General features: G+C 38.1%; 59 protein-coding genes and 2 tRNA genes (1 of these 61 running past the window's edge). 28 read left to right on the forward strand and 33 right to left on the reverse strand.

Annotated features, from left to right (window positions below):
• Positions 1–21 precede the first annotated feature (21 nt).
• The 9 genes from ACM46_RS03255 (at position 22) to ACM46_RS03295 (ending at position 7,790) form a co-directional block, all read left to right on the forward strand.
• Entirely contained in the window at positions 22–642 is a 621-nt protein-coding gene (locus ACM46_RS03255; protein WP_048505165.1) for a toxin-antitoxin system YwqK family antitoxin, read from the forward strand.
• A gap of 5 nt (positions 643–647) precedes the next feature.
• Entirely contained in the window at positions 648–1,178 is a 531-nt protein-coding gene (locus ACM46_RS03260) for an RNA methyltransferase (protein ID WP_048505166.1), read from the forward strand.
• A gap of 187 nt (positions 1,179–1,365) precedes the next feature.
• On the forward strand, positions 1,366–2,016 hold the full coding sequence (locus ACM46_RS03265) for a CBS domain-containing protein (protein ID WP_048505167.1): 651 nt from the start codon (positions 1,366–1,368) through the stop codon (positions 2,014–2,016).
• A gap of 1 nt (position 2,017) precedes the next feature.
• Positions 2,018–2,884, forward strand: a complete 867-nt coding sequence (locus ACM46_RS03270; protein WP_048505168.1) for an NAD kinase — start codon at positions 2,018–2,020, stop codon at positions 2,882–2,884.
• 71 nt (positions 2,885–2,955) lie between these two features.
• The gene (gene fbaA, locus ACM46_RS03275; RefSeq protein ID WP_048505169.1) at positions 2,956–4,026 is read left to right on the forward strand and encodes a class II fructose-bisphosphate aldolase; all 1,071 of its coding nucleotides are present in this window, start codon (positions 2,956–2,958) and stop codon (positions 4,024–4,026) included.
• A gap of 90 nt (positions 4,027–4,116) precedes the next feature.
• Positions 4,117–4,971 (forward strand): acetyl-CoA carboxylase, carboxyltransferase subunit beta, encoded by an 855-nt coding sequence (gene accD, locus ACM46_RS03280; protein ID WP_048505170.1) that lies wholly within the window; start codon positions 4,117–4,119, stop codon positions 4,969–4,971.
• Positions 4,972–5,025: 54 nt separating this feature from the next.
• Positions 5,026–5,535, forward strand: coding sequence for a DUF6973 domain-containing protein (locus ACM46_RS03285; protein WP_048505171.1), 510 nt, complete (start codon positions 5,026–5,028; stop codon positions 5,533–5,535).
• A gap of 277 nt (positions 5,536–5,812) precedes the next feature.
• Positions 5,813–7,216 (forward strand): nucleoside recognition domain-containing protein, encoded by a 1,404-nt coding sequence (locus ACM46_RS03290; RefSeq protein ID WP_048505172.1) that lies wholly within the window; start codon positions 5,813–5,815, stop codon positions 7,214–7,216.
• A 181-nt stretch (positions 7,217–7,397) separates the two neighbouring features.
• Positions 7,398–7,790 carry a hypothetical protein gene (locus ACM46_RS03295; RefSeq protein WP_048505173.1) on the forward strand — a complete coding sequence of 131 codons (393 nt, stop codon included), beginning with the start codon at positions 7,398–7,400 and terminating at the stop codon, positions 7,788–7,790.
• A gap of 14 nt (positions 7,791–7,804) precedes the next feature.
• Here the strand turns inward: ACM46_RS03295 and ACM46_RS03300 are convergent, their stop codons facing one another.
• The 4 genes from ACM46_RS03300 to ACM46_RS03315 form a co-directional block, all read right to left on the reverse strand.
• Positions 7,805–8,692 (reverse strand): ferric siderophore ABC transporter substrate-binding protein, encoded by an 888-nt coding sequence (locus ACM46_RS03300; protein WP_048505174.1) that lies wholly within the window; start codon positions 8,690–8,692, stop codon positions 7,805–7,807.
• A gap of 32 nt (positions 8,693–8,724) precedes the next feature.
• Positions 8,725–9,123: an ExbD/TolR family protein gene (locus ACM46_RS03305; protein WP_048505175.1), complete on the reverse strand. Its 399-nt coding sequence runs from the start codon at positions 9,121–9,123 to the stop codon at positions 8,725–8,727.
• 91 nt (positions 9,124–9,214) lie between these two features.
• The gene (locus ACM46_RS03310) at positions 9,215–9,919 is read right to left on the reverse strand and encodes a MotA/TolQ/ExbB proton channel family protein (protein ID WP_048505176.1); all 705 of its coding nucleotides are present in this window, start codon (positions 9,917–9,919) and stop codon (positions 9,215–9,217) included.
• A 169-nt stretch (positions 9,920–10,088) separates the two neighbouring features.
• Complete coding sequence (locus ACM46_RS03315; RefSeq protein ID WP_048505177.1) at positions 10,089–10,550, reverse strand: hypothetical protein; 462 nt, start codon at positions 10,548–10,550, stop codon at positions 10,089–10,091.
• 168 nt (positions 10,551–10,718) lie between these two features.
• Between ACM46_RS03315 and ACM46_RS03320 the strand changes: the two genes are divergently transcribed.
• The 3 genes from ACM46_RS03320 to ACM46_RS03330 all read left to right on the forward strand — a co-directional run bounded on the left by ACM46_RS03320 (position 10,719) and on the right by ACM46_RS03330 (position 13,655).
• Positions 10,719–12,515, forward strand: coding sequence for a DUF885 domain-containing protein (locus ACM46_RS03320; protein ID WP_048505178.1), 1,797 nt, complete (start codon positions 10,719–10,721; stop codon positions 12,513–12,515).
• Between the two features lie 123 nt (positions 12,516–12,638).
• Entirely contained in the window at positions 12,639–13,202 is a 564-nt protein-coding gene (locus tag ACM46_RS03325; RefSeq protein WP_048505179.1) for a hypothetical protein, read from the forward strand.
• Between the two features lie 6 nt (positions 13,203–13,208).
• On the forward strand, positions 13,209–13,655 hold the full coding sequence (locus ACM46_RS03330; protein WP_173426463.1) for a DinB family protein: 447 nt from the start codon (positions 13,209–13,211) through the stop codon (positions 13,653–13,655).
• Positions 13,656–13,701: 46 nt separating this feature from the next.
• Here ACM46_RS03330 and ACM46_RS03335 read toward each other — a convergent pair whose 3' ends face one another.
• Positions 13,702–14,322, reverse strand: a complete 621-nt coding sequence (locus ACM46_RS03335) for an endonuclease III domain-containing protein (protein WP_048505180.1) — start codon at positions 14,320–14,322, stop codon at positions 13,702–13,704.
• A 33-nt stretch (positions 14,323–14,355) separates the two neighbouring features.
• Between ACM46_RS03335 and bcp the strand changes: the two genes are divergently transcribed.
• Positions 14,356–14,805: a thioredoxin-dependent thiol peroxidase gene (bcp, locus tag ACM46_RS03340; RefSeq protein ID WP_048505181.1), complete on the forward strand. Its 450-nt coding sequence runs from the start codon at positions 14,356–14,358 to the stop codon at positions 14,803–14,805.
• Positions 14,806–14,999: 194 nt separating this feature from the next.
• Positions 15,000–16,913, forward strand: a complete 1,914-nt coding sequence (locus tag ACM46_RS03345) for a T9SS type A sorting domain-containing protein (RefSeq protein WP_048505182.1) — start codon at positions 15,000–15,002, stop codon at positions 16,911–16,913.
• A gap of 76 nt (positions 16,914–16,989) precedes the next feature.
• Here the strand turns inward: ACM46_RS03345 and ACM46_RS03350 are convergent, their stop codons facing one another.
• From ACM46_RS03350 to ACM46_RS03370, 5 genes are read right to left on the reverse strand one after another with little or no spacing between them, the layout of a single operon-like run.
• Positions 16,990–17,526, reverse strand: a complete 537-nt coding sequence (locus ACM46_RS03350) for a GNAT family N-acetyltransferase (protein WP_048505183.1) — start codon at positions 17,524–17,526, stop codon at positions 16,990–16,992.
• Positions 17,492–18,157: a hypothetical protein gene (locus ACM46_RS03355; RefSeq protein WP_048505184.1), complete on the reverse strand. Its 666-nt coding sequence runs from the start codon at positions 18,155–18,157 to the stop codon at positions 17,492–17,494. The genes ACM46_RS03350 and ACM46_RS03355 overlap by 35 nt, the downstream gene beginning before the upstream one ends.
• A 31-nt stretch (positions 18,158–18,188) precedes the next feature.
• A complete protein-coding gene (locus ACM46_RS03360; protein WP_241485957.1) occupies positions 18,189–19,271 on the reverse strand; it encodes a mannose-1-phosphate guanylyltransferase in 1,083 nt (360 codons plus the stop codon).
• Positions 19,265–19,864 carry a SprT-like domain-containing protein gene (locus ACM46_RS03365; RefSeq protein ID WP_048505185.1) on the reverse strand — a complete coding sequence of 200 codons (600 nt, stop codon included), beginning with the start codon at positions 19,862–19,864 and terminating at the stop codon, positions 19,265–19,267. Before ACM46_RS03365 ends, ACM46_RS03360 begins: the two co-directional genes overlap by 7 nt.
• 1 nt (position 19,865) lies before the next feature.
• On the reverse strand, positions 19,866–21,191 hold the full coding sequence (locus ACM46_RS03370) for a TolC family protein (protein WP_048505186.1): 1,326 nt from the start codon (positions 21,189–21,191) through the stop codon (positions 19,866–19,868).
• Positions 21,192–21,288: 97 nt separating this feature from the next.
• Here ACM46_RS03370 and ACM46_RS03375 point away from each other — a divergent pair, with 97 nt between their 5' ends.
• The 4 genes from ACM46_RS03375 (at position 21,289) to ACM46_RS03390 (ending at position 23,973) form a co-directional block, all read left to right on the forward strand.
• Positions 21,289–22,533, forward strand: coding sequence for a bifunctional folylpolyglutamate synthase/dihydrofolate synthase (locus ACM46_RS03375; RefSeq protein WP_048505187.1), 1,245 nt, complete (start codon positions 21,289–21,291; stop codon positions 22,531–22,533).
• Between the two features lie 41 nt (positions 22,534–22,574).
• Positions 22,575–22,649 (forward strand) — tRNA-Val (locus ACM46_RS03380).
• A gap of 34 nt (positions 22,650–22,683) precedes the next feature.
• Positions 22,684–22,758, forward strand: a tRNA-Val gene (locus ACM46_RS03385).
• A 93-nt stretch (positions 22,759–22,851) separates the two neighbouring features.
• Positions 22,852–23,973, forward strand: coding sequence for a glycosyltransferase (locus ACM46_RS03390; RefSeq protein ID WP_048505188.1), 1,122 nt, complete (start codon positions 22,852–22,854; stop codon positions 23,971–23,973).
• Here ACM46_RS03390 and ACM46_RS03395 read toward each other — a convergent pair.
• Genes ACM46_RS03395 through ACM46_RS22920 form a run of 4 tightly spaced genes read right to left on the reverse strand, consistent with a single transcriptional unit; the run spans position 23,963 to position 26,722 of the window.
• A complete protein-coding gene (locus tag ACM46_RS03395) occupies positions 23,963–24,934 on the reverse strand; it encodes a glycosyltransferase family 9 protein (RefSeq protein ID WP_241485958.1) in 972 nt (323 codons plus the stop codon). The genes ACM46_RS03390 and ACM46_RS03395 overlap by 11 nt on opposite strands.
• 2 nt (positions 24,935–24,936) lie before the next feature.
• Positions 24,937–25,356: a SufE family protein gene (locus ACM46_RS03400; protein ID WP_048505190.1), complete on the reverse strand. Its 420-nt coding sequence runs from the start codon at positions 25,354–25,356 to the stop codon at positions 24,937–24,939.
• A 44-nt stretch (positions 25,357–25,400) separates the two neighbouring features.
• Positions 25,401–26,498, reverse strand: coding sequence for a glycosyltransferase family 4 protein (locus tag ACM46_RS03405; RefSeq protein WP_048505588.1), 1,098 nt, complete (start codon positions 26,496–26,498; stop codon positions 25,401–25,403).
• Entirely contained in the window at positions 26,498–26,722 is a 225-nt protein-coding gene (locus ACM46_RS22920; RefSeq protein WP_083997324.1) for a uroporphyrinogen decarboxylase, read from the reverse strand. Before ACM46_RS22920 ends, ACM46_RS03405 begins: the two co-directional genes overlap by 1 nt.
• 152 nt (positions 26,723–26,874) lie before the next feature.
• On the opposite strand from ACM46_RS22920, the gene ACM46_RS03410 reads away from it, so the two are divergent.
• Entirely contained in the window at positions 26,875–29,409 is a 2,535-nt protein-coding gene (locus ACM46_RS03410) for an ATP-dependent Clp protease ATP-binding subunit (RefSeq protein WP_048505589.1), read from the forward strand.
• Positions 29,410–29,683: 274 nt separating this feature from the next.
• Here the strand turns inward: ACM46_RS03410 and ACM46_RS03415 are convergent, their stop codons facing one another.
• A complete protein-coding gene (locus tag ACM46_RS03415; protein WP_048505191.1) occupies positions 29,684–30,211 on the reverse strand; it encodes a hypothetical protein in 528 nt (175 codons plus the stop codon).
• 117 nt (positions 30,212–30,328) lie between these two features.
• Between ACM46_RS03415 and mnmA the strand changes: the two genes are divergently transcribed.
• Both mnmA and ACM46_RS03425 read left to right on the forward strand, forming a co-directional pair.
• On the forward strand, positions 30,329–31,516 hold the full coding sequence (mnmA, locus tag ACM46_RS03420; RefSeq protein WP_048505192.1) for a tRNA 2-thiouridine(34) synthase MnmA: 1,188 nt from the start codon (positions 30,329–30,331) through the stop codon (positions 31,514–31,516).
• A gap of 80 nt (positions 31,517–31,596) precedes the next feature.
• The gene (locus ACM46_RS03425; RefSeq protein WP_048505590.1) at positions 31,597–31,806 is read left to right on the forward strand and encodes a hypothetical protein; all 210 of its coding nucleotides are present in this window, start codon (positions 31,597–31,599) and stop codon (positions 31,804–31,806) included.
• 73 nt (positions 31,807–31,879) lie between these two features.
• Here ACM46_RS03425 and ACM46_RS03430 read toward each other — a convergent pair whose 3' ends face one another.
• The 3 genes from ACM46_RS03430 to ACM46_RS23600 all read right to left on the reverse strand — a co-directional run bounded on the left by ACM46_RS03430 (position 31,880) and on the right by ACM46_RS23600 (position 33,004).
• The gene (locus ACM46_RS03430) at positions 31,880–32,233 is read right to left on the reverse strand and encodes a hypothetical protein (RefSeq protein WP_048505193.1); all 354 of its coding nucleotides are present in this window, start codon (positions 32,231–32,233) and stop codon (positions 31,880–31,882) included.
• Between the two features lie 12 nt (positions 32,234–32,245).
• Positions 32,246–32,641: a hypothetical protein gene (locus tag ACM46_RS23595; protein WP_083997325.1), complete on the reverse strand. Its 396-nt coding sequence runs from the start codon at positions 32,639–32,641 to the stop codon at positions 32,246–32,248.
• Positions 32,642–32,743: 102 nt separating this feature from the next.
• Positions 32,744–33,004, reverse strand: coding sequence for a glycine-rich domain-containing protein (locus ACM46_RS23600; RefSeq protein ID WP_241485959.1), 261 nt, complete (start codon positions 33,002–33,004; stop codon positions 32,744–32,746).
• Between the two features lie 114 nt (positions 33,005–33,118).
• Between ACM46_RS23600 and ACM46_RS03440 the strand changes: the two genes are divergently transcribed.
• Positions 33,119–34,015, forward strand: a complete 897-nt coding sequence (locus tag ACM46_RS03440; RefSeq protein WP_048505194.1) for a hypothetical protein — start codon at positions 33,119–33,121, stop codon at positions 34,013–34,015.
• A gap of 106 nt (positions 34,016–34,121) precedes the next feature.
• Here the strand turns inward: ACM46_RS03440 and ACM46_RS03445 are convergent, their stop codons facing one another.
• The 9 genes from ACM46_RS03445 to ACM46_RS03485 all read right to left on the reverse strand — a co-directional run bounded on the left by ACM46_RS03445 (position 34,122) and on the right by ACM46_RS03485 (position 42,220).
• Positions 34,122–34,865 carry a LytR/AlgR family response regulator transcription factor gene (locus tag ACM46_RS03445; RefSeq protein ID WP_083997327.1) on the reverse strand — a complete coding sequence of 248 codons (744 nt, stop codon included), beginning with the start codon at positions 34,863–34,865 and terminating at the stop codon, positions 34,122–34,124.
• Positions 34,866–34,919: 54 nt separating this feature from the next.
• On the reverse strand, positions 34,920–35,195 hold the full coding sequence (locus ACM46_RS03450; RefSeq protein ID WP_048505195.1) for a 2TM domain-containing protein: 276 nt from the start codon (positions 35,193–35,195) through the stop codon (positions 34,920–34,922).
• A gap of 24 nt (positions 35,196–35,219) precedes the next feature.
• Complete coding sequence (locus ACM46_RS03455) at positions 35,220–35,516, reverse strand: 2TM domain-containing protein (RefSeq protein WP_048505196.1); 297 nt, start codon at positions 35,514–35,516, stop codon at positions 35,220–35,222.
• Positions 35,517–35,751: 235 nt separating this feature from the next.
• Positions 35,752–36,321 carry a methyltransferase family protein gene (locus tag ACM46_RS03460; protein WP_048505197.1) on the reverse strand — a complete coding sequence of 190 codons (570 nt, stop codon included), beginning with the start codon at positions 36,319–36,321 and terminating at the stop codon, positions 35,752–35,754.
• Between the two features lie 160 nt (positions 36,322–36,481).
• The gene (locus tag ACM46_RS03465) at positions 36,482–36,790 is read right to left on the reverse strand and encodes a 2TM domain-containing protein (protein ID WP_048505198.1); all 309 of its coding nucleotides are present in this window, start codon (positions 36,788–36,790) and stop codon (positions 36,482–36,484) included.
• Complete coding sequence (locus ACM46_RS03470; RefSeq protein WP_048505199.1) at positions 36,774–38,108, reverse strand: 2TM domain-containing protein; 1,335 nt, start codon at positions 38,106–38,108, stop codon at positions 36,774–36,776. The genes ACM46_RS03465 and ACM46_RS03470 overlap by 17 nt, the downstream gene beginning before the upstream one ends.
• A gap of 139 nt (positions 38,109–38,247) precedes the next feature.
• Entirely contained in the window at positions 38,248–38,898 is a 651-nt protein-coding gene (locus ACM46_RS03475; RefSeq protein ID WP_048505200.1) for a hypothetical protein, read from the reverse strand.
• A gap of 83 nt (positions 38,899–38,981) precedes the next feature.
• A complete protein-coding gene (locus ACM46_RS03480; protein ID WP_048505201.1) occupies positions 38,982–41,225 on the reverse strand; it encodes a TonB-dependent receptor in 2,244 nt (747 codons plus the stop codon).
• A gap of 92 nt (positions 41,226–41,317) precedes the next feature.
• Positions 41,318–42,220: an AraC family transcriptional regulator gene (locus ACM46_RS03485; RefSeq protein WP_048505202.1), complete on the reverse strand. Its 903-nt coding sequence runs from the start codon at positions 42,218–42,220 to the stop codon at positions 41,318–41,320.
• A 148-nt stretch (positions 42,221–42,368) separates the two neighbouring features.
• On the opposite strand from ACM46_RS03485, the gene ACM46_RS03490 reads away from it, so the two are divergent.
• Positions 42,369–42,872, forward strand: a complete 504-nt coding sequence (locus tag ACM46_RS03490; protein ID WP_048505203.1) for a superoxide dismutase family protein — start codon at positions 42,369–42,371, stop codon at positions 42,870–42,872.
• Positions 42,873–43,150: 278 nt separating this feature from the next.
• Here the strand turns inward: ACM46_RS03490 and ACM46_RS03495 are convergent, their stop codons facing one another.
• Positions 43,151–45,280: a carboxy terminal-processing peptidase gene (locus ACM46_RS03495; protein ID WP_048505204.1), complete on the reverse strand. Its 2,130-nt coding sequence runs from the start codon at positions 45,278–45,280 to the stop codon at positions 43,151–43,153.
• Positions 45,281–45,572: 292 nt separating this feature from the next.
• Positions 45,573–46,703: an MBL fold metallo-hydrolase gene (locus ACM46_RS03500; RefSeq protein ID WP_206540999.1), complete on the reverse strand. Its 1,131-nt coding sequence runs from the start codon at positions 46,701–46,703 to the stop codon at positions 45,573–45,575.
• Positions 46,704–47,006: 303 nt separating this feature from the next.
• Here ACM46_RS03500 and surE point away from each other — a divergent pair, with 303 nt between their 5' ends.
• The 3 genes from surE to ACM46_RS03520 all read left to right on the forward strand — a co-directional run bounded on the left by surE (position 47,007) and on the right by ACM46_RS03520 (position 49,914).
• Entirely contained in the window at positions 47,007–47,777 is a 771-nt protein-coding gene (surE, locus tag ACM46_RS03510; RefSeq protein ID WP_048505207.1) for a 5'/3'-nucleotidase SurE, read from the forward strand.
• Entirely contained in the window at positions 47,777–48,442 is a 666-nt protein-coding gene (locus tag ACM46_RS03515) for a GNAT family N-acetyltransferase (RefSeq protein WP_048505208.1), read from the forward strand. Before surE ends, ACM46_RS03515 begins: the two co-directional genes overlap by 1 nt.
• Positions 48,443–48,873: 431 nt before the next feature.
• On the forward strand, positions 48,874–49,914 hold the full coding sequence (locus ACM46_RS03520; protein WP_048505209.1) for a GMP reductase: 1,041 nt from the start codon (positions 48,874–48,876) through the stop codon (positions 49,912–49,914).
• A gap of 67 nt (positions 49,915–49,981) precedes the next feature.
• Here the strand turns inward: ACM46_RS03520 and fabG are convergent, their stop codons facing one another.
• From fabG to ACM46_RS03540, 4 genes are all read right to left on the reverse strand, one after another.
• Complete coding sequence (gene fabG, locus ACM46_RS03525; protein WP_048505592.1) at positions 49,982–50,725, reverse strand: 3-oxoacyl-[acyl-carrier-protein] reductase; 744 nt, start codon at positions 50,723–50,725, stop codon at positions 49,982–49,984.
• 174 nt (positions 50,726–50,899) lie between these two features.
• The gene (locus ACM46_RS03530) at positions 50,900–52,369 is read right to left on the reverse strand and encodes a WG repeat-containing protein (RefSeq protein ID WP_048505210.1); all 1,470 of its coding nucleotides are present in this window, start codon (positions 52,367–52,369) and stop codon (positions 50,900–50,902) included.
• 44 nt (positions 52,370–52,413) lie between these two features.
• The gene (gene rsmI / locus ACM46_RS03535) at positions 52,414–53,088 is read right to left on the reverse strand and encodes a 16S rRNA (cytidine(1402)-2'-O)-methyltransferase (RefSeq protein ID WP_048505211.1); all 675 of its coding nucleotides are present in this window, start codon (positions 53,086–53,088) and stop codon (positions 52,414–52,416) included.
• A 2-nt stretch (positions 53,089–53,090) separates the two neighbouring features.
• On the reverse strand, positions 53,091–54,590 hold the full coding sequence (locus ACM46_RS03540; RefSeq protein WP_048505212.1) for a hypothetical protein: 1,500 nt from the start codon (positions 54,588–54,590) through the stop codon (positions 53,091–53,093).
• A 61-nt stretch (positions 54,591–54,651) separates the two neighbouring features.
• Here ACM46_RS03540 and ACM46_RS03545 point away from each other — a divergent pair, with 61 nt between their 5' ends.
• Positions 54,652–55,239: a thymidine kinase gene (locus ACM46_RS03545; protein WP_048505213.1), complete on the forward strand. Its 588-nt coding sequence runs from the start codon at positions 54,652–54,654 to the stop codon at positions 55,237–55,239.
• Positions 55,240–55,314: 75 nt separating this feature from the next.
• On the forward strand, positions 55,315–57,102 hold the 5' portion of the coding sequence (locus ACM46_RS03550) for a bifunctional UDP-N-acetylmuramoyl-tripeptide:D-alanyl-D-alanine ligase/alanine racemase (protein ID WP_048505214.1). Its footprint extends 660 nt past the window's final position; the window shows 1,788 of its 2,448 coding nt (coding positions 1–1,788); the start codon lies at positions 55,315–55,317; its stop codon lies beyond the right edge, outside the window.

Genomic DNA, 57,102 nt, shown 5'->3' on the forward strand with positions numbered 1-57,102 from the left:
ATTTTTGAAATAAAAAAATCTATGAAATACTTCTTTTTGCTATTCATCTCAGCATCTTCCTGGATGATAGCACAGAAACCATGTGGATTTAAGGACGGTCTTCAGGAGGGATCCTGCAAAGCTTTCTTTGACAATGGACAGGTAAAACAGATACTTGAATGGAAAAAAGGCAAAGTGGATGGCGAAGCCATTTATTATCACGAAAACGGAAAGGTCCAGGCCAAAGGCGAGTATAAAAAAGACTTCAAGGTAAAAGAATGGGCCTACTATGACAAAAACGGTATCCTTACCTCCAAAGAAGTTTTCAGAAACGGAGACAAAAACATTTATGACAACAGCTTTACCGCTACTTTTTATAACCCATCCGGAACCATCGCAGAAGTTTCCAATTATAAATTCGCTAAATTACACGGCGAAAGCAAACTTTACTATGAAAACGGGAAGTCTGTAAAACAGATCGGGCAATATGAAAACGGACTGGCTGTAGGAAAATGGAAAACACTTTATCCGTCCGGAAAATTACAGCGTGAAACAGAATTCGCGAACGATAAATGGAACGGAAACCGCATCCATTACCGCGAAGACGGAAGCGTTGAAAAAACAGAAGTCTACAGAGACGGAAAATTAATCTCAACAAAATAAAACAATTGGTACAAAAATTAAAACTGGAGGAACTTAACAGAATAGATGTAGAAACATTTAAGAAGGTTGAGAAAATTCCATTGGTCATTATTTTAGACAATCTCAGAAGCATGCATAATGTAGGGGCATCTTTCAGAACGGCAGATGCTTTTCTGATCGAAAAAATTATTTTATGCGGTATTACTCCGCAACCTCCGCACCGTGAAATTCATAAGGCAGCACTCGGGGCTACCGAAAGCGTGGACTGGGGCCATGAAAGCGACATCAATTCTGCCATTCAGGATTATAAAACTAAAGGGTACGAGATTATAGGTATTGAGCAGACTACAGACAGCGTTATGATCAACGATTTCAACATAGATAAATCAAAAAAATACGCTTTAATTCTAGGGAATGAAGTAGAAGGAATCAGTGATGAAGCTCTCCCTCATATTGATACTTTTCTTGAAATTCCTCAGCTGGGAACCAAGCACTCTCTGAATGTAAGTGTATGCGGCGGAATTGTCATGTGGGAATTTGCAAAAGCCCTAAAATAAAAAAACTGCATATGTCCTTAAAAGACAGTGCAGTTTGAAATAAATCTAATAAAAAGTAAAAATGAAAGGCGACAAAGGTACCTTTTTTTTCTTTACAAACAAATTTTAGCATCACTTTTTTTATTTTTCCCGAAAAAAAGTGGTGCTTTGAGAAAAAGTTTCATTTAATTTTTTATAAATTAGCACAATGTTTATCAAGGATTATATCTCAAAAGACTTTCCATGTTTTAGCCTTACTGACTCTATAGAATCAGCAAGGAATACGTTAGAAGATTTTGGATATTCCCATATTTTCATCAAAAAATCCCATCACTTCTACGGAGCTATCGCAGAAGATTTTCTGTATGAAGGAGATGGAACCCTGAAAGATCTTGAGCATCAGATTGAGCGTTTTGCTATTCTGGAGGACAATAATATTATGGACAGCATCCGTCTGTTCTACACCTTCAGTTCCAATGTGATCCCGGTGATCAACAAAAATGAAAAGTATCTGGGGTACATCACCTGCGAGGATATTTTTCAGAATTTTTCCCGATATCCCCTATTTTCAGAGACAGGCGCCATTCTTACCATAGAAACACCGGCCAGAAAATATTCGATGACGGAGATTGCCAATATTGTGGAAAGCAACAACTCGAAATTTTATGGTGGATTCATCACTTTTATGTCTGATGAAGTAGTTCATGTAACCATTAAGATCAGCAATGAAAACTTGTCCTCGATAGACGCTACTTTTGACCGGTATGATTACAGAATTGTTGAGAAATACTATTCTGATGAGAAATCAGACCTCTTTAAGGACCGGTTCGGATTTTTCCAAAAATTCATAGAAATATAACATGAAGGCAGCCATATATTCTCAGAAAAAAGACCTCGACACTTTTTTATATTTAAGCAAGTTTATTTCAGAACTTGAAACCAGAGGCGTAAAATCTGTTCTGTACGACGAAATGGCTGAAGCGCTTCAGTTCTCAAAAATATTTGAAACATTCAACAGCAAACAGGATCTTCTGGATAAGAAAGTAGATCTTTTTTTTACTTTTGGAGGTGACGGAACTATCGTCAACTCTCTTACCTTTATAGAAGATCTTGAAATCCCGATTGTAGGGGTAAATACCGGAAGACTAGGATTTCTGGCCAGTTTTACCAAAGAAGAGGCATTCAAAGAACTGGATGCTATTTTAAAAGGGGATGTAAAAACCAGCCGCCGTGCTGTAATTGAGGTGGTATCTCCCAGGTCAGATGACTTTTTCCCATATGCCCTGAACGATGTTACCGTTTCCCGAAAGGAAACTACGTCCATGATTACGGTAGATTCATATATCAATGATGAGTTTCTGAATGTTTTCTGGGGCGATGGTGTTATTGTTTCCACTCCTACAGGATCTACCGCTTATTCTTTAAGCTGTGGTGGCCCCATTATCTCTCCGAACAACGAAAATTTCGTCATCACACCTATCGCACCTCATAATCTGAATGTGAGACCATTGGTTGTGAACGACAGGGTAGAAATAAAGTTCAAAGTAGAAAGCAGAGTTCCGCAGTATTCTCTTTCGCTGGATTCAAGATTGGTTCATATAGAAACCGACAAAGAAATTATCATCAAAAAGGCAGATTTTCAGATCCTTCTGGTGCAGCCCAATCATTTAAGTTTCTACGAAACGATCCGTCAGAAGCTGCTTTGGGGAAGGGATAAAAGAAATTAGTAATTCCTCAAAAATGATTACCTTTACAGGAATTTTAAAAACGCCTAATAATTTAAAATAAAAAGTAAAACATGAGCAGAATTTTTCCGGCAGGAGTTGCCACAGGTCAATTAGTTACCGATATTTTTCAGTACGCTAAAGAAAACAAATTCGCACTGCCAGCAGTAAACGTAATTGGTTCAAGCAATGTAAATGCTGTTATGGAAACTGCAGCAAAATTAAACTCTCCTGTTATTATCCAGTTTTCAAACGGTGGAGCTGCTTTCAACGCAGGAAAAGGATTAAGCAATGACGGTCAGAAAGCCGCTATTTTAGGATCTATTGCCGGAGCAAAACATATTCATACTCTTGCAGAAGCTTACGGAGCAACTGTGATTTTACATACTGACCACTGTGCAAAGAAATTATTACCGTGGATCGACGGATTATTAGATGCCAGTGAAGAGCACTATAAGCAAACCGGAAAGTCTCTTTATTCTTCTCACATGCTTGACCTTTCTGAAGAATCTTTGGAAGAAAACCTTGAGATTTCAGCAAAATACTTCGAAAGAATGGCTAAAATGCAGATGACTCTTGAAGTGGAGATTGGTGTAACAGGAGGAGAAGAAGATGGTGTAGACAACTCAGACGTAGACAACTCTAAATTATATACTCAACCGGAAGATATCGCTTATACTTACGAAAAATTGAAAGCAATTTCTGACAACTTTACCATTGCTGCCGCTTTCGGTAACGTACACGGAGTTTACAAGCCAGGAAACGTGGTTCTTACCCCGAAAATTCTTGACAACTCTCAAAAATATGTTCAGGAGAAATTCGGAACAGGTGAAAAGCCGGTAAACTTTGTATTCCACGGTGGTTCAGGATCTACTTTAGAAGAGATCAGAGAAGCGATCGACTACGGAGTAATTAAAATGAATATTGACACTGACCTTCAGTTTGCTTACACAGAAGGAGTGAGAGACTACATGATTAACAATATCGATTATTTAAGAGCGCAAATCGGAAACCCTGAAGGAGAAGAAAAGCCTAACAAGAAATTCTACGATCCAAGAGTTTGGGTAAGAAAAGGTGAGGAAACTTTCTCTACAAGACTGGTTAAAGCGTTTGAAGACTTAAATAACGTAAATACTTTAAAATAAGAACTGTACATTTGTATTAATGTAAAAAGTATTCATAACGGATACAGTTTACATTAATACATTTTACATTTATCCCCTAATACAATCAAAATGGCATTCGACTGGTTTAAAAGAAAAACAAAAAACATTACCACCTCTACTGATGAAAAAAAGGATGTTCCCAAAGGTCTTTGGCATCAGACTCCATCAGGAAAAGTAGTGGAGCATGATGAGCTTAGAAGAAACAATTACGTTTCCCCTGAAGACGGATTTCATGTAAGAATTGGAAGTGCAGAATTTTTTGATATCCTTTTTGACGAAGGAAATTTCACTGAACTGGATGCCAATGTTGAAAGTATTGATATCTTGAATTTCAAGGATACAAAACCTTACAAAGACCGTCTGAAAGAAGTAAAAGCCAAAACAAAACTTACAGATTCTATCAGAAACGCAGTAGGAACCGTAAAAGGAACCCAAATGGTTGTTTCATGTATGGATTTCGCCTTTATTGGAGGATCTCTAGGTTCTGTAATGGGTGAAAAAATCAGAAGAGCGATAGATTACTGTATCGCCAACAAACTTCCGTACATGATTATCTGTCAGTCCGGAGGAGCAAGAATGCAGGAAGCCACCTATTCTCTGATGCAGCTGGCTAAAGTACAGGCTAAGCTTGCACAGCTTTCTGAAGCTGGTCTTTTATACATCGCTTATCTTTGTGACCCTACTTTTGGAGGAATTACCGCTTCTTTCGCTATGACTGCTGATATCATCATGGCTGAACCGGGAGCACTGATCGGTTTTGCCGGTCCTAGAGTAATCCGTGAAACCATCGGAAGAGATCTTCCGGAAGGCTTCCAGACCTCTGAATTCTTACAGGAAAAAGGATTTGTAGATTTCATTGTAAAAAGAACTGAAATTAAAGATACAGTAGCCAAAACAGTCAATTTATTAGCTGTAAAAGCATAAAATCTGTAACAAACACTATACAATCTCTCTCTAATTAGGGAGAGATTTTTATTTATGAGGACTTTCAAGATATTTTTTAATACCATCCGAAGCATGAGCCTGAAAAAGATCATGCGTCTTTTATCACTCCTTATCCCCCATCCTCTTTTTGCCCTGTTAAGCTTTCATGCAACGGTTCAGGTCTTTGCAATTGCCCAGAAAAAATTCCCCGAAACCGCATCAAACAACGGTATTGGAAATGCTTTCAGACATGCTTTATGGTGCTGTTTTATCATGATGTACTGCTGTAAGGTCTCATCGCCCCAAAAGGCATTTGATTTCTGCAAAAGAATTACAGATCTGCATGAGGAGCTGTTTCCCAACCAGCCTTTGGAAACCAAAATGGATCTTCACAACAACAAAATCGGCATGGATTATTTTATGGAGCTTCTTCCGGGAATTCACCGCCAGTTTTTTGAGAAGGGATTTTTCATTGATAATCTCATCAAAAAAATGGATGATGCTAAGGTTTTAACAAGTTTGGATGATGATTTTGAAGGGTATCTGGTGTATTTAAACGAATAATATTAAGACGGGGAGTCTGAAGTTTGAAGAAGGAAGTTATTGAAACCCTTAAACAAAATTACAGGGTTATTTATTAGCCTCTAAGATGATCGTTAACTACACTATATTAACAGCCCGGCAGCACTTCCAGCTTCCCTCTTCCGGCTTCTAACCATTTTAATCTAACTTCTTTAACCCCGAAAGCTGATAATATTCTAAAATCAATAACGTTTACAAATAATCTTTTCCTCAATTTCCTTTTTATTTATTATCTTTTCTAAAATTTTAATTTAATCGAATGGTCCTCAGCAGAATTTGGTCGGCTTTCATTATCATTGCCATTGGCATCGCCAGTATTAAATATATTTCGTCAGGCCACTACAAAACCATTTTCAATGATATGGTGGTAGGAAAAGGCGGAGATACGGTTCAGATAGCTTCACAGCCGATGAATACGCTCACTCCCATTGTACGGGACAGCCTGATGAAAAAAAATGATTTTGCAGACAGCAGAATTCATTATAAAACAGATTCTCTGAAACAGAACGTCAAGGTTTACAGGGTTCAGGAAGCAGATGGTGTCATCGGAACCTCAGAAACCGCAGTAAAAATCTGTATCGGACTCATTGGAATTATGACGCTGTTCATGGGATTCATGAGTATTGCTGAAAAAGCAGGAGGAATCAATCTTCTGAGCCGTTTTATTCAACCTTTTTTCTCCAAATTATTTCCGGATATCCCTAAAAACCATCCGGCTTTCGGACATATGCTGATGAATTTCAGCGCCAATCTTCTGGGACTGGACAATGCCGCGACTCCATTCGGTTTAAAAGCTATGGAAAGTCTTCAGACGTTAAATCCCAATAAAGATACGGCCAGCAACTCACAGATTATGTTTCTGTGTCTCCATGCAGGCGGAATGACGCTTATTCCGGTCTCCATCATTGCCATCAGAGCATCAATGGGATCTAAGACCCCTACAGATATTTTCCTCCCGTGTATGATTGCCACTTTTGCAGCAACAATGGCAGCCATGATTATTGTTTCTCTGTATCAGAAGATCAACCTGCTTCGTCCGATAGTGATTGCTTATGTAGGAGGAATTTCAGCGGTTATTGCCCTTCTGGTGGTCTATTTGGTTCAATTGAGCAAAGACGAACTGGATACTTTCAGCAAAGTATTGAGCAACGGACTCATACTCTTTATTTTCCTGGCGATAGTTTTGGGAGCCGTTTATAAAAAAATCAATGTTTTTGATGCTTTTATTGAAGGCGCAAAAGAAGGATTCACCACCTGCGTCAAGATTATCCCTTATTTAGTTGGAATGCTGATTGCCATTTCTCTTTTAAGAACTTCAGGCGTTTTTGATGTTATTATCGACGGAATGAAATGGGTGGCAGCAGCGGCCAATTTTGATCCGCGTTTTGTTGACGGACTTCCAACAGCATTAATAAAACCCTTATCCGGCTCAGGAGCCCGCGGAATGATGGTAGACACCATGGCTACGTTTGGAGCAGACAGCTTTCAGGGTAAACTGGCAGCGGTTCTTCAGGGAAGCTCAGATACGACGTTTTACGTTATCGCAGTCTATTTTGGAGCTGTAGCTGTTAAGAATACAAGATACACGGTAATTGCCATGCTTTTGGCGGATTTAGTGGGGGTTATTACTTCAATTGCACTGGCGTATTTGTTTTTTGCTTAAAAGAAGGTGGCTTCGAATGGTGACTTCGAGAACCTCAGTCACCATTCGAGGGGTCTCAACCACCAAAAGGATTATACCGGAAGAATAAGTATAAAATCACTCCTGCATCTTCTGGGTGGCTGAGGCTCCCGAAGCCACCGCTCCCTCAAAAACACAACTATTAACGATAAGTTTTAACATTATGATTACAGATAAAGAATTCACATTACGATTAATACGTCAGCTCACCCAGGCATTGGAAAAGCTGATCCTGGATAAACCTGAAGAAAGTTTAATGCAGAAAGAATTAGATTTTGAATCTTTGATGAAAGATATTTTCAAATTTGATTTTACGACCCTTTCCTCAAAAACAAAAGAAGAAATTATAGAAATCGTCAACGAAAGACAGGAAAGAGACCATAAAGATTATTATGAAATGTTAGGAAACCTGTTCTATTTTAAAGGCAGAGGAGAAAAAAACAGTCAGTTTTTAGATAAAGCAAAAACCTTCTACGAATTGTATCTTCAAACCAGCGGTATTTTTGCATTACCCGTAATTAATAGGATCAATGAAATAAAAAAAGCACTTGAATAAAGTGCTTTTGTATTTTAGAAAGTAATTTTATACGTTCCGGTGGAGGATGTGCTTGCTTTTTCAGCTTTCACATACTTTTTAACCCATGCTATTCCCGTGGAAGAAATACAAGGATCTGATGTTCCTCCTGATCTTCTCGCGGATACTACATTTCCGGCTTTATCTACGGTATAAGCAATGGTAATCGTTCCGCTTGCAGAGCAACTGTTACTGGGTTGGGCTCCTCCTCTTCCCATTGTTCCTGGGATATATCCTACCAGTTTACGGTCAATTCCCACTTTGCTGTCTCCGTTTCCGTCTCCGCCCAAAGGATCTCCCGCATTTCCGATTCCTTCACCAGTTCCCTGGCTTCCGGCTTTTGTTCCTCTTCCTCTGATCAGATTTCCGATGGCAGCAGTTCCTTTTCCGTCACCGTTTCCGGTTTTAGAGTTGGCTGTTGTGGCTCCGGATTTCTTTGTATTTTTTGAAGCACTCGCACTTGTTGCGGTCTTCTTATCTGTTTTTTTAGACTCTTCTTTTTTAGGAACACTTGTTTTGGAATTGTTCCCGGTAATTACCTTTTCTTTAACTTCTGTTTTCTTGGGTTCCGGTGCAGGCTCAGGTTTTATAACCGTTTTCGTTTCCGGTACGGCTGTTTCAACAGGTTCGGGAGTTACTTCTTCAGTTGCGGCGGCAAGACTTCCCGGCTGATCTGCCGGTTCTTCAATCCCTTTTCCATTTCTGTTATCCCCGAAGTTAACAAGCATGGTTGTAACCACTTCATCAGGTTGTTTATCCAGCTCAGGTTTTAATTTATAAAGAAAAACAAAAAGCAGGATCCCAGACCAGATCAGGATAGAAAGTAAGGCACTTTTTATCCGGTCTTTGTTCTGCTCGCTTTTGTTTATTGGGTAACTTCTCATTTTAATAATTCTTTCCGTTTGTTTCGGAGGTCTTATTTATCTTTAACGGTTGCAATGGCAATATTAAATTTATTCTTTTCGGCAATTTCCATCACAAAAACCACATCTTTATGCATCGTATTTTCATCGGCACGAATGGTGAAAGATTTGTTGGTTTGATTTGTCAGTTTATTGACAATCACAGGCTCAAGCTGTTCTCTTGTCACAGGATTATCATCTACAAAATACGTTCCGTCCGGCTTAATGCTTACCGTCAAAGGATTGGGAATATTATCTTCTACCGCTCCCGCTTTTGGCAACTTCACATCAATAGCACTCTGATTGGCGGCTGATGAAGTAATCATAAAGAATATCAGCATCAGCAAGATAACATCGGTCATCGCAGCCAAACTGAATTCGGGATTTGCTTTATTTCTTCTCTGAATTTTCATCTGTTTACTTTTAACTTTTTAATGGTCAGATGGAATTGCTTAGTTTGCTACTATTTAAAAATAAGGTGTTAAGCAATTTCATAAGAAAGATTTATAAAGGTTTATTGATAAGGTCTAAAAATTCTCCGGACATATTCTGTGCTTTCAGGACAAACTTATCTATTCTTGTCAAAAGGATGTTATAGAAAAAGTTAGCCGGAATAGCTACAGCCAGACCTACTGCTGTTTGTCCCAATGCGGTATAAATACCTTCAGAAAGTGTTTTCGGAGAAAACGAGCCTGTTGCATGGGAAAGGTTGAAAAACGCGATAATCATCCCGATAACCGTTCCTAAAAGCCCCAACATCGGTGCAATACTTGGTACCACGGCCAAAAGGTTAAGATTTTTTTCCATATTGGCAACTTCTACCTGCGCCTGAGATTCCATAGCACTTACAATATCAGAAACAGGGCGTCCCAGTCTTGAAATTCCTTTTTCAAGGATTCTTCCTTCCGGGGAATTCTGTCTTTTACAGTAATCTGCTGCCGAGTCTATCTTCCCTTCTTTGATGAAATCTTCAATATTCTCCATGAAATTGGCGTCTGTTTTTGAAGTAAGCCTTTTAATAAAGAAGAAGCGTTCAAAGAACAGATAGAGTGAAAATACACCTAACGCCAGAACGACAAGCATTACTATTTTAGCGAAAGCCCCGCCGTGGAACATGATTTTCCAAAATGAAAATTCTAAATCGTCTGTTGCAACTGCCGGAGCAGTAATCTGTGCAAATAAAATCTGAGTAAGTTCCGTTAACAGCATTAATGTAAATTTTTATAAAATTTTAACGACAAATGTAGTGGAATATTATGAATCACACTCTTAAAAATTGCTTAAAAACAACTTAAAATTTGTTATGATTTAAAGACAGCAAATTTCTTTCCAAAAGAAATTTTGAAAAGAAATTGGATATAAAAAGGATGAAAAGAGGCTAGTCCTCGTCTATATCGATATCATCCTGCTTAAATTCGCATTTTAAACGGAATGGGATCGGCGTATCAGATCCCGTATAGAAATCGTCTATGGTACCTTTCCAGATCACCTGAAGTTCACCTTCTTCATTTTTCTCAAACAGGAGCTCGTTATCATAAATAAAAGCTTCCTCATCATCGAACAAATCCACTTCGGTATAGGTGTCTTCCTCAGAATCGTTAATCATGATGGCTTTTCCTTCGATATCTTTTGATTCTATAGGAAAATCAAAAATTTCAAGCGAAAGCTGTGGAAAGTTGTACTGTAATGAATCATCATCTACATGATCCAAACTGTCATCCGTTATAATTTCAACCTCTAAAAAATGTTGCTGGTTGCTGTAGACTGCTTTACAATAAGTATTTCTAATATTGTATTTTAAGGTCTCCTCCGGATGGTAAATTTTTAAAATCCCTTTCATTATTTCTTAAAAAAGAGCTGTAATAATATGATTGTTAAACGTTTTAGACAAAGATAAAAAATTGATTCAAAGTTGAAAATATTTTGAAACTTATTTTTTTAAATCGTTGTCATTGATTATTCCGTATAAGCCAATAATACTTATTTTTGCTGCATAAAGATTCCGAAAATGAAAAACATTGTATCAAAAGGTATTTTAGGACTGGGACTGATCATCAGCCTGGCATCCTGTAAAAAATCTGATTCTCCGCTCACCAAGGTAACTCCTACCAATATGGATTCTATTGCTGCCAATTATTACGAGCAGTATTTGAAATTATATCCTTTAGAAGCTACTTCTCAGGGAGATCCGAGGTACAATGACCAGCTTCCTATCAATATTGACAAGGATTTTATTTCCGGAGAAATCGCTTTTTACAATTCCGTACAGAAGCAGTTGGAAAGTGTTGATTATAAAGACCTTTCCGATGAAGAAAAAGTGGTGTACGATGTGCTGGATTATACTTTGAAGGATAAAATTGAAGCCTATGCGTATCATCCTGAGTACATTCCTTTTACCCAGTTTGGAGGTCTTCCTCTTAATTTCCCACTTTATGGAAGCGGAGAAGGAAGCCAGCCTTTCAAAACAGAAAAAGACTACAGTGACTGGTTGAAAAGAATGGAAAAATTTCCGGAATGGATGAATGCTGCTACAGAAAATTTCCGTGAAGGAATCAACAATAAGTTTGTTCTTCCTAAAGAGCTGGTAGTTAAAATGATCCCTCAAATGAAAGCGGAGGAAATTACAACTACCGACATGGAGAAGAATATTTTCTACGGACCTATTAAAAAATTCCCAAAAAGCTTTACACAAGCCCAAAAAGATAAATATTCTGCTTTATATGCGAAGGCTATCACCAAAAAAATCATTCCTGCCTATACCAAGATGGGAGCTTTCCTTGAGAAGGAATATCTTCCGAAAGCAAGAGATACGGATGGCTATAACAGCCTTCCAAACGGAAATGAGATTTACAGATATTACGCCAAAAGCTGGACAACCACCAAAAAAACACCTGAAGAAATCAATAAAATCGGACTGCAGCAAGTGGCTATGCTCCGCGCTGAAATGGAAAAGGTAAAACAGCAGCTCGGTTTTTCCGGAACGTTGGAAGAATTCATCAATTTTGTAAAAACAGATCCTAAAGCAATGCCATACAAGACTTCTAAGGAGGTTCTGAATGGATTTAACGGTATTTTAGCGAAGATCACACCTAAGCTGAAAACCATGTTCAGCGTTACGCCAAAAACGAAATTTGAGATCAGACAGACGGAGAAATTCAGAGAGGCAAGTGCCAGTGCAGAATATATCCAGGGAACTCCGGACGGAAAAAGACCGGGAATATTTTACATGCCACTTCCGGATCCTTCTCAATTCAATGTAACTTCCGGAATGGAGTCTCTTTTCCTTCATGAAGCAATTCCGGGGCATCACTATCAGGTTTCTCTGCAACAGGAGAACGCGAAGCTTCCCAAATTCATGAGATTCGGATGGTTCGGAGCTTATGGGGAAGGCTGGGCGCATTATTGTGAAACGCTGGGACCGGAATTCGGTCTTTATACGGATCCTTACCAAAAGATGGGTTATTTAAGCGATCAGATGCTGAGAGCAGTAAGACTCGTGGTAGATACCGGAATTCATACCGGTTCGATGAGCAGAGAAGAAGCCATAAAATATTTCCTGAGCAATATCTCTTATGACGAAGCCAGTGCGACTGCAGAAGTGGAAAGGTATATGGCGATGCCGGGACAGGCTTTAGGCTATAAAATAGGATCTCTGAGAATCCGTGAGCTTAGAGAAAAGTATCAGAAAGAACTTGGAAATAAGTTTAATCTGGCCAGCTTCCACGATGAGATTTTAAGCCAGGGATGCCTTCCTCTTGATGTCCTGAACAGAAAGATGGAGCTTTGGGCGAAGAAGCAGAAATAAACTGTTGAAAACAGATCAATATAACAGATGGGATAATTAACTTTAATGTCCCATCTTTTTTTTAATTTTGAGTATGATCCTGCGAAAAGCTTTACAATTATTTGAATCATAAACTGAAATCTTATGAAAAGAATAATCGTTTTATTGTCAATTTTATCCATTATCAGCTGTCAAAAAAATCAAAAACAAGCTGAAAATTTGGGTAAAATCACAGTGGATAAAAACATTGTTCAGGATAGTATGATAAAGGATCTTTCAAAATATCCCGAACTAAAGTTATTCAACAGTGAAAATATAGAAGGTAAAAAAAGAACTGCAAATATTATTCAGACCGTTACCTTTTATGATCCTGAAAAAAGGTTAATTCATTTTAATGATTATAAAGCCAAAGCCATCTTTAATGCAGATACACTGGAATTATGGCTAAACAATAATAATGGATATTTTGGAAATGGGGTGAAGATTCAGATATTTGACAATCGCTTTAAAATCAATGATATTAATCCAAAAACGTTGAAAAACGAGGTGAAATTCATTAAAACCAAGCCTTTTCTTCAAAAACTTGTACTTAACAAAAGTCGTTTTAAAAGAAGCGACAGCATTTATGGATTTATAAATTATACCTCCCAAATAGATTCTTTGGTTGAAAAAAACTTTAAAGGGTATTTTAAAACTGTAATACACTAATAAACAATGATCATAGAAAGCCTTAAATCTCTCTACAGCAGAGATCTGAACCAATTAAAAACAGAAATAGAGTCTTACCAAAACGAAAATGCGCTCTGGAAAACAGATCAGAATATTTCAAATTCTGCGGGTAATCTTGTTCTTCATCTGGTTGGAAACCTCAACCATTTCATCGGTGCAGAGCTTGGAAAAACCGGATATATCAGAAACCGAGAACTGGAATTTTCACGGAAAGATGTTCCGAGGACAGAGCTTATTGAAAAGGTAGCTGCCACAATTGCTATGGTAGACCATGTTCTTGATCAGCTCAATCCGGAAGATCTTGAAAAGGAATATCCTCTTGTCGTTTTTGAAAATAAGATGACCACCGGATATTTCCTGATTCATCTGATCACGCATCTGGATTACCATCTGGGACAGATTAATTATCACAGAAGACTGCTGGATAGCTGATCTTTTTTAACTATCCCTTCTTTTTGTGATGCTAACGGTTCAAAGACTATTGTTCAAACATCATTTTCGTAATGAAGTCCTTCTCCCCTTTTCCTCTTGCAGGAGAATATTCCCTTCCGTAGAAAATAATCTGCAGATGCAGCTTGTTCCAGACTTCTTCGGGAAATAATTTCTTGGCATCTTTTTCCGTTTCCACCACATTTTTTCCGGAAGTCAGCTTCCATTGGGTCATCAGTCTATGAATATGTGTATCAACAGGAAAAGCAGCAAATCCGAAGCCCTGGCTCATCACTACAGAGGCTGTTTTGTGTCCTACTCCCGGAAGAGCTTCCAATTCCTCATACGTTTGCGGAACAATCCCGTTGTGCCTTTCCAGTAAAAGTTCAGCCATTCTCTTCAAATTTTTAGCTTTTGTATTGGAAAGTCCTATTTCTTTGATGAGTTCTTTGATTTCAAATTCTTCCAGCTTCGCCATTCTTTGGGGAGTTCCTGCTACTGCAAAAAGATCGGGAGTTACCTGATTTACTTTTTTATCTGTGGTCTGCGCAGAAAGGGCAACTGCTACCATTAGTGTATAAGGATCGGTATGATCCAGAGGAACGGGAGTTTGGGGATACAGTTTTTCTAATTCAAGCTGAACGAGCTCAGCTCTTTGCTTTTTTGTCATTTAACCATTAAATTTGAACAAAATTAATTCATTATGCTGAAAGTTGGAGATAAATTACCTGAATTTGAAGGAACAAATCAGGACCGAGAAATAATCACCTCATCAAAACTGATCGGAAAGAAACTGGTTGTTTTCTTTTATCCTCAGGCCAGTACGCCTACCTGTACCGTGGAGGCCTGCAATCTGAGCGACAATTATTCAAAGCTTAAAAAATCAGGGTTTCAGCTGCTTGGGGTAAGCGGAGACAGCGTAAAAAAACAGAAAAATTTCCATAGCAAATTTGCTTTTCCTTACGACCTTATTGCTGATGAAAGCCATGATGTCATTGAAAAGTTCGGGGTTTGGAAGGAGAAAAAGACATTCGGAAAGACCTATATGGGCATTGTAAGAACCACTTTTATTTTCGATGAAAGCGGAATATGCACAAGAGTTATAGAGAAAGTGACTTCCAAAACAGCTGCTGAACAAATTTTAGCAGAATAAGCTTTCCATTTTTAATAAATTATCGAGAAATAGGCCTGCAGTAGACAAAACTACCCTGTTTTCACTAAAATGTAATTCCTTTGCTTTTATCCAATTCACTGGCAATCACATTATTAAATTGTATTTTTTTTAAATAAATATCAAAACATTGAATCATTTGATTTATATTTGATAAAAACATTTATCTAACCCTTATGAAAAAAATACTATTTTCTAGCCTGATTCTTTTTGGGCTTTATGCGCATGCACAAATTAATGTGACAGCAAGCGCAGGAACAGCTACTGCTACCTATACTACCCTGAAAAATGCGTTTGACGCCATTAATACAGGAGTACATCAGGGAGATATTAACCTAAGTGTTACAGCAAACACCACAGAAACAGCAGTCGCTGTTTTGAATGCCAGTACAACCTATACTTCTATTATCATCAAGCCAACTGCTGCTGTTACGATTGGCGGAGCTGTTGCTTCAAACCCCGTTGTACGTATTTTAGGATCTAACGTTACGATTGACGGATCATCCACTGCAGGTGGAACAACCAGGGATCTTACCTTTAGCAACACCTCCACCACAAGTCCATCGGTCTTTTTTATGGGGTCTGCAACCAGCACCGCTCCTCTTACGAATGTAGTTGTTAAAAATGCCGTTTTTATAAATGGAGGTAATGGCACCACCAATTTTGTAATTGCCAACGGTACAACAACTGCCGGTTTTTTTAATAATATAACCGTACAGAATAATGACGTAAGGACTGGGTTCAATGGTATATTTATTTTAGCAGATACCACCGCAGCAGCCAATGGTAATAATTTATTAATTACCGGGAATACTGTGAACACCAATATTGTTCAAAATGGTATTCTTGTTAGTGGTGTAGGTGGAACCTCTACTGTTAGCAATAACATAATTGGCATAACCCGCACAAGCTCAGGAACCTCTGCTTCTCCGGCAGGGTCTCTTGGTATTAATATCGGAGCCGGTACGAATAATGTATCCATATATGGCAATACAATCAGTGCAAAAAACACAAGTGCAACAGCTACCGGAGTCAGCTATGCTACAGGAATTGCTATTTCTTCCGGGGCCGCAAATGTTTCAACAAAAGTGTATAACAATACCATCTCTGAAATCAGCGGAATATTGGGCTATGTCAATAGTAGTGGAATATATTTAGGTGGTGCTACTCCTAATGTGAGCATCTATTCCAACAAAATATCCGGTCTTAAAAATAACAATACCGTAGGAAATCCAATGCAGGGAATTCTTTTAGGTTCTTCATCAACCGCTGCTAATACAGTTGTTTATAATAATGTTATTTCCGATGTTCTGGGTACCGGAGCATCACAGGTGAGTGGAATTTATGCCTTTGCCGGGGCCGGATATAAGGTTTATAATAATACGGTAAACCTTAATACTTCCAATGCCGAAACCGGAACAACGGCCGCTATGTATGTTCATGCGAATATTACCGCAGCAAGCGCTTTGGACATCAGAAATAATATTTTTGCCAATACAAGAACAGCAGGTAACAGATATTCTATTTATTCTGCAGCAGCCAATACAGTCTTTGGAAATATTAATTATAACGATTACTCTACTACCGGAACTGCTTTAGGCTTTATTGGATCAGACAGAACAACATTGACCGACATCCAGACCGGATTTGGAGGCAATGCCAACTCTCTCAATCTCGCTCCTGTTTTTGTAAGTGCAACTGATCTTCATTTGAGTACTTCTTCCAATTCAGGATTAGACAATAAGGGAACACCTCTGCCTGAAGTAACTGTAGATTTTGGAGGCGCCACAAGAGGGGCTGCCCCTGATATGGGTGCATATGAATTTACTTATTCCGCTCTGGCTGTTTCAGATGTAAACAAAGCAAACCCGGACATCACTGTTTATCCTAATCCTTTCATGGATGTGCTGAAAATTTCAGATGTGAAAGGCATTAAGTCTATCCATATTATTGATCCGTCAGGAAGGAATCTAAAAATGCTAACTCCTGCCAAGGAGCTTGATTTGGGAGACCTGAAAGCAGGATTGTACATGATCTCACTAGAATTTGAGAATGGTACAACAAAGGCTCTTAAAGTCATAAAAAAATAACTTTTTCTAAACCATAAAAGAAGCGGCAGCCAAAGGCTGCCGCTTCTTATTTTTATAAGATCATAAAGAAAAAATCCTATTCCGTTTCATAATACATCAGCTCTTCAGTCTCACCTGGGAGCGTTACGTATTTCTGAAACTTCAATCCTAGTTTTTCAATCAGCTTTTGAGAGGAAAAGTTATCTTTTGAGGTGATGGCAGAGATCTTTTTCAGGCCGAAATCATCCATACCAATAGATTTTACCTTTTGTGCCGCCTCATAAGCATATCCTTTCCCTTCGAATTCTTCCAGTAAGGAAAAACCTATGTCTACAATTTCAAGACCTTCTCTTTCAAAGATTCCTACTCCGCCTATCTTTTCGTTTCCATCTTTGGTCACCATCAGATAGTTCCCGTACCCCAGCTTTTCAAACTGCGGCATGAATCTGTTTTGAATATAATTCTCCGCATCAGAAACCGTTTTAAGATGGCGGTCGCCAATGTATTGGATGAATTTGGGTCTGTTGTACAATTCAAAGATAAAATCACCGTCTTCCAATGACATGGGACGGAGGATCAGTCTTTCTGTCTCAAATGTATTATTTTCGTTTGGCTGGTTGTTTTTTGGGATCATTTTTAGGCTCTTCTTTTTTCTGAATTTTTAAAAGTCTTGGATTATTAGCACACTTCTTATTGTAAAGCTCAATATAAGTTCCGTTGTCTTTTATATTAGAAACGGCTCCTGATGATTTGTTTACCGTTAAAGTATAGTGGGTTTTCTGATAAGGACATTCTTTTGAGGTCAGTTTCCCCATATCCATATAATAATGGGCGGAATCCTCATAATAATTGCCGGCAACATCTTTAAATTCCTCGTCCACCATATAGCCGTCAGCAGTCAGAACAATAGCTGCTTCTTCTGCGTTGTCTATTTTTCCTGTGAATTTCTTCAGTCCTTCAAGATCAGTCACATAATCTGCTTTTCCACCCGTAAAATAAACGATATAATAAAAACTGTCTTCGCTGGGAAACAGATTAAAGCCTGAAGACTGAGGAGTATATTCTTTCTTTCCGCCGGAAGTTTTGATTTCCTGGTTCTTCCCGTAGTTATTATAAACCAGTATCCAGGAATCTATTCTGTCATTCGGAACAATCTGCTGTAAAATATTCGGGATATTAGCAAAGTTTTTCTTGTTCTGAGAATACCCCAGAAATCCTAAAAGCATGAACAGAAGAATGCCAGATCGTGTTGCTGTTTTTATCATAATTCAAAAATAAGTAGAAAATCCCCATATTTTACATGAATTTATCTCCTTTTTTGAAACTTTTCAGATCCAGAACATAATCTTTGATTAGCTGATCATTATCTCTGGGACAGATCAGAAGTGCTTTATCCGTATCTACAACGATGAAATCTTCCAGACCGTCTATAATGACTGCTTTATTGTTGTTTTTAAGACGGATGATATTTCCTTTGGAATTATAGTTCAGGAAATGTTTCAGTTTTACAGCATTTCCGTTCTTATCCTTTTCTGTGTTTTCATATACGGAAGTCCATGTACCCAGGTCGCTCCACCCTAAATTTGATGGAATCACATATACATTTTTTGCTTTTTCAAGAATTCCGTTATCGATGGAAATCTTCTGAACTTTAGGATAGATGGTTTCAATGCAGCTGTTCTCTTTTGCTGAGTTATATTCACAAGCCATAAAATGCTGCATCATTTCCGGAAGATACATTTCAAATGCGTGGTGAATACTTTTTACATTCCAGATAAATATTCCTGCATTCCACAGGAAGTCCCCGCTTTCTAAAAAGCTCTGCGCAATTTCAAGAATAGGCTTCTCCGTAAAGGTTTTTACTTTAAAATAATCGGTATTTTTCTTTTCTACAAACTGAATGTATCCATACCCGGTATCAGGCCTGGTAGGCGTAATTCCTAAGGTTACGAGATAATCATTCTTGGCAGCAAGGTCAAAAGCAAGTTCTACTTTTTCCAGGAAAACATCCTCTTTTAAGATCAGGTGATCCGCCGGAAGTACAATCATGGTTGCCTCCGGATTAATTTCAGCAATTTTATTCGCCATGTACAGATTACAGGCGGCAGTATTTTTCATCAAAGGTTCGCCCACAATATTTTCCTCCGGAATTTCCGGAAGCTGCTGGTGTGAAAGCGCAACATATTCTTTATTCGTGATAACGAATATCTGTTCTTTAGGAATGATACGGCTGATTCTGTCATAAGTCTGCTGAATCATAGTACGCCCGATTCCTAAAATATCCTGAAACTGCTTTGGAAATTTTTGTGTACTCATAGGCCAGAACCGACTTCCGATTCCTCCCGCCATGATAACACAGTATCTATCTGATTTTAACATTCTTGCCTACATTTTTCAACCCTAGCCAGAGGCTTGAAAGAATACTTCCTTCCTGTAGCCAGATTCTTACAAAGATAGTTTTTTTTAATCAGACCTTCTAATAAATACTTTTCGTTCCGGTATATAAAAAATTCTCCTTTTTGAAGCTCTTCAATAAAATGCAGCCTATCATCCTGTTTTTCAGTATGAAAATATCTTACCAGATCGGGGCTTGCCATAAAATTGGCTTTTGGAGATTTTGAAAATCTAATGATGATGGGCTTCAGATCTTCATCGTAGACATCAATACTTTCAAGAAGCATATTTCTGAAGGTCTCCTTCCACTCGTTACCGTGCGGAGATATCCTGCGCCCGTATTTTTCAAAGGCAATCAAATGAGCCAGCTCATGGGTAAGCACAAAGAAAAACAGCGGCGGCGTCAATGTAGAATTGACTGTTATTTCATGAGAATTATCCGGAAGTTTTCTGTAATCTCCGAGTTTCGAGTTTCGGCTGCGTGTCACTTTAATATGAATAAAATAATCTGCAAACCAAACCCTTAGGTATTTCAGTGTATTTTGAGGTAAATATTTTTCTAGTGACTGGATAGACATTTTACAAAGTTAATGGAATTCCCGAATAGAAATTCAGCAATTTAAGACTGAAAAGATAATTATATCTTGCCTGAGCCACAGATCCCTGTGCATTCGCATAATTATTTCTGGCCACATTCACGTCGTAAATTGTAGATCTTCCCGCTGCATAGCTTTTATCGGCAAAATCCAAAGCCAGTTTTGTACTTTTTTCGGTTTCCACTGCCGAAAGGAAAGTTTCATAGTTGGCATCTGCATCAAACTGAGCTTTCTGCACATTCTGTCTTACCGTATTTTTTTGCTGTTCCAGTGTATTTTTCGCGACACTCTGGTTGATTTTAGACTGCTCTACCTGAAGTTTCGTAATTCCTTTGTTGAAAATGGGAACATTCAGTGAAAGTCCTACATTCTGCCCGAAGTTATCTTTATACTGCTGGAAAAAACTTGGCTGACTGGAATTTAAACCATTGTTATTCAAAAGGTTATTATAGAACGAAGAAATTCCCGCATTAGCTGTCAGGGTTGGCCAAAAAGCTGTTCTGGCTACCTCCGTCTGAACTTCCGAAGCCCTGATTCTGCTTTCTGCAGCTTTTATCTGAGGCTGTGTTTCGTAAGCGGTGGCAAGAACATCATCTATCGATTTAAGTTGGGAAGGCAATGCATCCGGAACATTCACATCTTCCACATCAAATCCTTTATAATCAGGAAGCTGCAAAAGCTGAACAATGGCAAACAAAGCTCTTCCAACATTGATTTCAGCTGTCTTCAGGTTTTGTTTTTCTCTTGCAAGCGCAGCTTCGGCCTCGGCCAGAATAGTCTGTGCAGTTGTTCCAACCTGAGTGGTTATTTTTGCCCTGTCATATTGTTTCTGAGCGTTTTCCACAGCACTCTGAGAGATTTTTACGATTTCTTTATTCAGAAGAACGGTAAGATATTGCTGAGCGATTTGCAGAGAAATATCATTTTTAATGGTTTCGATATCATACTGGCTGGCTTCTACATCAAACTGTATTTTTCTGATGTTTTTCTCCAGTCTGCCATTGTTGTACACCAGGATATCTGCACCAAGACCGGCATTATTGCTGTATCTGTCATTTCGGATACTCCCTGTTCCCAGCGATGCCTGCCCGAAACTCACATTATTTCCCATGTTTGCAGATACGGAAGGCAGATATTCTTTTCTCGCCATTTTAAGATTAGAATCCTGGATCTGTTTAGAATATTGATTTTGGATAATCTGAAGATTATGCTCTACCGCATAGTCTACACATTCTTTTAAGGACCATTTTTTCTGAGCACTCATGCCAAGACAGCTTAATCCAAAAACGATAATCCAAAGTTTTTTCATATTAATAATTTTCAATATTAGACGAGCCAAATATAAAAAAGTTACAGTTTTGAAAATTAATATTTTATTTTAAAAAAACTTTTGAGAATTTTGTATCATGACAAACGGACAATATCAGGAAGCTGTGGACTGGCTTTTCGTACAGGCTCCTAACTATCAGATCGACGGTGTGAAGGCCTACAAGCCTGGATTGGATAATATTACAAAGTTGTGCAACTTCTTTGGAAACCCGCAGGAAAAGATACAGTGCATCCATATCGGAGGCACCAACGGAAAGGGATCTTCGAGCAATATGCTGGCTTCAGTTCTGCAGGAAGCAGGTTATAAAGTAGGTTTATACAACTCTCCTCACCTGATAGATTTTACGGAACGTATTAAAGTAAATGGGAAAAACTGCGATAAAGAATTTGTTTTCAATTTTATTCAAAAGCTGAAAACTCTTCCTGAGGATATTCTTCCTTCTTTTTTTGAGTTTACTACCATTATGGCTTTTGAATATTTTTATCAGCAAGGAGTAGATTTTGCCATTATTGAAGTGGGTCTCGGCGGAAGACTGGATTCTACCAATATCATCACACCTCTGGTTTCAGCCATTACCAATGTAAAACTGGATCACCAGAATATTTTAGGAGATACCATTGAACAGATTGCTACAGAAAAAGCAGGCATCATCAAGCATGGTATTCCGATTGTTTCAGGAGACGAAAACGATTCGGTAAAAGATATTATCAGAAAGAAGGCAACCCATGAAAATGCTCCTTTTACAGATGCTACCACAATCCATTCGGATCTGGATTCTGATCTTAAAGGTAATTATCAAAAGAAAAACATCCGTGTTGTTCTCGCTATGATTGAAGAATTAAAGAAACTCAACATTCAGGTTTCGGACGAACATATTGAGCAGGGATTACTTCATGTCCACCAGAACACAGGATTTATAGGCCGCTGGTTCGAATTCTCGAAAAATCCGCTGACCATCTGTGATACCGGACACAACCAGGCCGGACTGGAGTATGTATTTTCTCAGCTAAATACCATTGACCGCCGCAAACATATTATTCTGGGCTTTGTGAATGACAAAAAAATAGATGAAGTAATGAATATTCTTCCGGAAAATTCAGAATTTTATTTTGCAAAACCATCCATCAGCAGAGGAAGACACCCGGAAGATTATGAAAATCTGCTGGTGCAGGCAAAAATTTCTTACAAAATTTTAGATTCTGTACAGGCCGCGTATCTTTCTGCTAAAGAGCGGTGTACAACCGAAGAAATGATTTTTATAGGCGGAAGTAACTTTGTAGTGGGAGAATTTTTAGAAAAAAATTTGGAGATTTCCGAATAAGTCGTATATTTGCACCACTCTAAACGAGGAAACAAGTATAGGGGCTCTTAGCTCAGTTGGTTCAGAGCATCTGGTTTACACCCAGAGGGTCGGGGGTTCGAATCCCTCAGGGCCCACACAAAGGATACTGAAGCCTTTCAAAAAATTTCAGGGCTCTTAGCTCAGTTGGTTCAGAGCATCTGGTTTACACCCAGAGGGTCGGGGGTTCGAATCCCTCAGGGCCCACAAAATCTCTCAGGAAACTGGGAGATTTTTTTTGTTTAAACATCCGGAGAATTCTTTACCTTTGGGAGTTCAAAGCCTTAAATACCCCGTTTTTTGAAGGAAATTCACCTTATATCATTCAATTATCCCTACCCTCCCAGCTATGGTGGAATTATAGATGTTTACTATAAAATCAAAGCTTTGTCGGATCTGGGCATAAAGATTCATCTTCATTGTTTTGTAGACACGGTTCCCGAGACCGTTGATCAGGAGATCAAAGACAGTACAGAAAATGTTTTTTTCTATAAAAAAAAGAAAAACCCGCTTCACTATTTCTCCAAAATTCCTTTTGCGGCAGCTATAAGAACATCTGATGTACTTTTGGACAATCTGGCGGCCATTCATGCTCCTATTTTGTTTGAAGGACTACAGACCACTTCTATCATCTGCAAACTGAAAAACAAAGGCTACAGTCTGTATCTTCGCTACCATAATAATGAAGCCGAGTACTACAAAGGGCTTTCCTCTTCAGAAAAAAACCTGTTTAAAAAGATTATTTACAGGATAGAAGCATTCAAATATGCGGACTATCAAAAGAAACTCTTAAGAGAATTTGAAAAGGTTTTCTGCCTTTCCGGAAAGGAATTTAATGAAGTAGATTCTTATTCAAAAAATGCAGGCTTTATCCCTATTTTTCACGGCAACAGGTCTGTAAAGCATCTTGGTAAGAAAGGTGACTATTTTCTTTTTCATGGGGACCTCACCATTTCGGACAACAAAAAGGCTTTGGATGAAACTATCAGCATGTTTAAAAATCTTCCTGAGCATCAACTTGTAATCGCTTCTGACCGGGCCAGTGATGATGCAAGGAAAAAAATCAGCAGTATAGAAAACATCAGTCTTGTTCCTATTGAAACGACTGAAAATCTTCACTCTCTTTTTGAAAAAGCACACGCCAATATCCTACTCTCCTATCAGAATTCAGGAACAAAGGTGAAACTATTTAACGCACTGTATAACAGCCGGTTTGTGATTGTAAATCAGAATATAACCGATGATGATTCTTTGATCAGTTTATGTCATCAAGGGACTAATCCGGATGAAATTCGCAGGCAGATCATAGAAATAGCCGGCAAGGATTATCTTGAAAATGAATTCAGAAGTGAAGTTCTGGGAAAAAAATATTCTGATGATGCCAAAGCTGAAGAAATGGCAAAAGTGATTTTTAAAGATTGACCGCTTCCACGATTTTCTGTACATTAAGCTCTTCAAGACACGCCCAGTCTCCACGATAACATTCTTTATCACCGAAAACAGAACACGGCCTGCAGGTAAGATCTTTCACCTGAACCACATCTTTTTCGCTCTGCCCAAAACCTAAAAATCCGGCGTACGGATGGGTTGCTCCCCAAATGGAAATACATCGGGTTCCCATAAGGCTTGCAAGATGCATATTAGCTGAATCCATGGAAATCATCAGTTCCAGTTCCGAGATTTTATGAAGTTCCTCTGAAAGGTTTAATTTTCCGGAAAGACTTTTTGTATTGGGAATTTCACGTTCCCATTTTTCAAGGGTTTCCGTTTCTTTTTTCCCGCCTCCGAAGAAGTAAATGGTATGTTTTTGAGCCAAAATCCTGGCCAGTTCGTAAGATTTTTCCAAAGGAAGCATTTTTCCTTTATGCTGGGCAAAAGGAGCCAGACCGATTCCTGATTTTACCCCTGATATTGGCCTTAACTTATGAGACAGCTCCACTTTAAAGCCCATCGCACGGAAAACATCTGCATAGCGCTCTACAGTCTTTTTAAGCTGAACTTTATTCAGGTTCCAGACGTCTGTGAGCTCTTCTTTTTCTTCTTTTCCTTTATTGATTTTGAATACTTTAAGCCCTTTTCTGGAGTAGATTTTATCCAGAATCTTAGTTCTGATCACATCATGAAGATTGGCTATAAAATCAGGATTAAATTCCCAGTTTAATTCATTGGCTAATCTCCTCAGACCAAAGAATCCCTTATAATCATCAAGGTTAACACCTTTGAATATAACATTCGGAATATCAGCAAATAAGCTCTCAAAATTCTTTCTGGAAACCATGACAATTTCAACATCCGGATTCTGCTCCAGAAATTCCCTGAAGACAGGTGCTGTCATGGCGACATCACCGAAAGCTGAAAAACGATATGCTAGAATTCGTGTCACGACTAGGATTTTAGCTGATAGGCAACTGCGTAAAACTTGATTTGTTTGGTCATGGCCATTAAACCGTTGGCTCTGGAAGGAGAAAGAAACTCCTGAAGCCCGATTTCTGCGATAAATTCAAAATCTGAATCTAAGATCTCCTGTGTAGAATGACCGCTGTAAATGCTTACCAAAAGAGATACGATCCCTTTGGGAAGAATCCCGTCTGAGTCAGCATTGAAAAACAGTTTACCGTCTTTGAATTCAGCATCGATCCACACCTTGCTCTGACAGCCTTTAATAAGATTATCCTCTGTCTTTCTGTCCTCAGGCAGACCTTTCAGTTCTTTTCCAAGATCAATAATGTACTCGTATTTCTGCTCCCAGTCATCAAGAAACGCAAATTCTTCAATTATTTCCTGCTGTTTTTCTTTAATGGTCATTTTTTAACAATTATCTTTTGCAAAGATAGCCATTTTTATAAAGATTATTTGTGAGATGCTTTTTCAAAGAGCTGCAAAATTTTCATTTCCTCATTTTCCCAGCAGAATACATCGGCAGCTTTATCCAGTTCATTTCCATAGTCTTTCCTTCCTCTTTTCAAGACTCTGTTAATGGCTTTTTGGATGGTATCCGGTTGATGATCCGTAATAATTTCACCTATATCAAACTGGTTCTTAATCCGTTGCATTTCAGGGAAATTAATCATCACCAGCGGCACTCTGGACTGGATATAGTCACAGACTTTATTGGGAAGAGAATACAAATAGCTTACCCCGTTATTTTCTTCGAGGCTAAAGCCCACATCTGCGGTTTTGGTTACTTCCCTGAGGTTTTCCGGCTTCAGTTTTCCCAGAAAAAACACTTTATCCTGAAGTTTTTCCTGAACAACAAGGTTTTCATATGTTTTTTTCAAAGGTCCGTCTCCTGCAATCTTTAAAACAGCATCCTGAATGAAATGCATAGCTAAAATTGCCCTGTCTATTCCCCGCGATTGGTTTACCGCTCCCTGATACAGTATAATTTTAGGATGATTGTCCGGAATTTCCGGTACAGAAAGAATTTTTCGCGGGATATTCCTTACTACTACAGAATTGACTTTGTATTTTTCATGAAACCATTCTGCATAGCTTTGGCTTTCCGTCATCATAAATTCTATTTTGGGAAGAATATTCCCTTCCAGCAGTCGCCAGAATTTTTGAGAGAATCTGTTTTGTACCGACGGCATTTCCGTAAAAATCTCATGACTGTCGAAAACCAGCGGAATATTCAACTTTTTTGCAATCAGGTAGTTGGGAAGAAGTGCGTCAATATCATTGGCATGAAGAATTGTATTTTGATCTGCTTTTTTCTTCAGAAGCTTATACAGTTTCCAGTTGAATTCAAAATAAGCCGTTTTTAAACTTTTAGACTTCAGTTCTATTCTGGAAAAAGGATATGGGCGTTCCATTTCTTCATTGCCGCCCCAGTCGTTTCCTATAACTTCTACAGGGTACCCGTTGTCAAAAAGCGTTTTACAGACCTTTTCTATTCTCTGATCCGTATAGAGGTTGCTAAAAGCAGAAGTAAGTATTTTTTTCTTCATTAATCCTTCTTTCCAAATAATAAATGATAAATCTGAATAAAGCAAATCAGCCCGTTTGGAATAATAACCGGCCATAATGGTCCACTAAAGAAGCCATAAATGACAAAACACATACAGCCTATCATATTAACGATTCTGATTTTTCTTACATCTTTCAGTATGAAACTCAATACGATAAAAACGGAGGCAGAGTATCCTATGTAAGTAGTAATTTCAGGATTCATGAGAAATATTTAAGGGTAACAAACTTAATCATTTTCAATAAGATAATAAAATTTTTTACTGCCATAAAGTCATTAATTGATTTTTGGTAAAATATTTGTAATTTAGATAATGAATAAATGGCACTGTTGCTATTATTCTAATGAGATATATTATGGATTATAAGTTTTCACAAGGTTTGAGCCAGGTGTTCAAACAAAGCAAAAGCGAAGCTAAAAGGCTGAAAAGTGAATTTCTTAATACAGAACATCTACTTTTAGGTATTATAAAAACGGAAAACTCTGCAAAAGAAATCCTTCAAAACCTTAATGCGGATTTAACACAAATCAGAAGAAAAATTGAAACTTTAAATACAGCAAGTCTTAATCCTATTTCTGAAGAGGTTACCAATATTTCTTTCACCAAAATGGCAGATCATGCCATTAAACGTGCAGAGCTGGAATGCAGACAGTATAAGAGCAATGAAATTAATACCGTTCATCTGCTTTTAGGCATTCTTTATAAATATGAGGACCCTACTTCAAACATTTTAGGCGCTTATGACATCGATTATGAAGGAGTTTCAAAGGAGTACCAGACCATGCTTAAAAATTCAGGGCAGTCACCACAAATGAGTGCTTATGACGATGATGATGAAAGAGAGGAATTTGAGCAGATGAGAAAGCCTACAGGAAATTTAGGATCTGCAAAAAGTAAAACCCCTACCCTGGACAACTTTGGTAGAGATCTTACCTCGTTGGCAAGAGATGGAAAACTGGACCCGGTGATTGGCCGTGAGAAAGAAATTGAGCGTGTTTCTCAGATCTTATCACGAAGAAAGAAAAACAACCCCCTTCTTATTGGTGAACCGGGAGTTGGTAAATCTGCCATTGCAGAAGGACTGGCTTTAAGAATTCAGCAGAAGAAAGTATCGAGAGTTCTTTACGGAAAACGCGTTATTACCTTAGATCTGGCAAGTTTAGTAGCCGGAACCAAGTACAGAGGTCAGTTTGAAGAGAGAATGAAGGCCATCATGACAGAGCTTGAAAAGAACAGAGATGTCATCTTATTCATAGATGAGCTTCATACCATTGTAGGAGCAGGAAGTTCTACGGGAAGTCTTGATGCCTCCAATATGTTCAAACCAGCTTTGGCAAGAGGCGAAATTCAATGCATCGGAGCCACTACACTGGATGAATACCGTCAGTATATAGAAAAAGACGGTGCTTTGGAAAGAAGGTTCCAGAAAGTAATGGTAGAACCTACCAGTATTGATGAAACCATTCAGATCCTGAACCAGATTAAAGACAAATACGAAGAACATCACAATGTTGTATATACTCCGGAAGCGATTCTGGCTTGTGTCAATTTGACATCAAGATATATTACAGACCGTTTCTTACCGGACAAAGCAATTGATGCGATGGACGAAGCAGGATCGCGCGTTTATATTAAAAATATGAAAGTTCCTACTGAGATCATTGATTTTGAAAAGAAAATCGAGGATATCAAAGAAATGAAGCAGAAAGCTGTAAAAGCTCAGGATTATCTTGAGGCCAGAAAGCTTAAAGATGAAGAGGAACGTCTTCAGATGGAACTGAATGCCGCTCAGGATAAATGGGACAAAGATGTAAAAGAGAAAAAAGAAACCGTAACGGAAGAAAATGTAGCGGAAGTGGTTTCTATGATGAGTGGGGTTCCGGTAACGAAAGTAGGCAAAAATGAGCTTGATAAACTGGCTCAGATGGATGAAAAACTGAACGGAAAAGTAATCGGACAGGAAGACGCTGTGAAGAAAGTGGTAAAAGCCATTCAAAGAAACAGAGCAGGTCTGAAAGATCCGAACCGCCCTATCGGTACCTTTATTTTCCTCGGGACTACCGGGGTTGGTAAAACCGAACTTGCCAAAGTAATGGCCAGAGAGCTCTTCGAATCTGACGAATCTCTGATCCGAATAGATATGAGTGAGTACATGGAGAAATTCGCGGTTTCAAGGTTGGTGGGTGCTCCTCCGGGATACGTAGGATACGAAGAAGGCGGACAGTTAACTGAAGCGGTAAGAAGAAAGCCTTATGCTGTGGTTCTTTTGGATGAGATCGAAAAAGCTCACCCGGATGTATTCAATATTCTGTTGCAGATCCTTGATGAAGGACATGTTACAGACAGCTTAGGAAGAAAAATTGATTTTAGAAATACCATCATTATTCTTACTTCGAACATCGGAACAAGAGATCTTAAAGATTTCGGAGATGGTGTAGGATTCGGAACTTCAGCGAAAAAAACAACTTCAGATACAAGAGCAAGAAGTACCATTGAAAACGCGCTTAAAAAAGCATTTGCTCCTGAATTCCTGAACAGAATTGATGATATCGTAATCTTCAACTCTCTGGTACAGGACGATATCAAGAAAATTATTGATATTGAACTTAACAAACTTTATGGCAGACTTGAAAAATTAGGTTATAAAGTAGAGTTAACCGAAGATGCGAAAAACTTTATTTCTGAAAAAGGATGGGATAAAGATTTCGGGGCAAGACCGTTGAAACGGGCTATCCAGAAATACATTGAGGATTTATTGGCAGAAATGCTGGTAAACAAGCAATTGAATGAAGGAGAAACTGTAGTTCTTGATCTTAATGAAGCTAAAGACGGATTAACGGGGAAAACCTCAAAACCGAAAAAGACGACTGAAAAGTCTTCTCAACAGTAAACCAATTTTAGCACTATAATTAAAGCCCCGGAAATTCCGGGGCTTTTTGTTTCTATAATGTTTAGCTAAAGCCTGTTTCTATCTCTATTTTTATATTTAACCACAGATTTGCACAGATGAACACAGATGATTATGGTTAATAAGCCTAATTTCCTGTAGGAATTTTAGTGCAAAATTCTTGAGATAAATATTCGTATAAATAAAATGCAAACATCTGTGCCCATCTGTGCAAATCCGTGGTTAGAAAAACTCAGCAATCCGTAGAAATAAAAAATTAAAGTCCTACCACAAAGCCTATATTCGGCACAAGACCGCTTGAAAAGATGCTTGAGTTTTCTCTCCAAAGCACATTATACATTACACCCAGCTGCATAAAAGAGTTCCCTCCTATCCTTTGCATATAGCCGCCCCCAAGATACAAGGCCGTTTCCTGTTCGTTTACTTTATAGTCGTAATATTTATCTTTATAATTGATGAAATACTGCTGAAGATTCGCTCCTACATAAAAGGATCTTGCGAAATAGTAATTGGCAAAAGGCCCAACCCCAAACATCGTAGATTTATAAAAATCTGAAGTCTGCCAGGAAACACTTCCTACAACTCCCGCCTCAAGATCATCCGTAAGCCCGTATCCTACTCTTGGTGAAGCCTGCAGATAAAAAGCACTGTTGCTTCCGAATCCCAGTCCAATTCCCCCACCGAAAGTCCATCTGTTATTATTCTGTGACTCCGTACCTATTGCAACCTGAGAGAATACTGATCCTGACATTATTACAAATAAAGGAATAATAAGCTTTTTCATATTAATATTGTTTTTGTCGATGCTTAAAATTATGACTTTTTTACGAATTTTTTTAGTTGTATTTTTGCCGGGTCAAACTAAGAACTCCCGTTAAGAGTTTCGTAAAATTGAAATAAAATGAAAGTAGTAGTAGGATTATCTGGAGGAGTAGATTCCAGTGTCACAGCTTATTTGTTGCAACAGCAAGGCCATGAAGTGGTGGCTTTGTTTATGAGAAACTGGAATGATGCTTCGGTAACGCTGGAGGATGAATGTCCGTGGATAGAAGACAGTAATGATGCCCTTATGGTTGCTCAGAAATTAGGAATCCCTTTCCAGGTGATTGATATGAGTGAGCTTTACAAGGAGCGTATTGTAGATTATATGTTCGATGAATATCAGAAAGGAAGAACCCCCAATCCTGATGTTTTATGCAACAGAGAAGTCAAATTTGATGTTTTTATGAAGACTGCCATGTCTTTAGGTGCCGATAAAGTGGCTACAGGACATTACGCACAGGTTAATTCAACGGTTGACGAAAACGGAAAAGAAATTTTTCATCTTTTAGCCGGAAAAGATAACAATAAAGACCAGTCTTATTTTCTGTGTCAGCTGAGCCAGGATCAGCTTTCTAAAGCATTATTTCCTATCGGGGAGCTTACCAAGCCTCAGGTAAGGGAAATTGCTAAAGAAATCGGGCTTGTGACGGCCGACAAAAAGGACTCTCAGGGTCTGTGTTTTATTGGAAAAGTGAGTCTTCCTCAGTTTTTACAGCAACAATTGGTTCCTAAAGAAGGAGAAATTGTAGAAATTTTCAAAGATTCACCTTTATTTTCGGTAGAAAAACCTGAATTTTCTTCAAAAGAGGAAGAACTGGAATTTCTAGTCCGAAAAATCAATTATAAAAAATCAGACGGTAAAGTAATCGGAAAGCACCAGGGAGCCCAGTTTTTCACGATCGGACAAAGCAAGGGACTTGGTATTGGCGGCCACAAAGAAAGCTGCTTTATCATCTCCAGAGACATGGAAAACAATATTATTTTTGTAGGTGAAGGCCACAGTTCTCCGGGACTGCACAAAAAAGCTTTAAAAATTGATAATTCGGAGCTGCATTGGGTGCGTGAGGATATGAAACTTGAAAATGGAGAATCTATGGAAGTGATGGCAAGATTCAGATACAGACAGTCGTTGCAAAAGGCTGTTATTTATCAGTTTGAAAATGCTTTTTACCTAGAGTTTGATGAACCTCAATCGGCTATAGCAGAAGGACAATTTGCCGCATGGTATATCGGTGAAGAACTGATTGGAAGCGGGGTCATCGCATAAAGTGAAAATTTTTTGAAATTTTTCTGTAACGTATTTTGAATTGTCAGACTTACTCAGTAAATAACAATAAAAATATTACTATGAAAACTACTTCAAAAAACCAGTATGCTTTTGTTAATCTACTTTTAATTCCTGTTGTAAGTGCCGTTTTCGGTTACAATTTCTATCAGGTGATTGTACACCAGGAAACATCCAATATTGCTCCTACCCTTATTCTTGCCATGATCACCTCTGTAATGGTGCGCAAATACGGTTATAAGCAGACAAAGGAAAAACAGGACAACAAATAAATTATCTTGATGATACTATAAATCCCGAAGCATTTTTGTTTCGGGTTTCTTTTTTATTAATGTTTTGAGATTGTTATTGCTTGATCTTATGCTTGGATTCGATTGATATAAAAATCATATTCACAATAATTTGAGCAACCAGCATACTGAATAAAATCCCCACCGGACGGTCTAAGCTCAGTCCTCTGAATAATTTGACCACGCCCAGCAGAAAGATCAGGATCATAAAGTAAAAAGAAATATTTGAAAGGTTCTCTCTGAAGAATCTTAAACATAAAATGGAGAGATAAAACCCGATGGTCAGAGTGAAATAGAATTTTAGAAATTCCGGTCCTCTTAAAATAATGGGATTGAATGTATCACAGAATACTACCAGGCCCACAAAACTTACCAAAATTGGTATTGAGTGAATAATTATCTTTTTCATAGCTCTGTAATTTTAACCACCACATCCTCCTCCGCAGCCGCCACAACCACCCCCGCAGCCGCCGCTGCAACCACCTCCGCCACCATCACTACTACTGCATCCGGAAGATCCCCCGTCTCCGCTTCCGCCTACGCTGCCATCATCTTTCTTTTTACCGGTGATATTTTCATGATCACTCTGGAATGATGCTAATACACGAAAGAAGATAAAAATGCCTACAATCGGCAATGTTACGGATGTTAGCGTTCCTATCACTTCGCCCAGACAGGAAGACAGCATGAGTAAGGCAATAAACAAGGGGATAATCCTTAATCTTTTCAGCCAAATTGTACTGCTCCTGACTCTTTCTTTCTCATGCCAGATATCTTTTGGTGCTTCCTGATGAAAGATCTCCTGATAACTTTTCAAGGTGTCTGAAAACCAGTTTCTGTGCTTGGTGTTTTCTTTAAAACCTCCTTTTGAGGGATGATGATGAAGTTTTCTCTTTAGGATATTAGGGCAAAATTCTTCCTAATAATTCTGAGTGTAGATCAGGTGCATATGCCATACTTTGTCTACCGTTTCGCTTGGAGAAGCTCCATTGGGAAGAACGCAGCAGAGATAAACAAATTTCTTATACTCCTGAATGGCTTTCTGAGCAAAATCTAAGCTCCAGCGTTCTTCTTTGGCCAGTTTTTTCGAAAAAGGAAAATCAGCATCCGGAGCATCCAGTGAAAAGCTCTGAATCCGGCTCCAAAGGGGTTCGTCTTTTAATAAGATTGTCGTTTCCATTGTGTTAACTTTTATTTTTCTACTCAAATATCCATTGATTTTAGAATATAAAAGTCTTTTAATCATCTTATTTGGATGTATAAAAATCTTATATTAGTCTTATAAAACTACTCTATGAAAAAAGAAGATATTTTGCACCTCGAGAAGCTGATGAACTTCCTAAGCATGCATTTTTTGAAGAAAAACCATTGGGAAGATGTCACCAAAACGGAATGGGCTTACATCAGTGCCGAACTGAACGATCTGATTACCGCTGATCATTCCGGGAAAGAGATAAAAAAGGAAGCTGATTTTCTGGGAACCAATTATCTTTATGAGCATTTGATTATCAATAAATTAAAAAAATACCGTCAGAATGAAAATTCAGTTTTGAGCAGACCCAATCTTGCGAAACTAAGCCAGATTGTCAAGGTCTTGGGTTATTCTAATTATATTGATTTTATTAATTCCAATACGGAAGCATTTAATTTCAATGATCTTAGGATAGATATGAATAATGTAAGCCAGAATACGGCCCTTTTAGACCGATTGGTGGGCTGCTGGTATTCGTATAACAGAAATCTTCCGGAGAATCCTCTTCAGGCCCGGGATGAGCGTATTTGGCGTTCAGCGATGGAAATCTATAAATCTGAAACCACCGGTGAATATTTCATTGAAAGAAGCGGCGGCGATCATCATAAGTATTTTGGAAAAGTAACGGCCTATTCGGATTATGTGTTCATCATTATGAACAGCAACACCTTCATCCGACAGAGACATTTCATTTCAAGGATAAAAGATATCAAGGAAAAACTTAAAAATCCAGAATATAAGCTCCATGAGGTTCATTTTATAAGTACATGTATCAGTTTTAATCAAGAGCCTATTGCTCTATTTGAAATATTTCAGAAAGCAGACCGAAAAACATTCATATCCGATTCCGTAAGCTTTCCCATAGACAGTGATGAGATTCCCAAGTCTATTATAAAACAGCTTGAGGATACTGAGTCTAACAGGATAGATTATAGGTAGATGGGTTTCGGGGTGAGAGATTCGGGATTATGGTAACGGGATACCAGTTACAACATACCTCTTCAATCTTAGCCTTAGCCTTAACCTAAAATCTAATGTCTAGCATCTACCCCACCAGCCATTCTTTAAAATCTTTCACGCGGTCGCGGCTTACTGTAATTTCTTCCTGCGGCTGAAACTCCAGATCTACTTTATAATAAGGTGATGTATGGATATTTTTTATATAATCGGAATTGATAATAAACTGTCTGTTTGCCCTGAAAAATTTCTTTTCGTCCAGGATGTCTTCAAGCTCATCCAGTGTAAAATCCGATGGATAAACCCGTTCTTCCGTCTGGAGATAGACAATTTTATTTTCACTGAAAAAACAGCTTATTTCATGGGTCTGAACAATTTTAAGATTGTATCCTATTTTAACCAAAACCCTGGATAAGGTTGATTTTTCTTTTCGGATCAGCTGTTTAATATCCTCGGAACCTGTCGTATTGCTGGAAGGAATAAAGGATTTAAATTTTTCTACCGCACCGGAAAGATCTTCCTCCAGAATAGGTTTTAAGAGATAGTCTATGCTGTTCAGCTTAAATGCTTTCAGGGTATATTGATCAAAAGCGGTTGTATAAATGATAAAACCTTTGGTAGGGACCTTTTCAAAAATATCGAAGGACAGGCCATCGCCCAAAACGATGTCTGAGAAAATCAGCTGCGGATGTTCATTTTCAGAAAACCAGGCAAGTCCTTCTTCTACAGATTCTATTTTGGCAACTACTTCTATTTCAGGAAAATTACTCAGCATTCTTTCCAATTTCCTTGAAGCAGGTTTTTCATCTTCAATAATGACAGTTTTGATCATTGAGCTCTCGTTTTTGTTTAATTCGGGAATAAAATTAGATAAAAAATGAACAGCTTAAAAATGGATGTTCTTTTTGTCTTTTCTCATTTCTTTTTCTATAATATCCTTTTCCCATTCTTCATCCAGCAAAAATAATTTTACGGCTTTTATCGTCAGGATAATCCCCCATATCACCAGTATAATGGACCCGTTGAATAAAGAAAAATCAATTCTTCCGGTTTCAATAATATCACTAAAAAATAATATTCCGGCTACTATTCCAAACCACAGAAGGCTTTTGTAGAATTTTTTCAACCGGCTCACTCTTTCGTATGCGCTGTCGTAATCCATGATTGTATTTATTTTTAAAGGTTATTATAATGTTTTTGTATTTTTTCTGTCTTGGTCCATCAGTTCTCTGATCTTCTTTTCTTCCCACTCTTTTCCGATCCCGAAAACACTGAAAGCATGCGCTACAATTCCTATTCCCCAACCCAGCATTGGCCAGTAAAACCAAATATGATCCGGAGAAGTGATAAGATTCAATACAGCAAGGAAAGGAATAACCAGGCAGTAAGAAGTAAGATTACCATAAAATCCTTTTAATTCTTTTACTCTTTTTGCTGCTTTTCTGTAAGCCTGAGTGTCTTTTGAAAATCCTATTGTTTCCATAATTTTTATTTTAAAAAGTTAATTGGTCATTTTTGTTGAATCAAAGGTAGGTCAGAAATGGGTCTTCTATCAACTTTAAATGACTGAGCCGTAGATTATGCTTTCTGAATGGTAAAAAGATGGATTCGCAGGTGAATACTGCTATTCTTAAAAGCCATGTCAAGGTTTAAAACCTTGACATGGCTATGGGAGAGACTTTCCGGTTTCAAACCGTTTATCGTGATTTAAAAAAGAATCAGTAGATAAAAGGAATCAGCTTTTTTGTCTTTTCCTGGTATGCTGCATATTCTTCCCCGAACTTTTCTAAAAGTGCCTGTTCTTCAATTTTAATCCTATAAATGAAAGCAAAAAACGGAGGAAGGAAAGCCAGTAATAATGACAGCCAGTTATTCAGATATAATCCTAACCCTAAAGAAGTTAGCAAGGAAAACGCATACGATGGATGCCTCAGGTATTTATAAAAACCCTCTTTTTTGATCTGATGATCCTCTTTTATCGTTACATCTACCGTAAAATATTTCCCTAAGGATCTGATGATGATAAACCTCAATATAATTCCTATCAGGATAAATGCTTCTCCAACATATAAAATCCATTTTTCTTCAGAGATGGGAAACCTCGTCATATACGAAGCTGCTATGGAAGCTGCTATGGAAAACGGAATGGCCATCCATAAAATATTCAGTGTAGATTTATCTTTGTCTTTTTTGTCTTCCTTCCCGGATTTCAGCATGTTTTTGTAGAGGATTTCCGTGATAAACCAGGCTGCCATGGAAAGATAGAAAAGGGTCTGTAGGGAATTCATATTTTTTTGTTTTTTGGGTTAGTAGAAAGGTGAAAAGCAAAAGGGCTTTTTTAAGCTCATTGTACGATTTTGTCTAGGTTAAATTGTGGTTGGAGAAGGAAATACTTTAATATCAGCCTGAAAAATTTTTGACATTCAGCAGTTTAGCCTTTCCGCCGCATCATCCTTTCTTCTCCTTCTTCTCCATCAGTTTCCTGATCTGCTTTTCCTCCCATTCTCTTATAAAGCCGATATTAGGCAAATAAACAGCGATAGCATGAGCCACCAGTCCAATTCCCCAAAAGGTTGCCGTAAAGAAATTTTTGAACTGAAAATAGCTTTCTCCGGGCTCCAAATGTTTAATATTATACACCACAATCATGGCATTCACTCCGATATAGGCGAATAGGTGTCCGTAAAATCCTCTTAACCGCTCAACCTGCCTTCTCGCCTGTTCATAGCGGATGTTGTTTTCATCGTAGGTTTCCATTATCTCTATTTTTTTGTTTATCCATAATTTCCCGGATTTTCTTTTCTTTCCAGGCTTCCCCGACCCCAAAAACCTGAAACGCATGAGAGGCGACACCAATTCCCCATCCTAACATCGGAAAGTAGAACCAAAGGTTTTTTGGTGAATAAATCAGGTTGATAATAATCAGAAACGGGATTATCGTACAGTAGGAAATAAGGTTACCATAAAAGCTTTTGAGTTCCTTTACCCGTTTTTTTGCTTTTTCGTAAGATTCGTTCTCATCTGTCTCTTTCACATTGACAGTGCTTGGTTTAGATGAAAGTATCGGAACTTTTACTTTAAAATAATCTTCTGATTTTTCAATGAAAACGTTCTTTCTGGTTAATAGAGCATACCGCTGAACAATATTAGCCAGACCTATTCCTGCACTTTCTTTCATCTGTTCTCTTGCCTGAAGGTTGTTTTCAATGCAAAGCGTATCGTTATCCGAAAATATTTTAATGATCAGAGGTTTTGAAGAGGTGGCAAAATTATGTTTGATACAGTTTTCCAGCAAAAGCTGAAGCGATAGCGGAACTACATATCTTCTGTAGTCTTCATTCTTTACATCAAAGATAAAATCTACACTGTCTTCAAATCTTGTTTTTAAAAGCTCACAATATGTTTTTGCAAATTCTATCTCGTCTTCTACCGTCACAAGCTCTTTATCTTTCTGTTCAAGTACATACCGGTAAATCTTTGACATTGAAGCAGTAAACTTCTGTGCCTGGTTCGGATTTTCGTCAATCAGAGAGCTTAATACGTTTAAGGAATTAAAAAGGAAATGCGGGTCCAGCTGATTTTTCAGGCTTTCGAACTGTGCATTAGCAGATTTTGCAATAAGTTTCTGCTCCACTACCTCTTTTCTGGACGTTTTCTTCAGCTCTTCCATAAAGCCTTTTGCATGGAGAAATGCAGAGATCAGAAGTGCTATATTGATCATGAACCAATTGGTAGTTGCATATTCCTTGGAAAAAAAGGATTCGGTGGTTGCTACTTTCTGAATCTGTACATAATTCATGTAGTTGCAGAAATACACCAGAATAAAATTCCCTATGATGATGGAGACAACACTCAGCACCGTTCTTATTCCGGTCGTTTCAGACCATGGAAATCTTTTATTGAGAAAATCATTGATAAAAGCATTTCCAAATCCAAGAATGAAAGAATACATGCTGGAAATCATCAGGGTAATCAAAAAATTGTGGAAGTTCTTCTCCTTAGTAAAAAACAAGAAGAAAAATAGGGATGTTCCCAACGATACCCAAAATAATATAATAAGTCCTTTACGTTTCATGAGTTGTTTTCCTGATTCAAAATTAGTCTTTAATAAAGGTATCAAAAATTATTTTTTACCGAAGGGCGGATTTTCCTTTCCGAATGGAATAAAAAAAGCCTTCCGGGTAAGGAAGGCTTTCATTGTATGTTATATTATTTTATTTAGCCGGCATATTCAAAAAGTACTCTGCTTCTGCCTTACCCCAGTTTGGATCAAGAGCCGTTTTAGGTTTGTAGGTATTAAATTTAGCCACTGCATCTTTAAACATTTCCATTCCTTTGGTTTTGCTTCCACCGTACTGTTCCGGAGTAAAATAAGTGTCTTCAGCCTTGATAAGAGCGATTCTAGGGTTTGAAGGATCAAGCTTTTCCGCAATACCAAGCTCTTCCGTAGCTTTCGCTCCATCCGTCATATAACGCTGAGGCGGGTTCACCATCATTCTTAAAGACGCTGCCATTTTTCTCAGCAGATGGATTTCCGCGTTGTCTGCTCCGGCAAGGTTTTGGGCGCTGCTCAGATATTTATCCGCCAGATTAGCGGTTTCATCCAGACCAGACATATCTCCGTTTCTCATCATCAGTCTTCCTTTTTGGATCTGCGAGAAGGCAGCATAATAAGGAGGAAGCCATTTTGTACTTTCCTTGCTTCCAATTCTCTGGAAATCGTTGGCAAGGGTCTGGAATTCTTCCGCGGTTTTACAGGTTTCTGTTTTCGCGATTTTTTCCTTCATAATTTTTTCGTAATCTGCCTGTGCAAAAGCTGTTAAACTCATAAAAGCTAAAGCAAAACTTAATAGGTATTTTTTCATAATATCAATTTTTTTTAAGTTAGTTAATTGTTAATCTGAAGTTATGTATTTTAAGGTTAATCTAAATGTCCGTTTATATTATTTTATAAATTATTGTTGATGGCGTCCTGCGTTTTATCTACTCCAAAGCTGATGAATGCTCCTACAAAAACAAAGGTATTGACCGGAGGAACTACTGATGAACTTCTTGAGCCGTCTACCGAGAAATTGTACCCGTAAACATTTTTCGTACCCAGAACATTGGAAACACTCAATACAAGCACTGTAAAAGCTTTTGAATCTTTCTTACCCAGATTGGGAAGGTAATTAAAGCTGATGTTAAGAGCATTGTAATCTTTCAGTGTGCCTTCGTTTCTGATGTAATTCACTGAATTCCCGTTTTCACTTTTCACTGCTATATCGTAATAAGGCCGTCCTTTGGAATAGGTATAGGATAAATTCACCCCCAGTTTCCATTCCGGAATAAATCTTTTGGCCACCGCAGAAAGAGTGTGTGCAGAAGCAAAATTGGGTTTTAAACTTACCGGATAATTATTGAAATCTCTTTTTGAATCAAGGAAGGAGTAACTGATCCAGTAGTCTATGTTTTCAAATGTTTTTTTGTCTCTCCAGAATAATTCCAGTCCTTTTGCATAGCCATAACCATTATTGTTCAGGGCAGTCTGTACCTGCTGATTCTGTTCTTTATCCGGCGTAATGTTGAATGTTTTTATCAGCTGATCGTATTTTTTATAAAAAGCTTCAAAACGCAGGCTTCTTCCCTCTGATGATCTCTGAACCTGGAAAATATAATGTTGAGATTTTTGAAAATCCAGATCGGCAGGTCCGTTGATGTATCTGCTTTCGGGATTCTGATAAAACAATCCGTAGGCAAAGGAAGTCGTCCAATCTTTTGCCAGACGGTAAGCCAGCGCAAAACGGGGTGCTATATTGGCTTTTCCTAAAAACGAAGAACTCTCTGCCCTTACCCCAACTTTTGCAGACAATGCATTGCTGAAACCAAGATCTGTCTCCGCAAAAGCAGCAGATATAAGATCTTTGTAATGTTTTCTTACTTCCCCGAAATTCAGTCTTTCGTTTGTATTATTTAATTCAAATCCGGCTCTTACCGCACTTATTTTATTGATTTTTCTTTCAAGAACAGCTTTAAAGTTGATGTAATTCCCATCATTTAAAAGTTGTGTTTTCCCTGATTCCAGATTGTCGGCTTCTGTGGAAAAATTAAGATCGGCCTGATTGTAAGAATAAGAAGTTCCTACATTCAGAAGGTATTTCCCGAATTTCTGCTTAAAAGACAGATTGTGATAGGTATTTTTCCCTTTCAGTCTTATAAGTGCAAAATCATATTCAGGTTCTAAACTTTCTGTTTTTACCCCCATTTTATTGGAATCATACATTCCGTAATATTTGAAGAATCCTCCTGATTTTGTTTTAATTCTGAAGTTAAAATCTCCGTTTAAGCCCTGAGGAGCATCAATAAAATTTGTATTAAAATTAAAAACCTTCTGCATAAGACTTAAAAGAGAATAGCCTAAGGTAGCTCCAAAAGAGTGATTTTTATCCTGACCCAGCTTTTGGAATCCGGCACTCAAAAAGATGGGTGAAATCCCAAAATCATAAGAGCTTTGGTCCGGAAGATCAACACTTTCCAGCATCAATGCTCCTGAAAGAGCCTGCCCGTAAAGCGCTGAATAACCACCGCTCGAAAAGATATTTCCTTTGAAAAGAGAGGTATTGAAACGATCTCTTCCTGCAATCCCCGGGACAGAATTGGAAAAATAATTATTGATAAGACTTCCGTCCATAAAGATTTTGGACTCTGTTCCTGTTCCTCCTCTGATGAAAAGCCCTTCCGTTTCTCCTATTTTCTGAACTCCGGGAAGGTAGTTTAAAGCTGAGGAGATCTGTCCGTCTGCTCCTGCCGTTGTATAGATATCAATCGGGGTTAGTAAGGCTGTTGCTCTTTTTTTGTCACTCGCTTCTATTGAACCGGCAGATACCACCACGGCATCAATCTCGCTGATCTCTTCTTTAAGCTCGGCATTTACAGAAATATCTTGGTTCTCAATAACTAAAGGTTTTTCTACTTCCTGGTATTTAGGATGTGTAAATGTGAGAATATGGTTTCCTTTTTCTGATGTTTCAAAGGAAAAATTTCCCTGCGCATCAGTAGTCGCTCCATCATAGGTATCTTTGAGCGTAACATTGATTTCATTGACCCCTTTATTTTTAAAGGTTACCTTTCCCGAGATCTTTACCTGCGAATATCCTGCAATGAAAGAAAGAAAAGCAATGAGTAGTAAAAGTTTTTTTCCCTGTGTCTTCATGGAGTTAATTTTCGGATCAAAAATAATATGCAATATGCCTTTCTTAAAAAAATATTTTACTGAAAGGCATACTTTGGCTACTGAATGGGAAATCAGTGAATCGGGATACAGAAATCCACAATCATTTTTCCTTCGGGATGTTCTTTAAAGTTGGAATGATAGATTTCAAACGGAAAGGTCTTCCGCATGGTATAACCCCGCTCATTCATCCACAGGAACAGGGATACCCAGCATTGTTCAAAGTCCTGCAGGGTAACTTCTCCGCTTCCTACAATAAACTTTCCGGGATCAATGGTTTCCGGAAAAACAACTCCTTCCTGCTTCTCCAGTCTTTCATCCAGAAGCATACAGGCATGGATTCTTACCTTATCCGGCGGAGTTACTTTAAAACTGTCATGATACACTGAAATCATTTTCACATTTCCTGCGGGGTACAGCTTCTTTTTTTCTGCCCACTCGATAAGAACATGATAGGAAGTTTCTACAGAGGCTATTCCTAAACTCATTACAGCGGCCAGATTCATTTCCGGAAGTTGTTTTACTTCAATTTTTAAATTCATTTTTGTCCAATTTAAGAGGTTTTCTATCTGCCAAATGTACGGGCTGAAAACAACATCCTTTTGTCCGTTCTTGCTCTCTGTCATGAGAATTTTATGGAAGGTTTCGGGAGCATTATTTCGAAAGACAGAGGGTGCAACTCCATAGAATTTCCTGAACGTTTTACTAAAAACGGAATGGCTGGTAAATCCCAGATCAAGATAAATGTCTTTTATGTCTCTATCTTTCTTCACGGCCAGGTAAAAAGCGCTTTTTTCAATTTTCTTTCTGATGATATAGTTCTGGAGGGTTTCTCCTATGATAAGCTTAAATATCCTATGAAAATGGAAGGGAGAATACATCCCGATTTCTGCGATTTTTTCCAGGGATAAATCTGCATCAAGGTTATGATTAATGTATTTTATGGCTTTTATGATTCTTTTTTGGTGTTCTTCCATGGTTGAAATGCTTCTGAGTAAAGATATCAAGATGCTCCCTATTTCATTGGTTAAATATTGCTGTTTTCTAAAAAAGGATTGAAATCATAAACTGGTTCGAAAAATCTTTTTTAAATTTATCGTTAAAATCACTTTAAATCATTGAACAATGAAAGTACAAACATTAGCATTACTGGCGGGTTGTGCATTTTTAGCAGCTTCGTGCTGTACCACAAAAACGTACCCGGTAAACGCCAAGAGCGGAACACAAACGGGAGGAACAGCCAAGTTTACGCAGAAAGGAGACGAAGTGGCCATGAAACTTGAAGTAACAAACCTTACTCCCGGTATTCATGCGGTACATATCCACGAGAAGGGAGACTGCTCTGCTGCTGACGGAACTTCTACCGGAGGACACTGGAATCCGGCTAAGGACGATCACGGAAAGTGGGGAGCTGAACATTTCCACATGGGAGATATCGGAAACCTGACAGCAGACCAAAGCGGAAAGGCTGTCCTTACTTTCAAGACAAATAAATGGTGTCTGGGTTGTACCGATGAGTCTAAGAACATTATTGGAAAAGGCCTTATCATCCATGCTGCGGCAGATGATTTCCATACGCAGCCTACAGGAAATGCAGGAGGAAGAGTTGGGTGCGTAGAGATTAAATAACCTGAGAGTTTGGGTTAAGAAAATTAAGATTGAGATACTTAAAGTTACGAGGTGCGGGATTCGGGTTTGAGGGTTTGAGAGTCGGAGAGTTTTAGGGGTGAAAAGTTTCGGGATACGAGTTGTGAGGTGCGGGATTGGAGAGTTTCACAATTCACTTGCCAGGCAAAATTGACCATTGACATTCCTTAGTCTTAGCCTTTACCTCAGCCTAAAAATTATCCCGAACTCAGCGCTTGATCATAAAAAAACCGCTGATTTTCATCAGCGGTTTTTTTGTTTTATGACTTGGTCTGCATGTCAGCCACAATATTCATAGCTTCTTGCAGATAAGGGTCTTTTTTAAGATTTTTGATCCACATTTCAGATTTTTTCTTGAAAGCTTCATCTTTTTTCTCTCTTTCTATTTCTTTAGGGTACATCATAAATTTAAGTCCGTTTTCAAATTTGCTTAAAGCTTTGAATTTCTCTATCTGAGCTTTTCTCTGCTTCATCAGCTCGTTGAACTTATTGATGTTAAGTGTTATCGTTTCCTCTTTATCCAGTTTTTCTCTCCACTGGGCAGATTCAAGAAGAAGCTGATAATTGCTGTTTTTAGCCATTCTGTCCGCACTTGCTTTTTCCAGCGCCTGAATATTGAAATAGTTCAGTTTCTGGAATTTTGCTCCCGGAATTTTATCCCAGGCCAAAGCAAAATCGTCGTAACGCTCACCTACTTCTGCATAAGTAAAGAAGTCTTTCATCTGAATATCAGAAACAATTCCTTTTCTCTGAGTAGATTCCCCTGTAACTCTGTAGAATTTCTGGATGGTCAGTTTTAAAGATCCGAAATCATCTTCCGTATTCAGGAATCTGTTAAGATCCACAAAAGTTTGTACGGTTCCTTTACCAAAAGACTGTGGAGAACCAATGATCATTGCTCTTCCGTAATCCTGCATTACTCCGGCAAGGATTTCAGATGCTGATGCGGAAAGCTCGTTCTGCATAATCACTAACGGGCCCGTCCAGATTGGAGTTTCATATTTATTTTTTAAGGGCTGAATCTTTCCGTTTCCGTCTTTCACCTGAACATAAGGTCCTGCATCCATGAAAAGCCCCATGATATCGCCTACTTCAGTTAAAGATCCTCCTCCATTGTTTCTAAGGTCAAGAACAATTCCTTCGATGTTCTGTTCTTTAAGTTTAATGATTTCATTTTTGATATCATCAGAAGCATTTCTTCCTTTAGCATCCTCAAAATCAGCATTAAAGCTTGGCAGATTGATGAATCCGTATTTTTTTCCGTTTGGAGAATTCACTACGATACTTCTTGCAAAGGTATCTTCAATAGCTACTTCCTCACGGATCATGGTTACGTCCTTAGTTGTTCCGTCTTTTTTCTGAACAGTTAAAGTTACAGGAGTTCCTTTTTCACCTCTGATTAATCTTACCGCTTCATCGGAAAGCATTCCTACAACATTTACCGCATCATCTTTCGGCTTGGATTTTACTTTTAAAATTTTATCCCCTTCAGAAAGCTGTTTAGACTTCCAGGCAGGAGCTCCAATCGTTAAAGCACCCAGATAAAGGTTTCCTTTTTTCTCCTGAATAATGGCTCCGATTCCTATTACTTTTCCTGTAAACTGGGTATCGAAATCTTCTTTGTCTTTTGGAGAATAATAGTTGGTATGCGGATCAAATACTTCTGTGTAAGCATTCATATACACCGTAAACCAATCCATTTTCTTTCTTTTTTTGAACCTTGTAAAGGTATCTTTTACAAGGTCTTTCACTTCATCGGTCGCTTTTTTGATCTTCTGATCCTGTGTAAGCACCTGAAGTTTGATGGTATCTTTCAGTTTGTATTTCTGAACAGAGTCTTTCTTTTCTTTCTGAGCTTCTTCCTTGCTGTTCATAGATTCAACCTCCTGAAGGATGTTATACTTGATGTATTTTTTCCACTCGTTATACTGTTCCTGCTTGTTGGTAGGTACTTTTTTAAGCTTCGGCTCCAGAGTAAGCGCGTCGTCTTCTTCCAGGCTGATAGGTTTGCTGAAAATATCCTGAGTGATCTTATCTATTTCGTCTACTCTCTGATAAAGCCTGTCGATAGTAAGCTTATAGAAAGTAAGATCTCCCTGGCTGATGTAGTCGTCCAGCTTGGTTTCATGCTTTCCGAATTCGTCCATATCAGATTGGAGGAAATATCTTTTTGCCGGATCTACCAGTTCAAAATAATGTTTATACACATCTTTTGAGTAGGCATCATTGATGGGTTTCGGGCTGTAATGTAAATAAGAAAGTGTATTCTTTACGCTCACCATAATCGTCTGCATCTTTTCATCGTCATTCTTTGGCGAGTTGAAACAAAACATTAGACTTGTCAATGGAATTAGGAGTAAAAATTTATTCAGTTTGAAATTTTTCCACATAAACTGTCTTTATTTATTAATTTTTTAAAAATATATACTACAATTAGTAGCAGCAATTAATTCGCTGTTACAAACTATCAAATTTAATACCTTATTTACAATTATCGGATAGTTTTAAATGTTTTTTATTAAAAGCGGTTTATAAGTATTTCAGTTCTTTTGCAACAAATCACATATAATATTAATAATCAAAGTATTACTTAAAATAGTTATCTGTTTTTTAAAAAATAAATATCTCTATTTTCTATTCTCTTCCTGTTTCCGGTATACCTCTGATCTTTTCTTTTCTCCTTTATTTTATATTTTTCCACCATTGTCTGAAAACCTGCGTATTGTCATCCAGATCAACCATTTCCCCGATCATTGGAGTTGCCAGTCTGTAATTTTTATTCTGAGAATGTTTTGTAATTTCCTTCAAAGGCTCGTCCCAGGGATGTTTAGCCAGCGTAAACTTGGAATGGTGTACCGGTATCAAATTTTTAGCATTGAGTTCCGTAGTTGCCAATGCCACTTCTTCCGGAAGCTCATGGACAGACTGCCATGCTTTATCATACTGGCCGCATTCCATAATGGCCCAATCAATGGCAGGATGTTTTTTAGCGATATCTTTAAAACGGTTGCTGTAGCCGCCATCTCCACTGTAATAAATATTCATGGCCGGAGACTGAATGAAGAAAGAAAGCCACAAAGCCTGTGAGCTTTTAAAACCTCTTCCACCATCATGATGTGTATTTTCCGTATAGATTGTAAAACCTGGTTTCACGTCCACCTTATCTCCCCAATCTTTTTCTAAGATCTGCTTCGAAGTATAACCCCATCTTTCATAATGCGCTCCTGCTCCCAAGCCGCAAATCACATATTTTACTTTCGACTGTAGTGCTTTTACGGTTTCATAATCCAGATGGTCATAATGATCGTGGGAAAGAAGCATATAATCAATTTCCGGCATGTCTTCCACAGAATAAATATCGCTGCCTTTATAGGCACTGGGTTTCCCTGGAAGTGGTGACATTCTCCCGCTGAATACAGGATCTACCAAAATTTTCACTCCATCTGCCTGCAAAAAGAATGATGAATGCCCAAACCAGACCATCACATTGCGGTCCGCCGGAATTGTTTTAAGATTCGTTTTTATTGAAGGCAATGCATCAACAGGTTCTGTGTGTGGAAACTTCACGGTAAGTGCTTTCCAGATTTCGCCTGCAAAGCTGTAGCCTTCAGCGATCGTTGGTTTTTCTGTTAAATTTCTGAATTTTCCATCTTTATAATGGGGAGATTTCTTCATCATTTCCAATCTTTTTCCTTCCGGTAAAGCTCCGAATTGGGGCTGTTTCATATAAAAATAGGTGGCCACTGCCAAAACGATAATTACGCAGAGAAGGAAGATCATGATGCGCTTCAGTATTCTTAAATTTTTTTTCATCGATCAGGTTTTTATTATTTTTTACATCCAATATCTGGATTTGCAACTGCAAATTTCTGGAATGAAATATAATTATACTTTGCTAAAAAGCTCAAATTTATTTGTAGAAAAGTTCAGTATCTGTTTTAGTTACAGATTCGGTTCTCACGGCCAATTTATTTTATTAAAAACAGTTTTGCATGGATTTTGACAAAAATGAATGAGTATGTTATCAAACTTTTGACTAAATTTGATACGTGCGAAATTCATGGGATCTGCCCGCTTTGATTATCCGCACTACACTTTTTTTAAACTCAACTTTTTATGGAAAGACCACTTATTCTGGTAACTAATGATGATGGAATCACCGCTCCGGGTATCAGAAACCTTATACAATTTATGAACGAAATTGGAGAAGTTATTGTTGTAGCCCCTAACTCTCCCCAAAGTGGAAAAGGCCACGCCATTACCATCAACTCTACACTGAGCTACGAAGAAGTAAGCCTTGAAGGTCCTCAAACGGATTTTTCCTGTAGCGGAACTCCGGTAGACTGTGTAAAAATGGCTCTTGATAAAATCCTGACGAGAAGACCGGATATTGTGGTCTCAGGGATTAATCATGGCGCCAACTCTTCAATCAATGTAATTTATTCCGGAACGATGTCTGCTGCTGTAGAAGCGGGAGTAGAAGGAATTCCTGCTATCGGTTTTTCACTGATGGATTTCAGCTGGGAAGCGGATTTTACGCAAGCCAAAGAATATATTCAGAATATTGTAAGAAGAACCCTGGAAAACCCAATGCCGAAAGGAATTGTACTGAACGTCAATATCCCGAAACTTACTGCCGGAGAAATCAAAGGGGTGAAAGTCTGCAAGCAGGCAAATGCCAAATGGGAAGAGAGCTTCGACGAAAGGGTGAATCCTCACGGAAAAAAATACTACTGGCTTACAGGATATTTCAATAATATGGATGAGTCTGAAGATGCGGATGAAACGGCATTGGCCAACGGATATATTTCAATAGTTCCGGTGAAATTTGATCTTACAGCCTATGAATACATGAAGACGCTGGAAGAAGTAATGAATTTTGACTAATGTACGAAAAGCTAGATAATCCTGTTTTTCATTCACTCAATGAATATCATGAAAAGTTCTGCTTTCATTTCGGGGACACGAAGTTTTACAACCCTGAAGTAGCCTCTTTCGGAGGTGCTGCAGAGCGATCAAGAGAACAAGACATCACAGAATACGCAAAAATCTGTGATGATTTTCTGATATTCGGAACCCGGCCTGATTCTGGAAATTTCAAAACAGATCTGTCACTGCTTGTGTGCGATCAGTATGTTCTTGAAAATCCGATTCAGATGGATCTTACTGAAGAAATTATTGAATTGAAAGAAGAAAACCGGAACGAGCTTCTGGCATTTGTCATGAAGTTTTATCCTTATTATTTTAAAGCAAGAACTCCCGAACTGGGACGGTATTTTGGCATCTTTAAAGAAGGAAAATTAGCCGCAGTTACCGGAGAAAGAATGCAGATGAATGATATGACGGAAGTAAGTGCTGTGATCACAGATACGGATCATCTGGGAAAAGGGCTGGCGAAACAGCTGATAACTTTTGTTTCGGGAAAGATCTTTGATGACGGAAAAACTCCTTTTCTTCATGTCGCGGAAAGTAATGCGGGAGCCAAAAAGCTGTATGAAAAGCTGGGCTTTATGCATAGAGGAAAGATAAATTTATGGGGCGTGAAAGGATAACTTTTCCGCCCCTTTTTTATTTTATATCTGTTTTTCTTTTTTAACCACGGATTACACGGATTTGCACAGATGATTGTGTTATTTGTGGAAAAATTGGTGGGATTTGTGGCAAATTTATGGTTTGGCTAAAGCCGGATGAATATTGATTCTTTTGTAAGCGGGCTAAAGCCCGCTCCTATTGATGGATAGAGCGTTTTATAGATTGCTGTAGATTGAGGTAGGTGAATGTGTTTTATTTTTTACAAGGTTAATAATTATATGACTTTGTAAGGGATGTGGTCTATCTATTTCTAAATTCTGTCAGTACTTCCTGCTTCCCTCACCCAACAGGTTCGTCTCTCTTTCAGGTTAAAAAATCTATAAAAACTTCCCTTTTCCATTTTCTCTTAAAAGTTTTCGCTAATTTTATTCTTATTAATTTTTTCCAAATTATGAGAATAGAATATGATATAAAGCTTGGATTCAAGGATGTAATGTTCCGTCCGAAACGTTCTACATTAAAATCCCGTTCAGAAGTGGATCTGGAGAGAGAATTCACATTCAAGCATACCAAAAAGAAATGGAGAGGAGTTCCTTTGATTGCCGCTAATATGGATACGGTAGGAACTTTTGAAATGGCGGTAGAACTGGCAAAAGACAAGATTATTACAGCCGTTCACAAACATTATACGCCTGAGGAATGGAGCCAGTTTCTGGACAGTCAGCCGGAAAGTATTCATCAGTATATTGCTTTAAGTACCGGAACCGGAAAAGCAGATGAAGAAAAGCTTAGAATTATCCTCGAAAAGCACCCAAAAATCGAGTTTCTCTGCATAGATGTAGCTAATGGTTATTCTGAGCATTTCGTTGGATTTGTGAAGAGAGCAAGAGCTCAGTTTCCGGACAAGATTATCATGGCAGGAAATGTAGTAACCGGAGAAATGGTCGAAGAACTTCTTTTAGTCGGTGCTGATATCATTAAAGTGGGTATTGGTCCAGGCTCTGTATGTACAACAAGAGTAAAAACGGGAGTCGGTTATCCTCAGCTTTCTGCGATTATTGAATGTTCTGATGCGGCACATGGTCTCGGAGGGCATATCATTGCAGACGGCGGATGTAAAGTTCCGGGAGATGTTGCTAAAGCTTTCGGAGGAGGCGCAGATTTCGTGATGCTTGGCGGTATGTTTGCTGGTCATGACGAAAGCGGCGGCGAAATCATTGAAGAGAACGGAAAAAAATTCCGTTTGTTTTATGGGATGAGCTCCAAAACGGCAATGGACAAGCATTCCGGAGGGGTAGCCGAATACAGAGCATCGGAAGGCAAGACTGTGAAAGCAGCTTATAAAGGTCCTGTTTCAGAGACCGTAAAGGATATTTTGGGTGGTGTACGGTCTACATGTACTTATGTAGGAGCCTCAAAACTGAAAGAACTATCTAAAAGAACCACTTTTATAAGGGTTCAGGAGCAGGAAAATCAGGTTTTTAAGGATTAGTTTTTAAATCCTTTTCAGATAAAAAAATCGGCTGTACGTAAACTGTACAGCCGATTTTTATTATTTTTTAAGTAAGCATTCCGCCATCTACGTTCAGCGTCTGCCCTGTGATGTAAGAAGCCATTTCACTTCCTAAAAATACACATGCATTGGCTACATTTTCAGTTTGTCCCAGTCTCTTCAACGGAATCTGGTCTCTCCATCCCTGGATTGTTTTTTCATCCAGTACCGAAGTCATCTCTGTTTCAATGAATCCCGGAGCTACTGCGTTACATCTGATGTTTCTTGATCCTAATTCCAAAGCAATAGATTTTGTAAATCCAATTACTCCGGCTTTAGAGGCAGCATAGTTGGATTGTCCTGCATTTCCGCTAATTCCAACTACAGAAGTCATATTGATAATAGACCCTGATTTAGCCTTCATCATCGGCTTGATTACCGCTTTTGTAAGGTTAAATACTGAATCCAGGTTGATTCTCATTACTTTGTCCCAGTCTTCCTTAGACATTCTCAACAACAGGTTATCTTTTGTGATTCCTGCATTATTGATGAGAATATCTATCTTCCCAAACTCCTCCATTACATCATCTATTAACTTTTGGGCTGCATCATAATCTGATGCGTCAGACTGATATCCTTTGATCTGTGTTACAGAACTTAAAGCCGCTTCCAATTCTTGAGCTTTTTCTACAGAGCCGGCATAGGTAAATGCTACTTTTGCACCCTGCTCAGCGTACATTTCAGCAATTCTCTTTCCGATTCCTCTTGTAGCTCCCGTAATTAGCGCTACTTTTCCTTCTAATAGTTTCATCATATCTCTTGATAATTATATTCTTAGTAAATACTTGCGTCTTTTTAAAAAACAGCAATTTAGCATATTTAATCCTATACAAATTAAACAGTGCGCAAAGATATTATAAATTGTTATTCAATGCATTCCAAATCATCAAATTAGTGAAATTTTTTCGCTGTTTTTTATCATATCTTAAAGACGGCTGCCACTATTTTTGAATCTTGTAAAATAAAGAATATCCGTTTTTTTGTCTTTATCCAACTTTAAAACCTCTTTCTGCCAGTAATATTTATCATAAATAATATCCTTCAGAGGTTCGTTCTGGAAATTCACGACTCCATATTTTTCCTGCTTTTTTACCACTATTTCGTTCTCAGAATTTTCAAACATAATAATATCATCATAAATGAACGGGATGATCTCCTTCCCTTTTTCATTCATCACTCCATATAAATTACTGCCGTTTCTGCAGACTGCCGGCTTTGAATACAGATTGAAAATATTGAAAAAATCCGGTTCCTGTTCTTTAATAAATACAATATCCTTCAAAGGGGACTCAGCTTTGTTCAGTACGGAGAATGTATAATAGATGTCCTGTTTTTTAATGATCAGCTGATCGGGATAAAATGCTATAATCCGGGTATTTTCCTCCAGAATATTTTTTAGATCCTGATCGAGGAATTTTTCTTCCTCTCCTTTTTTGAGATAAACAAAGTCTTTCCCTGAAATGCTGAAGCTCTGTATAAAATCATATTCCAGAGGAACAATGATATCTCCATTAAGATTTACCATTCCGGTCTTCTTTGATTTATCGCTGTAGACACTGAAAAGATCATTGAATAGCGGCGTTAAATATTTAAAATTACCCGGATAAAGTTTTTTGTCTTTGTTACTGAAAACAGTAGCCTTTCCCTTTTTTCTCAGATAAATATATTCTTTTGCTCCGAAATATTCCGGTGTGGCCTCGTCATACATCTCTTCAGCCAGAATATTTTCTTCAGAGTCTATCAAACCGTATTTTCCGGTTGCTCTGTTCTTCGTGATCAGATAAGGATAAGCCGCTAAACTGTAGATCTGTGCAGAAAACTGATGCAGCGTCTGCCCTTCTTTACCGATAATTTCACTTTGATTATTCTCGTTGAGAATCAATGCTTTTCCGTTTTCAAAATGATAATCTTCTTTGAATTCCCGGCTGCTGATCTGCTTTCCGTCAAAATCATATAAAAACCATTTTTTATCTTTAAGAACAAAAAAACGGTCTTCTTCCGCAAACTGAATCCTGTCCGAATAAGGAATAATCTGCTTTCCGTTAAAGTCATACACCGCTTCTTTCCCGTCTTTGGATGAAATAATCCGTTTTTCGCTGAGCCACGGTGTATTAAAGCTCTGATTATCGAGAGGAAGCAACTGATTTCCCTTTTCGTCAATCACCGCAGATTTTGTCTTGTTTCCTGGTTCTTCAGCGGTAAGAATGAATCTGTTTTTAAAAATATGCGAAATACCGGAAGCCGATTCATAGGTAATATTCCCCAATGAATCTACAATGCCTCTTGTTTTTGTCTTTGAATCGTAAATGGTTCCGTAGCCTCCCGAGTAGGAATTGACTTCCTTTCCGGTCTTTTTTGACAGCAGAATTTTTGTATACTGATTGGTCTGGGCCATACACACTGATGAACACAGTGCGAAAACTAAGTTTTTCAATGAATTTAGATAGAATTATTGACAATAAGAACGATCTCTCCTTTTAAAGTTTTGCTTTTGGAAAATTCAATTAATTCACTGATTGTTCCCCGTTTTGTTTCTTCAAATTTTTTAGAAATCTCCCTACTCAGACTGGCTTTTGTTTCTTCTCCGAAAAACTCTTTGATTTGCTCAAGAGTCGTATTGATTTTGTGCGGGCTTTCGTATAAAACAATCGTTTTCTTTTCTTCTGCCAGCTGTTTCAGTTTGGTTTGTCTTCCTTTTTTCTGAGGCAGGAATCCTGCAAACAGAAATTCGTTATTGGGAAGTCCGGACACCACAAGTGCCGGAATAAGGGCTGTTGCTCCCGGAAGGCATATCATTTCAATCTGATGGTCTGCCCCCGCTTTGGCTAAAAGATAACCCGGATCTGAAATTCCCGGCGTACCAGCATCCGTAATAATGGCTATATTCTGGCCGCTTTTAAGATCATTAATCACCTTTTCTGTGGCCTGATGCTCATTATGAAGATGATAAGATTTTAAAGGTTTGGAAATTTCGTAATGTTTTAACAATATTCCTGAAGTTCTTGTGTCTTCACATAAAATATAGTCAACTTCCTTGAGGACTTTCACTGCCCTGAAGGTCATATCTTCAAGGTTCCCAACGGGTGTGGGAACAAAATATAAGATTCCGCTCAAAATTATAAGAATTTATTTTCTACCAATATCCAGAGTCTCTGCGCATATTCATCTACTTTACTCCACTTTCTTTCGTAATAAAGATCGCTCAGATATTCTTTTGCTTCTTCAAGGTTTCTGAATCCGTTCAGTCGGGAAACGGTTTCATTCAGATCCGACTGGCTTCCTCCGAACAGCATTTTTGAAAAAGCAATTCTGTCATTCAGATCCAGCCTGAATTCCGGTTTCACTTTATCCGCCTCCATAAATTGGGTAGGAATATTTGTTTTCAGGATGCTTCCCTGCTCTTCTTTTACTTCCGGTACCGGTGGTTTTTCCTTTGGTACTTCCCGCTCAAGAGGATCATCGTCAAAAAGAGTCTGTACGGCCTTTAGCCCTTTGATATTGGCCAGTTTTATTTTTTTCTCCTGCTGATAAGCTTCCAAATCTTCGAAACTTTCATCAGAAGCATGTTTTTCTTTTTCTGAAACAGGTTTGTCTATTTCTACAATCTTCCTTCTGTCGTGCACTTCAGCAAGTATGGTTTCTTCTTTCTCTTCTGAAGGAAAATCGTTTTTTATTTCGCTGAGAATACTTTCCACATTGGAAGTTTCTGTAAGCATTTCTCCCTGTTCTATCGTAACATTGGTTACACTGAATTGTTCTTCATTTTCCTCAATCAGTATTTCGTCTTCCAGCATTTCAGTATCAAAAATGCTTGGAATTCTTTCTGCCTGTTCTTTTGTCTGATCTTCAGTATTATGATCAGATTCTTCTTTTATACGCTCATCCGAAGCCTTTGTTTCATGTGAAACGTTGTCTTCATCTTCGTCTATTTCATTAAGCTGATTATTGAAAACGGCTTCTTCTTCCGTAGTTTCATTGATGAATAAATCTTCATTAAGATCTTCATCGTTATCCGGTTTTGCATCGGCAAGAATTCTTTCTTCATCCACAAAACTGAAGACTTTTTCCTGGGCATTGAAAGATTCATTTTCATCAATTTCGTTCAATTGGTTATTGAAAATAGCCTCTTCTTCCGTAACATCGTTGTGAGGAGTGTTTTCCTGAATTTTTTCAGATGAGCCTTCTGCATCATTTTCTTCTGCAAAACTCACAATGTTCTCGTGGAATTTATTTTCCACAATCTCATCGAGCTGATGATTAAATTTCGCCTCTTCATCATCTGATATTGCGGTAAAATTTTCAGCTTCGTTTTCATCGATCTCGTTAAATTCATTATTGAAAATAGCCTCTTCTTCCGTTACTTCATTACTGGAATCATAATCTTCATCTGAACTTAAAGAAACATACTGGTTCTCCGTATTTTGCTTAGAATTGTCATTCACAAAATACTCCATATTTTTTTCCAGCAGTCTTAAAAATGAGATTCTGTTGGCAAGCTCATCCACAAGATCCTGCTTAGAAAGTAATTCGTCTACGTTGTTGATTTTCTCCAAAATATCAATGATATTTTTGGATTCAAAAAAAAATTTTTCCTTTAAATCTTGGATGTTCTGCATAATAAGAATCTTATTAAAATTGCTTACTTTTGATCTTAAAAATATACGGCTAATTTAACAAATGTTTTTAGAAAATACAATTAATCATTCCAAACAAAGTGGTTGGATGGAAGTTATTTGTGGCTCTATGTTTTCGGGAAAAACCGAGGAACTGATCCGAAGATTGCGAAGAGCAGAAATGGCGGGGCAGAACGTGGAAATTTTTAAACCGAGACTGGATACACGATATTCTGAAGAGGACGTAGTTTCTCACAATCAGAATAAAATCCGCAGTACAGCAGTAGATAATCCCAATGAAATTCTTCTGCTGGCCTCAAACTGTGATGTAGTGGGAATAGATGAAGCTCAATTTTTTGATGAAAGCATTGTTGATATTGCCAACCAGCTAGCCAACAGCGGCATAAGGGTTGTAATAGCCGGTCTTGATATGGATTTCCTGGGACGTCCGTTCGGGCCGATGCCGAATTTAATGGCTACGGCAGAATACGTTACAAAAGTGCATGCTATTTGCAAGAGAACTGGTAATCTGGCCAATTATTCCATGAGGATTTCTCAGGGAAACAATCTGGTGGAACTCGGCGAAACAGAAAGCTACGAAGCGGTAAGCCGGCGTGTTTTCATAGACGAAGTACTTTTAAAAAGAAAATAAAATATTCAAAAGACGGATAAGCCTGTTTGCAGACAAGCAAATTGGCTTCTATATAAAAAGCAGAAGGAGGTATTAATGAACTATACAGCACAACAAATTGCAGAGATCACCAATGCACAGGTCATTGGAGACAAAACTTCAGTGATCAGAAATATTGCATTTGACAGCAGAATTATTTATTCAACGAAGAATACAGCATTTATCGCCATCAATACGCATAAAAATTCAGGTGAAAAATTCATTGAATCTTCTGTGGATCGTGGGATTGATGTCATTATTTCTGAGCATCAGTATCCTCAATTTGAACATGTAACATGGATCATTGTCGAAAATTCGGTCGATTTCCTTCAGAAACTGGCCCGATATCATTTCGAAAACTCTCATCTTAAATCCATTGGAATTACAGGAAGTAACGGAAAAACCATCCTAAAAGAATGGCTTTATCAATGTTTATGGAATGAATTCCCTACAGTAAAAAGTCCGAAAAGTTTTAATTCCCAGATCGGGCTCCCCCTTTCTCTGCTCCAGATTAACAATTCTCATGAACTTGGAATTTTTGAAGTAGGAATTTCAAAGCCGCATGAAATGGAGAAACTGGAAAGCATATTTCATCCGCAAATCGGACTGCTTACTCACATCGGAAATGCTCACGCAGCGAATTTTGAATCTGAAGAGCAGCTGGTTGATGAAAAAATAAAGCTTTTTAAGCATTCCGAGGTTGTTATTTACAATGGAGATCATTCTTTGGTCACAAAAAAGGTCAATGAATTATATTCGAATAAAAAATTAATTTCTTACGGTCTTACAGAGCAAAATGATGTCTTTATTAAATCCAACAGCAGTAAAGATGAAAAGATTACGGTTGTTTATTTTGACGAAGAAATCTCCTTCCCTGTTCATCAGAGGGATGAAGCTACGCTGACCAATGCTTTGGCTCTTATCACTGTTTTAAAAGAACTGAATATCGACAATCAGAAGATTATTGAAAAAATCAATTCTTTAAAAGCTGTGGAAATGCGTCTGGAAGCTATTGAAGGAATTAAAAACAATATTATTATCAACGATTCATTTAATCTGGATCTTGATTCTTTGAAAACGGCTCTTCAGTTTCTGAATGAATATAATAAAACCAAAAAATCTCTGGTCTTAACGGATATTGTTGGGGTAAATTCTAATTCAAAAGAACTTTATGAAGAAGTTTCTGAACTGGTGAATGAACAAAAATTTGATTCTGTGCTGCTTATCGGCGATGAAATATCAAAGTTTAGTGAATTATTTAAATCTAAAACATCTACTTTCGTTAGCACTCAGGAATTAATTGACAGCAAGCATCTTACGGAAATTGAAAACCAGATTATCCTTCTCAAAGGAGCGAGAAAGTTTGAAATAGAAAAGCTTAAAGATATTCTTGAACTGAGAAAGCATGATACGGTTCTGGAAATCAATCTGAATGCGATTCTTCATAACATCAATTATCATAAATCCATACTGAAGCCGGAAACAAAAATGATGGCAATGGTAAAAGCCAATGCATATGGATTGGGCAGTTATGAAATTTCAGAATTCCTACAACACCATCATATTGATTATCTGGGTGTTGCTTTTGCTGACGAGGGTGTAGAACTCCGTAAAAAAGGGATCACTACTCCGATTGTCGTGATGAATCCTGAGCAGCACAGCTACGAAACCATTATTGAATATAATCTTGAGCCTGAAATATACAGCTTCAGGGTTTTGGAACTTTTCTATGAAGCGGTTCAAAAATCCGGATATGATAAAAAATATCCTATTCACATAAAGCTGGAAACCGGGATGCACCGTCTTGGTTTCAAAGATTTTGAGCTGGATCTTCTAAGCGAAACT

The organism is Chryseobacterium angstadtii, from assembly GCF_001045465.1.
Taxonomy (GTDB): Bacteria; Bacteroidota; Bacteroidia; order Flavobacteriales; family Weeksellaceae; genus Chryseobacterium; species Chryseobacterium angstadtii.

Excerpts from the sequence above, each read along its gene's own strand:
- ACM46_RS03255 (WP_048505165.1), top strand. The coding sequence starts at position 22 with ATGAAATACTTCTTTTTGCTATTCATCTCAGCATCTTCCTGGATGATA.
- ACM46_RS03265 (WP_048505167.1), top strand. The coding sequence starts at position 1,366 with ATGTTTATCAAGGATTATATCTCAAAAGACTTTCCATGTTTTAGCCTT.
- ACM46_RS03270 (WP_048505168.1), top strand. The coding sequence starts at position 2,018 with ATGAAGGCAGCCATATATTCTCAGAAAAAAGACCTCGACACTTTTTTA.
- fbaA (WP_048505169.1), top strand. The coding sequence starts at position 2,956 with ATGAGCAGAATTTTTCCGGCAGGAGTTGCCACAGGTCAATTAGTTACC.
- accD (WP_048505170.1), top strand. The coding sequence starts at position 4,117 with ATGGCATTCGACTGGTTTAAAAGAAAAACAAAAAACATTACCACCTCT.
- ACM46_RS03285 (WP_048505171.1), top strand. The coding sequence starts at position 5,026 with ATGAGGACTTTCAAGATATTTTTTAATACCATCCGAAGCATGAGCCTG.
- ACM46_RS03290 (WP_048505172.1), top strand. The coding sequence starts at position 5,813 with ATGGTCCTCAGCAGAATTTGGTCGGCTTTCATTATCATTGCCATTGGC.
- ACM46_RS03295 (WP_048505173.1), top strand. The coding sequence starts at position 7,398 with ATGATTACAGATAAAGAATTCACATTACGATTAATACGTCAGCTCACC.
- ACM46_RS03300 (WP_048505174.1), bottom strand. The coding sequence starts at position 8,692 with ATGAGAAGTTACCCAATAAACAAAAGCGAGCAGAACAAAGACCGGATA.
- ACM46_RS03305 (WP_048505175.1), bottom strand. The coding sequence starts at position 9,123 with ATGAAAATTCAGAGAAGAAATAAAGCAAATCCCGAATTCAGTTTGGCT.
- ACM46_RS03310 (WP_048505176.1), bottom strand. The coding sequence starts at position 9,919 with ATGCTGTTAACGGAACTTACTCAGATTTTATTTGCACAGATTACTGCT.
- ACM46_RS03315 (WP_048505177.1), bottom strand. The coding sequence starts at position 10,550 with ATGAAAGGGATTTTAAAAATTTACCATCCGGAGGAGACCTTAAAATAC.
- ACM46_RS03320 (WP_048505178.1), top strand. The coding sequence starts at position 10,719 with ATGAAAAACATTGTATCAAAAGGTATTTTAGGACTGGGACTGATCATC.
- ACM46_RS03325 (WP_048505179.1), top strand. The coding sequence starts at position 12,639 with ATGAAAAGAATAATCGTTTTATTGTCAATTTTATCCATTATCAGCTGT.
- ACM46_RS03330 (WP_173426463.1), top strand. The coding sequence starts at position 13,209 with ATGATCATAGAAAGCCTTAAATCTCTCTACAGCAGAGATCTGAACCAA.
- ACM46_RS03335 (WP_048505180.1), bottom strand. The coding sequence starts at position 14,322 with ATGACAAAAAAGCAAAGAGCTGAGCTCGTTCAGCTTGAATTAGAAAAA.
- bcp (WP_048505181.1), top strand. The coding sequence starts at position 14,356 with ATGCTGAAAGTTGGAGATAAATTACCTGAATTTGAAGGAACAAATCAG.
- ACM46_RS03345 (WP_048505182.1), top strand. The coding sequence starts at position 15,000 with ATGAAAAAAATACTATTTTCTAGCCTGATTCTTTTTGGGCTTTATGCG.
- ACM46_RS03350 (WP_048505183.1), bottom strand. The coding sequence starts at position 17,526 with ATGATCCCAAAAAACAACCAGCCAAACGAAAATAATACATTTGAGACA.
- ACM46_RS03355 (WP_048505184.1), bottom strand. The coding sequence starts at position 18,157 with ATGATAAAAACAGCAACACGATCTGGCATTCTTCTGTTCATGCTTTTA.
- ACM46_RS03360 (WP_241485957.1), bottom strand. The coding sequence starts at position 19,271 with ATGTTAAAATCAGATAGATACTGTGTTATCATGGCGGGAGGAATCGGA.
- ACM46_RS03365 (WP_048505185.1), bottom strand. The coding sequence starts at position 19,864 with ATGTCTATCCAGTCACTAGAAAAATATTTACCTCAAAATACACTGAAA.
- ACM46_RS03370 (WP_048505186.1), bottom strand. The coding sequence starts at position 21,191 with ATGAAAAAACTTTGGATTATCGTTTTTGGATTAAGCTGTCTTGGCATG.
- ACM46_RS03375 (WP_048505187.1), top strand. The coding sequence starts at position 21,289 with ATGACAAACGGACAATATCAGGAAGCTGTGGACTGGCTTTTCGTACAG.
- ACM46_RS03400 (WP_048505190.1), bottom strand. The coding sequence starts at position 25,356 with ATGACCATTAAAGAAAAACAGCAGGAAATAATTGAAGAATTTGCGTTT.
- ACM46_RS03405 (WP_048505588.1), bottom strand. The coding sequence starts at position 26,498 with ATGAAGAAAAAAATACTTACTTCTGCTTTTAGCAACCTCTATACGGAT.
- ACM46_RS22920 (WP_083997324.1), bottom strand. The coding sequence starts at position 26,722 with ATGAATCCTGAAATTACTACTTACATAGGATACTCTGCCTCCGTTTTT.
- ACM46_RS03410 (WP_048505589.1), top strand. The coding sequence starts at position 26,875 with ATGGATTATAAGTTTTCACAAGGTTTGAGCCAGGTGTTCAAACAAAGC.
- ACM46_RS03415 (WP_048505191.1), bottom strand. The coding sequence starts at position 30,211 with ATGAAAAAGCTTATTATTCCTTTATTTGTAATAATGTCAGGATCAGTA.
- mnmA (WP_048505192.1), top strand. The coding sequence starts at position 30,329 with ATGAAAGTAGTAGTAGGATTATCTGGAGGAGTAGATTCCAGTGTCACA.
- ACM46_RS03425 (WP_048505590.1), top strand. The coding sequence starts at position 31,597 with ATGAAAACTACTTCAAAAAACCAGTATGCTTTTGTTAATCTACTTTTA.
- ACM46_RS03430 (WP_048505193.1), bottom strand. The coding sequence starts at position 32,233 with ATGAAAAAGATAATTATTCACTCAATACCAATTTTGGTAAGTTTTGTG.
- ACM46_RS23600 (WP_241485959.1), bottom strand. The coding sequence starts at position 33,004 with ATGGAAACGACAATCTTATTAAAAGACGAACCCCTTTGGAGCCGGATT.
- ACM46_RS03440 (WP_048505194.1), top strand. The coding sequence starts at position 33,119 with ATGAAAAAAGAAGATATTTTGCACCTCGAGAAGCTGATGAACTTCCTA.
- ACM46_RS03445 (WP_083997327.1), bottom strand. The coding sequence starts at position 34,865 with ATGATCAAAACTGTCATTATTGAAGATGAAAAACCTGCTTCAAGGAAA.
- ACM46_RS03450 (WP_048505195.1), bottom strand. The coding sequence starts at position 35,195 with ATGGATTACGACAGCGCATACGAAAGAGTGAGCCGGTTGAAAAAATTC.
- ACM46_RS03455 (WP_048505196.1), bottom strand. The coding sequence starts at position 35,516 with ATGGAAACAATAGGATTTTCAAAAGACACTCAGGCTTACAGAAAAGCA.
- ACM46_RS03460 (WP_048505197.1), bottom strand. The coding sequence starts at position 36,321 with ATGAATTCCCTACAGACCCTTTTCTATCTTTCCATGGCAGCCTGGTTT.
- ACM46_RS03465 (WP_048505198.1), bottom strand. The coding sequence starts at position 36,790 with ATGGAAACCTACGATGAAAACAACATCCGCTATGAACAGGCGAGAAGG.
- ACM46_RS03470 (WP_048505199.1), bottom strand. The coding sequence starts at position 38,108 with ATGAAACGTAAAGGACTTATTATATTATTTTGGGTATCGTTGGGAACA.
- ACM46_RS03475 (WP_048505200.1), bottom strand. The coding sequence starts at position 38,898 with ATGAAAAAATACCTATTAAGTTTTGCTTTAGCTTTTATGAGTTTAACA.
- ACM46_RS03480 (WP_048505201.1), bottom strand. The coding sequence starts at position 41,225 with ATGAAGACACAGGGAAAAAAACTTTTACTACTCATTGCTTTTCTTTCT.
- ACM46_RS03485 (WP_048505202.1), bottom strand. The coding sequence starts at position 42,220 with ATGGAAGAACACCAAAAAAGAATCATAAAAGCCATAAAATACATTAAT.
- ACM46_RS03490 (WP_048505203.1), top strand. The coding sequence starts at position 42,369 with ATGAAAGTACAAACATTAGCATTACTGGCGGGTTGTGCATTTTTAGCA.
- ACM46_RS03495 (WP_048505204.1), bottom strand. The coding sequence starts at position 45,280 with ATGTGGAAAAATTTCAAACTGAATAAATTTTTACTCCTAATTCCATTG.
- ACM46_RS03500 (WP_206540999.1), bottom strand. The coding sequence starts at position 46,703 with ATGAAAAAAAATTTAAGAATACTGAAGCGCATCATGATCTTCCTTCTC.
- surE (WP_048505207.1), top strand. The coding sequence starts at position 47,007 with ATGGAAAGACCACTTATTCTGGTAACTAATGATGATGGAATCACCGCT.
- ACM46_RS03515 (WP_048505208.1), top strand. The coding sequence starts at position 47,777 with ATGTACGAAAAGCTAGATAATCCTGTTTTTCATTCACTCAATGAATAT.
- ACM46_RS03520 (WP_048505209.1), top strand. The coding sequence starts at position 48,874 with ATGAGAATAGAATATGATATAAAGCTTGGATTCAAGGATGTAATGTTC.
- fabG (WP_048505592.1), bottom strand. The coding sequence starts at position 50,725 with ATGAAACTATTAGAAGGAAAAGTAGCGCTAATTACGGGAGCTACAAGA.
- ACM46_RS03530 (WP_048505210.1), bottom strand. The coding sequence starts at position 52,369 with ATGGCCCAGACCAATCAGTATACAAAAATTCTGCTGTCAAAAAAGACC.
- ACM46_RS03540 (WP_048505212.1), bottom strand. The coding sequence starts at position 54,590 with ATGCAGAACATCCAAGATTTAAAGGAAAAATTTTTTTTTGAATCCAAA.
- ACM46_RS03545 (WP_048505213.1), top strand. The coding sequence starts at position 54,652 with ATGTTTTTAGAAAATACAATTAATCATTCCAAACAAAGTGGTTGGATG.